Annotated in this window: 63 protein-coding genes, 4 tRNA genes and 2 pseudogenes (1 of these 69 only partly in view); 18 read left to right on the forward strand and 51 right to left on the reverse strand. The window is 39.9% G+C overall.

Going from position 1 to position 55959, the window contains the following annotated elements:
• Positions 1 to 273: 273 nt before the first annotated feature.
• From ACIF8R_RS14865 to ACIF8R_RS14875, 3 genes and pseudogenes are all read right to left on the reverse strand, one after another.
• Positions 274 to 1351, reverse strand: a pseudogene (locus tag ACIF8R_RS14865) (DUF6670 family protein).
• Between the two features lie 17 nt (positions 1352 to 1368).
• Entirely contained in the window at positions 1369 to 2202 is an 834-nt protein-coding gene (gene pssA / locus ACIF8R_RS14870; RefSeq protein ID WP_002050746.1) for a CDP-diacylglycerol--serine O-phosphatidyltransferase, read from the reverse strand.
• Between the two features lie 41 nt (positions 2203 to 2243).
• The gene (locus tag ACIF8R_RS14875) at positions 2244 to 3101 is read right to left on the reverse strand and encodes a 23S rRNA (adenine(2030)-N(6))-methyltransferase RlmJ (RefSeq protein ID WP_263614633.1); all 858 of its coding nucleotides are present in this window, start codon (positions 3099 to 3101) and stop codon (positions 2244 to 2246) included.
• A 117-nt stretch (positions 3102 to 3218) separates the two neighbouring features.
• Here ACIF8R_RS14875 and ACIF8R_RS14880 point away from each other — a divergent pair, with 117 nt between their 5' ends.
• Both ACIF8R_RS14880 and ACIF8R_RS14885 read left to right on the forward strand, forming a co-directional pair.
• A complete protein-coding gene (locus tag ACIF8R_RS14880; protein WP_396481616.1) occupies positions 3219 to 3824 on the forward strand; it encodes a 2OG-Fe(II) oxygenase in 606 nt (201 codons plus the stop codon).
• Positions 3825 to 3892: 68 nt separating this feature from the next.
• Positions 3893 to 4420: a hypothetical protein gene (locus ACIF8R_RS14885; protein WP_151740416.1), complete on the forward strand. Its 528-nt coding sequence runs from the start codon at positions 3893 to 3895 to the stop codon at positions 4418 to 4420.
• 48 nt (positions 4421 to 4468) lie between these two features.
• Here the strand turns inward: ACIF8R_RS14885 and ACIF8R_RS14890 are convergent, their stop codons facing one another.
• The 4 genes from ACIF8R_RS14890 to ACIF8R_RS14905 form a co-directional block, all read right to left on the reverse strand.
• The gene (locus ACIF8R_RS14890; RefSeq protein WP_151740415.1) at positions 4469 to 4714 is read right to left on the reverse strand and encodes a DUF2789 family protein; all 246 of its coding nucleotides are present in this window, start codon (positions 4712 to 4714) and stop codon (positions 4469 to 4471) included.
• Between the two features lie 162 nt (positions 4715 to 4876).
• Positions 4877 to 5863, reverse strand: a complete 987-nt coding sequence (locus tag ACIF8R_RS14895; RefSeq protein ID WP_002050778.1) for a malate dehydrogenase — start codon at positions 5861 to 5863, stop codon at positions 4877 to 4879.
• Between the two features lie 211 nt (positions 5864 to 6074).
• Complete coding sequence (locus tag ACIF8R_RS14900; RefSeq protein WP_004711857.1) at positions 6075 to 6737, reverse strand: hypothetical protein; 663 nt, start codon at positions 6735 to 6737, stop codon at positions 6075 to 6077.
• 57 nt (positions 6738 to 6794) lie between these two features.
• A complete protein-coding gene (locus ACIF8R_RS14905; RefSeq protein WP_107972699.1) occupies positions 6795 to 8738 on the reverse strand; it encodes a lytic transglycosylase domain-containing protein in 1944 nt (647 codons plus the stop codon).
• Between the two features lie 287 nt (positions 8739 to 9025).
• Between ACIF8R_RS14905 and miaB the strand changes: the two genes are divergently transcribed.
• The 3 genes from miaB (at position 9026) to ybeY (ending at position 12356) form a co-directional block, all read left to right on the forward strand.
• Positions 9026 to 10477, forward strand: a complete 1452-nt coding sequence (gene miaB / locus ACIF8R_RS14910) for a tRNA (N6-isopentenyl adenosine(37)-C2)-methylthiotransferase MiaB (protein WP_087607038.1) — start codon at positions 9026 to 9028, stop codon at positions 10475 to 10477.
• Positions 10478 to 10514: 37 nt separating this feature from the next.
• Positions 10515 to 11603, forward strand: a complete 1089-nt coding sequence (locus ACIF8R_RS14915; RefSeq protein ID WP_396481619.1) for a PhoH family protein — start codon at positions 10515 to 10517, stop codon at positions 11601 to 11603.
• Positions 11604 to 11879: 276 nt separating this feature from the next.
• Complete coding sequence (gene ybeY / locus ACIF8R_RS14920; protein WP_396481621.1) at positions 11880 to 12356, forward strand: rRNA maturation RNase YbeY; 477 nt, start codon at positions 11880 to 11882, stop codon at positions 12354 to 12356.
• Positions 12357 to 12445: 89 nt separating this feature from the next.
• Here ybeY and ACIF8R_RS14925 read toward each other — a convergent pair whose 3' ends face one another.
• A complete protein-coding gene (locus tag ACIF8R_RS14925; protein ID WP_396481623.1) occupies positions 12446 to 13330 on the reverse strand; it encodes an energy transducer TonB in 885 nt (294 codons plus the stop codon).
• Positions 13331 to 13563: 233 nt separating this feature from the next.
• On the opposite strand from ACIF8R_RS14925, the gene ACIF8R_RS14930 reads away from it, so the two are divergent.
• From ACIF8R_RS14930 to ACIF8R_RS14940, 3 genes are all read left to right on the forward strand, one after another.
• On the forward strand, positions 13564 to 14235 hold the full coding sequence (locus ACIF8R_RS14930) for a hypothetical protein (RefSeq protein ID WP_396481625.1): 672 nt from the start codon (positions 13564 to 13566) through the stop codon (positions 14233 to 14235).
• A gap of 157 nt (positions 14236 to 14392) precedes the next feature.
• Positions 14393 to 15106: a DUF3108 domain-containing protein gene (locus tag ACIF8R_RS14935; RefSeq protein WP_077163571.1), complete on the forward strand. Its 714-nt coding sequence runs from the start codon at positions 14393 to 14395 to the stop codon at positions 15104 to 15106.
• 71 nt (positions 15107 to 15177) lie between these two features.
• Positions 15178 to 15753, forward strand: a complete 576-nt coding sequence (locus ACIF8R_RS14940; protein ID WP_107972704.1) for a xanthine phosphoribosyltransferase — start codon at positions 15178 to 15180, stop codon at positions 15751 to 15753.
• Between the two features lie 52 nt (positions 15754 to 15805).
• Here the strand turns inward: ACIF8R_RS14940 and wrbA are convergent, their stop codons facing one another.
• Entirely contained in the window at positions 15806 to 16399 is a 594-nt protein-coding gene (gene wrbA, locus ACIF8R_RS14945) for an NAD(P)H:quinone oxidoreductase (protein WP_396464053.1), read from the reverse strand.
• A gap of 288 nt (positions 16400 to 16687) precedes the next feature.
• Between wrbA and ACIF8R_RS14950 the strand changes: the two genes are divergently transcribed.
• On the forward strand, positions 16688 to 17935 hold the full coding sequence (locus tag ACIF8R_RS14950) for a YihY family inner membrane protein (protein ID WP_396481627.1): 1248 nt from the start codon (positions 16688 to 16690) through the stop codon (positions 17933 to 17935).
• Between the two features lie 104 nt (positions 17936 to 18039).
• Here ACIF8R_RS14950 and ACIF8R_RS14955 read toward each other — a convergent pair whose 3' ends face one another.
• Complete coding sequence (locus tag ACIF8R_RS14955) at positions 18040 to 18681, reverse strand: fumarylacetoacetate hydrolase family protein (RefSeq protein ID WP_396481629.1); 642 nt, start codon at positions 18679 to 18681, stop codon at positions 18040 to 18042.
• A gap of 39 nt (positions 18682 to 18720) precedes the next feature.
• Positions 18721 to 19218, reverse strand: a complete 498-nt coding sequence (locus ACIF8R_RS14960) for a hypothetical protein (protein ID WP_396481631.1) — start codon at positions 19216 to 19218, stop codon at positions 18721 to 18723.
• Between the two features lie 223 nt (positions 19219 to 19441).
• On the opposite strand from ACIF8R_RS14960, the gene ACIF8R_RS14965 reads away from it, so the two are divergent.
• A complete protein-coding gene (locus ACIF8R_RS14965) occupies positions 19442 to 20134 on the forward strand; it encodes a nitroreductase family protein (RefSeq protein ID WP_396481633.1) in 693 nt (230 codons plus the stop codon).
• A 119-nt stretch (positions 20135 to 20253) separates the two neighbouring features.
• On the opposite strand, the gene ACIF8R_RS14970 is transcribed toward ACIF8R_RS14965, so the two are convergent.
• Positions 20254 to 20330: transfer RNA gene (locus tag ACIF8R_RS14970), tRNA-Arg, on the reverse strand.
• A 590-nt stretch (positions 20331 to 20920) separates the two neighbouring features.
• On the opposite strand from ACIF8R_RS14970, the gene ACIF8R_RS14975 reads away from it, so the two are divergent.
• The gene (locus ACIF8R_RS14975) at positions 20921 to 23386 is read left to right on the forward strand and encodes a beta strand repeat-containing protein (RefSeq protein WP_396481635.1); all 2466 of its coding nucleotides are present in this window, start codon (positions 20921 to 20923) and stop codon (positions 23384 to 23386) included.
• A gap of 67 nt (positions 23387 to 23453) precedes the next feature.
• Here ACIF8R_RS14975 and ACIF8R_RS14980 read toward each other — a convergent pair whose 3' ends face one another.
• The 4 genes from ACIF8R_RS14980 to ACIF8R_RS14995 form a co-directional block, all read right to left on the reverse strand.
• A complete protein-coding gene (locus tag ACIF8R_RS14980) occupies positions 23454 to 24047 on the reverse strand; it encodes an HAD family hydrolase (protein ID WP_396481637.1) in 594 nt (197 codons plus the stop codon).
• 107 nt (positions 24048 to 24154) lie between these two features.
• Positions 24155 to 24231, reverse strand: a tRNA-Arg gene (locus tag ACIF8R_RS14985).
• A gap of 39 nt (positions 24232 to 24270) precedes the next feature.
• Positions 24271 to 24347: transfer RNA gene (locus ACIF8R_RS14990), tRNA-Arg, on the reverse strand.
• A gap of 10 nt (positions 24348 to 24357) precedes the next feature.
• Positions 24358 to 24448 (reverse strand) — tRNA-Ser (locus ACIF8R_RS14995).
• 261 nt (positions 24449 to 24709) lie between these two features.
• Between ACIF8R_RS14995 and rnr the strand changes: the two genes are divergently transcribed.
• The 4 genes from rnr to ACIF8R_RS15015 all read left to right on the forward strand — a co-directional run bounded on the left by rnr (position 24710) and on the right by ACIF8R_RS15015 (position 30011).
• Entirely contained in the window at positions 24710 to 27130 is a 2421-nt protein-coding gene (gene rnr / locus ACIF8R_RS15000) for a ribonuclease R (RefSeq protein WP_396481639.1), read from the forward strand.
• A gap of 133 nt (positions 27131 to 27263) precedes the next feature.
• Complete coding sequence (locus ACIF8R_RS15005) at positions 27264 to 29318, forward strand: M3 family metallopeptidase (protein ID WP_396481641.1); 2055 nt, start codon at positions 27264 to 27266, stop codon at positions 29316 to 29318.
• A 40-nt stretch (positions 29319 to 29358) separates the two neighbouring features.
• Entirely contained in the window at positions 29359 to 29568 is a 210-nt protein-coding gene (locus ACIF8R_RS15010) for a YheV family putative zinc ribbon protein (RefSeq protein WP_191001078.1), read from the forward strand.
• A gap of 11 nt (positions 29569 to 29579) precedes the next feature.
• Positions 29580 to 30011 (forward strand): hypothetical protein, encoded by a 432-nt coding sequence (locus ACIF8R_RS15015; RefSeq protein ID WP_191001077.1) that lies wholly within the window; start codon positions 29580 to 29582, stop codon positions 30009 to 30011.
• A gap of 149 nt (positions 30012 to 30160) precedes the next feature.
• Here ACIF8R_RS15015 and ACIF8R_RS15020 read toward each other — a convergent pair whose 3' ends face one another.
• The 5 genes from ACIF8R_RS15020 to ACIF8R_RS15040 all read right to left on the reverse strand — a co-directional run bounded on the left by ACIF8R_RS15020 (position 30161) and on the right by ACIF8R_RS15040 (position 35701).
• A complete protein-coding gene (locus ACIF8R_RS15020) occupies positions 30161 to 32356 on the reverse strand; it encodes a TRAP transporter large permease subunit (protein WP_263614646.1) in 2196 nt (731 codons plus the stop codon).
• A gap of 187 nt (positions 32357 to 32543) precedes the next feature.
• The gene (rrtA, locus tag ACIF8R_RS15025) at positions 32544 to 33110 is read right to left on the reverse strand and encodes a rhombosortase (RefSeq protein WP_004711824.1); all 567 of its coding nucleotides are present in this window, start codon (positions 33108 to 33110) and stop codon (positions 32544 to 32546) included.
• Positions 33111 to 33194: 84 nt separating this feature from the next.
• Positions 33195 to 34280 carry a hypothetical protein gene (locus tag ACIF8R_RS15030; RefSeq protein WP_209045130.1) on the reverse strand — a complete coding sequence of 362 codons (1086 nt, stop codon included), beginning with the start codon at positions 34278 to 34280 and terminating at the stop codon, positions 33195 to 33197.
• Positions 34281 to 35047: 767 nt separating this feature from the next.
• Complete coding sequence (locus ACIF8R_RS15035) at positions 35048 to 35437, reverse strand: hypothetical protein (RefSeq protein WP_396481702.1); 390 nt, start codon at positions 35435 to 35437, stop codon at positions 35048 to 35050.
• 6 nt (positions 35438 to 35443) lie between these two features.
• Positions 35444 to 35701 carry a succinate dehydrogenase assembly factor 2 gene (locus tag ACIF8R_RS15040; protein WP_002049719.1) on the reverse strand — a complete coding sequence of 86 codons (258 nt, stop codon included), beginning with the start codon at positions 35699 to 35701 and terminating at the stop codon, positions 35444 to 35446.
• A gap of 188 nt (positions 35702 to 35889) precedes the next feature.
• Between ACIF8R_RS15040 and ACIF8R_RS15045 the strand changes: the two genes are divergently transcribed.
• Positions 35890 to 37062: an acyl-CoA dehydrogenase family protein gene (locus tag ACIF8R_RS15045; protein ID WP_311069731.1), complete on the forward strand. Its 1173-nt coding sequence runs from the start codon at positions 35890 to 35892 to the stop codon at positions 37060 to 37062.
• A gap of 49 nt (positions 37063 to 37111) precedes the next feature.
• Here ACIF8R_RS15045 and ACIF8R_RS15050 read toward each other — a convergent pair whose 3' ends face one another.
• The 30 genes and pseudogenes from ACIF8R_RS15050 to ACIF8R_RS15195 all read right to left on the reverse strand — a co-directional run bounded on the left by ACIF8R_RS15050 (position 37112) and on the right by ACIF8R_RS15195 (position 53323).
• Entirely contained in the window at positions 37112 to 38602 is a 1491-nt protein-coding gene (locus tag ACIF8R_RS15050; RefSeq protein ID WP_343568741.1) for an NAD(P)/FAD-dependent oxidoreductase, read from the reverse strand.
• Positions 38603 to 38783: 181 nt separating this feature from the next.
• A complete protein-coding gene (rplQ, locus tag ACIF8R_RS15055) occupies positions 38784 to 39161 on the reverse strand; it encodes a 50S ribosomal protein L17 (protein WP_002049717.1) in 378 nt (125 codons plus the stop codon).
• Between the two features lie 18 nt (positions 39162 to 39179).
• On the reverse strand, positions 39180 to 40187 hold the full coding sequence (locus ACIF8R_RS15060) for a DNA-directed RNA polymerase subunit alpha (protein ID WP_004705386.1): 1008 nt from the start codon (positions 40185 to 40187) through the stop codon (positions 39180 to 39182).
• A gap of 17 nt (positions 40188 to 40204) precedes the next feature.
• On the reverse strand, positions 40205 to 40831 hold the full coding sequence (gene rpsD / locus ACIF8R_RS15065; RefSeq protein WP_002049716.1) for a 30S ribosomal protein S4: 627 nt from the start codon (positions 40829 to 40831) through the stop codon (positions 40205 to 40207).
• Between the two features lie 12 nt (positions 40832 to 40843).
• A complete protein-coding gene (rpsK, locus tag ACIF8R_RS15070; RefSeq protein ID WP_001040166.1) occupies positions 40844 to 41230 on the reverse strand; it encodes a 30S ribosomal protein S11 in 387 nt (128 codons plus the stop codon).
• 19 nt (positions 41231 to 41249) lie between these two features.
• A complete protein-coding gene (gene rpsM / locus ACIF8R_RS15075; protein WP_263614651.1) occupies positions 41250 to 41606 on the reverse strand; it encodes a 30S ribosomal protein S13 in 357 nt (118 codons plus the stop codon).
• A gap of 106 nt (positions 41607 to 41712) precedes the next feature.
• Complete coding sequence (gene rpmJ / locus ACIF8R_RS15080; protein WP_000867907.1) at positions 41713 to 41829, reverse strand: 50S ribosomal protein L36; 117 nt, start codon at positions 41827 to 41829, stop codon at positions 41713 to 41715.
• Between the two features lie 20 nt (positions 41830 to 41849).
• On the reverse strand, positions 41850 to 43169 hold the full coding sequence (gene secY / locus ACIF8R_RS15085; RefSeq protein WP_191001672.1) for a preprotein translocase subunit SecY: 1320 nt from the start codon (positions 43167 to 43169) through the stop codon (positions 41850 to 41852).
• A 45-nt stretch (positions 43170 to 43214) separates the two neighbouring features.
• A complete protein-coding gene (gene rplO / locus ACIF8R_RS15090; RefSeq protein WP_002049750.1) occupies positions 43215 to 43655 on the reverse strand; it encodes a 50S ribosomal protein L15 in 441 nt (146 codons plus the stop codon).
• 3 nt (positions 43656 to 43658) lie between these two features.
• The gene (rpmD, locus tag ACIF8R_RS15095; protein ID WP_000849088.1) at positions 43659 to 43835 is read right to left on the reverse strand and encodes a 50S ribosomal protein L30; all 177 of its coding nucleotides are present in this window, start codon (positions 43833 to 43835) and stop codon (positions 43659 to 43661) included.
• 6 nt (positions 43836 to 43841) lie between these two features.
• Positions 43842 to 44339 (reverse strand): 30S ribosomal protein S5, encoded by a 498-nt coding sequence (gene rpsE, locus ACIF8R_RS15100; RefSeq protein ID WP_001141025.1) that lies wholly within the window; start codon positions 44337 to 44339, stop codon positions 43842 to 43844.
• 2 nt (positions 44340 to 44341) lie between these two features.
• Entirely contained in the window at positions 44342 to 44692 is a 351-nt protein-coding gene (gene rplR, locus ACIF8R_RS15105) for a 50S ribosomal protein L18 (RefSeq protein WP_002049741.1), read from the reverse strand.
• A gap of 14 nt (positions 44693 to 44706) precedes the next feature.
• Positions 44707 to 45240, reverse strand: coding sequence for a 50S ribosomal protein L6 (gene rplF / locus ACIF8R_RS15110; RefSeq protein ID WP_004705382.1), 534 nt, complete (start codon positions 45238 to 45240; stop codon positions 44707 to 44709).
• 13 nt (positions 45241 to 45253) lie between these two features.
• Positions 45254 to 45649 carry a 30S ribosomal protein S8 gene (rpsH, locus tag ACIF8R_RS15115; RefSeq protein ID WP_002049732.1) on the reverse strand — a complete coding sequence of 132 codons (396 nt, stop codon included), beginning with the start codon at positions 45647 to 45649 and terminating at the stop codon, positions 45254 to 45256.
• 11 nt (positions 45650 to 45660) lie between these two features.
• A complete protein-coding gene (gene rpsN / locus ACIF8R_RS15120) occupies positions 45661 to 45966 on the reverse strand; it encodes a 30S ribosomal protein S14 (RefSeq protein WP_002049689.1) in 306 nt (101 codons plus the stop codon).
• Positions 45967 to 45975: 9 nt separating this feature from the next.
• Complete coding sequence (gene rplE, locus ACIF8R_RS15125) at positions 45976 to 46512, reverse strand: 50S ribosomal protein L5 (protein ID WP_044119300.1); 537 nt, start codon at positions 46510 to 46512, stop codon at positions 45976 to 45978.
• 15 nt (positions 46513 to 46527) lie between these two features.
• Positions 46528 to 46845: a 50S ribosomal protein L24 gene (gene rplX, locus ACIF8R_RS15130; RefSeq protein ID WP_002049703.1), complete on the reverse strand. Its 318-nt coding sequence runs from the start codon at positions 46843 to 46845 to the stop codon at positions 46528 to 46530.
• A 9-nt stretch (positions 46846 to 46854) separates the two neighbouring features.
• Positions 46855 to 47223, reverse strand: a complete 369-nt coding sequence (gene rplN, locus ACIF8R_RS15135; protein ID WP_001982634.1) for a 50S ribosomal protein L14 — start codon at positions 47221 to 47223, stop codon at positions 46855 to 46857.
• Positions 47224 to 47315: 92 nt separating this feature from the next.
• The gene (gene rpsQ / locus ACIF8R_RS15140; RefSeq protein WP_001291845.1) at positions 47316 to 47573 is read right to left on the reverse strand and encodes a 30S ribosomal protein S17; all 258 of its coding nucleotides are present in this window, start codon (positions 47571 to 47573) and stop codon (positions 47316 to 47318) included.
• On the reverse strand, positions 47570 to 47767 hold the full coding sequence (rpmC, locus tag ACIF8R_RS15145) for a 50S ribosomal protein L29 (protein ID WP_000849928.1): 198 nt from the start codon (positions 47765 to 47767) through the stop codon (positions 47570 to 47572). The genes rpsQ and rpmC overlap by 4 nt, the downstream gene beginning before the upstream one ends.
• A complete protein-coding gene (gene rplP, locus ACIF8R_RS15150; protein ID WP_002049688.1) occupies positions 47767 to 48180 on the reverse strand; it encodes a 50S ribosomal protein L16 in 414 nt (137 codons plus the stop codon). Before rplP ends, rpmC begins: the two co-directional genes overlap by 1 nt.
• Positions 48120 to 48936 (reverse strand): annotated as a pseudogene (gene rpsC, locus ACIF8R_RS15155) (30S ribosomal protein S3). The gene rplP and the pseudogene rpsC overlap by 61 nt, the downstream one beginning before the upstream one ends.
• Before the next feature lies 1 nt (position 48937).
• The gene (gene rplV / locus ACIF8R_RS15160; protein WP_001982638.1) at positions 48938 to 49267 is read right to left on the reverse strand and encodes a 50S ribosomal protein L22; all 330 of its coding nucleotides are present in this window, start codon (positions 49265 to 49267) and stop codon (positions 48938 to 48940) included.
• A gap of 11 nt (positions 49268 to 49278) precedes the next feature.
• On the reverse strand, positions 49279 to 49554 hold the full coding sequence (rpsS, locus tag ACIF8R_RS15165; RefSeq protein WP_001138119.1) for a 30S ribosomal protein S19: 276 nt from the start codon (positions 49552 to 49554) through the stop codon (positions 49279 to 49281).
• A gap of 13 nt (positions 49555 to 49567) precedes the next feature.
• Positions 49568 to 50392, reverse strand: coding sequence for a 50S ribosomal protein L2 (gene rplB / locus ACIF8R_RS15170; protein ID WP_002049686.1), 825 nt, complete (start codon positions 50390 to 50392; stop codon positions 49568 to 49570).
• 11 nt (positions 50393 to 50403) lie between these two features.
• On the reverse strand, positions 50404 to 50724 hold the full coding sequence (rplW, locus tag ACIF8R_RS15175) for a 50S ribosomal protein L23 (protein WP_002049693.1): 321 nt from the start codon (positions 50722 to 50724) through the stop codon (positions 50404 to 50406).
• Positions 50721 to 51323, reverse strand: a complete 603-nt coding sequence (rplD, locus tag ACIF8R_RS15180; RefSeq protein ID WP_002049755.1) for a 50S ribosomal protein L4 — start codon at positions 51321 to 51323, stop codon at positions 50721 to 50723. The genes rplW and rplD overlap by 4 nt, the downstream gene beginning before the upstream one ends.
• 11 nt (positions 51324 to 51334) lie before the next feature.
• On the reverse strand, positions 51335 to 51973 hold the full coding sequence (rplC, locus tag ACIF8R_RS15185; protein ID WP_263614652.1) for a 50S ribosomal protein L3: 639 nt from the start codon (positions 51971 to 51973) through the stop codon (positions 51335 to 51337).
• A 57-nt stretch (positions 51974 to 52030) separates the two neighbouring features.
• Positions 52031 to 52342: a 30S ribosomal protein S10 gene (gene rpsJ, locus ACIF8R_RS15190; RefSeq protein WP_000070912.1), complete on the reverse strand. Its 312-nt coding sequence runs from the start codon at positions 52340 to 52342 to the stop codon at positions 52031 to 52033.
• A 252-nt stretch (positions 52343 to 52594) separates the two neighbouring features.
• Positions 52595 to 53323 (reverse strand): type 1 glutamine amidotransferase, encoded by a 729-nt coding sequence (locus ACIF8R_RS15195; RefSeq protein WP_263614653.1) that lies wholly within the window; start codon positions 53321 to 53323, stop codon positions 52595 to 52597.
• Positions 53324 to 53491: 168 nt separating this feature from the next.
• Here ACIF8R_RS15195 and ACIF8R_RS15200 point away from each other — a divergent pair, with 168 nt between their 5' ends.
• Together ACIF8R_RS15200 and ACIF8R_RS15205 are read left to right on the forward strand one after the other, a co-directional pair.
• Entirely contained in the window at positions 53492 to 54682 is a 1191-nt protein-coding gene (locus ACIF8R_RS15200) for a PLP-dependent transferase (protein WP_396481644.1), read from the forward strand.
• Positions 54683 to 54725: 43 nt separating this feature from the next.
• Positions 54726 to 55959: the 5' portion of a helicase HerA-like domain-containing protein gene (locus tag ACIF8R_RS15205; RefSeq protein ID WP_396481646.1), read on the forward strand. 302 nt of this gene lie beyond the right edge of the window; 1234 of the gene's 1536 nt are visible here — the first part of the coding sequence; the start codon lies at positions 54726 to 54728; the stop codon falls past the right edge of the window.

Below are 55959 nucleotides of genomic sequence, written 5' to 3' on the forward strand. Positions count from 1 at the left end.
TCCTGGTTCGTCACCAGCAAGCTAGGTCGGCTATATTACTCTTAATCTCTTAAAAGTCAACAGGTAATTTCGATATTTTTAAAACTTATTCTCAAAACCAACTTATCATCAAATTCATCACTTAAAGTAACCAACTCAATTCCAAGTAACTGTTTTTCAACAAGTTTCTATCTGCATCACCGCCGATGGATGTGCATTATAGACCATTAAACTCCCTTTGCAAGCCCTTTTTTAAAATTAGTGCAACAACAGTTCGCTTTTTAATCAAAAATGCTAAAAATATTCATTTTTTATATAAACACGGCTGTAAAAGCATCAATTTATCTAAAATTTTCTCATCTTGATTCTTCTCTTGCCATCTTAATGGGCGGCAATCGATGTATTCACAATATCCACCTTCTCCTTGAAGGCATTGGTCATTCCAACTTAACTGATAACGGAAACTTCCAATATACCCTGCAGCTAATCCAAATTTGTAATCACCACGACTTTCAGCATAGAGCTCAAAAATAACTTTTCCATTTTTTTTACATTGCCAAGAGAATTCTCGAGGTAAATACATTTCTCGTCCATGAGGTGTTACAACTTTTGGATAAACCCGATGAATATGGAAATTGACATCTTCAGTAAATGTGACGGCTGGCTTTCCCAGCTCTTGAATATCTAAACGTGAAAATAGAATAATATTCCATTGATTTCTTATTTGAGAAAGTGTGACTTGCGTTGTTTCATTTAAATTAATAATTTGGCAGGTATAAAAACATAAAGATAAGAAAGGTAAATGTAAGGCCCGAGCATGTTTAAAACGTCCTAATCCATTGACTTCATATTTCTGACCTTTATATAAAATCTCTCCTTCACAATGACATAAAACAGACCAGTAATCAGATATCCCCCACTGCAATGCGGATGAATTCGAAATGTCCGAAGGCGTTTGGACAATTAAATTACAACTCATTTCAGAATCTGTTCGTGTAAGCTGAATTCTTGGAATTTGCCATTCAATAAGATCTGTTTTATCAAATTGGTAATAACTAGGAGTAAGCTGACATTGTCTTCGAATGGAATAGATTTTTAAGTGACCTAGACTGTGTAGGCTATTACTAACTAGTACTGTTGCCGTATCAATTGGTGAAGTGACAATACTGTTTGCGTTATAGCAAAGGGGAATTCTAGGCTGCCCGATTAGACTAATATAATTGAAGTAACGAAGTGGTGCCGGTAAGTTTGGAAGGATTAAGCCTTGATAGACAACTTTAAAGAAGCCTCTAGCAGGCTGATAAACAACACCCTCATTTGAGTTGAGGCTCAGTTGCTGCAATTGATTTATTGGACTCATCAACTTAGGCATACTAAACCTCGTCTAATTTATGTTTTGATAGTCTCGTTATTTTTTTTAGCTAAAAGTGTGGTAACAAAACCTGATAGAGCATAGATGATTGAAACAATCAGAATACCCATTGGGATATTATAAGTGATTGCTGCAAAAATCAGTACTACCGGCAACATAACTACAAAAGGAACACGTTTACGGTCCATTTGCTTAAATGAATAGTATTTAATATTGGAAATCATGAGTAAACCAACAACAACCATGATTACCGCATTAATAACTTGAATCGCAATATCACGTAAATCGAAGATGAACGGATAATCACGAGCCACCCATACAAGCGAAATAATGATAATTGCAGCTAATGGGCTTGCGATACCAATAAAATAGCGTTTATCAACCACTCCAATTTGAACATTAAAACGTGCCAAACGGAATGCTGCACAGGCAGTATAAACAAAACAGCATGCTAAGCCGATACGGCCTAAGTCATGGAGACTCCAGCTATACATTAGCATTGCTGGTGCGACACCAAATGCTAATAAATCAGATAAAGAGTCATATTGCTCACCAAAAGCACTTTGAGCGCCAATAGCTCGAGCAACACGTCCATCTAACCCATCAAACAAAGCGGCAAGGAAAATGGCATAAATTGCTTGCGTAAATTCACCATTCATACTTGCAATAATGGAATAGAAACCAGACAACAAAGCGGCTGTCGTAATTAAGTTAGGCCAAAGATAAATACCTCGGCGCTTCACTTTTTGTCCTTCCGGATTATCTTCTTCTTCAACCACTTCGAACGTAATCCCATCAAATGAATGTTCATTATGAGTTAAATCTTGCTCTGGTTTAGGCGCATTTGTCATTATTTTCTATTCCAAACATGTGCATTGATTTAAGTTAACTGTTACTCACCCACTAACCAGCGAACAGCAGCATGTCCACCCGTTTCTTGCATACGTAAGTGCGGAAATAACCACTGTAAAGCTTGGTCAGCTTGTTCAGAGAACTGCCATGGTGGGTTAATCACTAATAAACCACAACCATTTAAACCTACAGGTGTGTCATCTGGCCATACACAAATTTCACAAACTAATTGACGGCGAATTCCGGTTTTAAACATTTTCTTTTCAAAACGTTCAATCATTGCGCGGTCTTTAATTGGATACCAAACTGCAAAAACACCTGTCGGCCATTTCTTATGAGCTTGTTGTAACAGTTCAACTAATTGCGGAAAGTCTTTACGCTCTAATTCGTAAGGCGGGTCAATCATAACCAGACCGCGCTTTTCTTTTGGCGGAATTACACCGAGCAAGCCTTCATATGCATCACGCTCATGTAAACCTGCACGTTTATCGCGAATGTTATGACGTAATTGCTGAAAAACATCACGCTGCATTTCAAATATAGTCGCTTTGTCAATTTCACGCATACCTTGTAAAGCAAACCAAGGAGAACCAGGATAGCTTCCCTTACCTTCTTGATTACGTAATTCTTCTACAAGTTTTAAGTATTGCTGGATTGCTTCAGGAGCTTGACGCTTTTCCATTTCAGAAAGCTGTACAAGACGATGAATACCCGTTAGGAATTCTCCTGACTTTTGTGCAGGTGCTTGAGATAGATCATATTTTCCAGCCCCTCCATGCGTATCGATATAGCGATAAGGTTTATCTTTAGCATTTAAACGGTTGAGAAGCTGTAGCAAAAGCACATGCTTCATAACATCTGCAAAGTTGCCCGCATGGAAATGGTGACGGTAATTCATGTTGACTTTAATTCCTCAATTCAACGAATAGTTTAACATGAAAAAAATATTCTTTCGTAAGGTTGTGATCATCTAAAATAAGGCTGCTTGATTTTCTTACGATCGATATGAGGTTATATGCACTCTCAACCACTTCCTGACAGTTGGAATCTGGATCAGATTCTAGATGACTTAAATGCACATGGTTTTGCAATTGTGAATCATGCCTATTCTAGTGAATATCATACTCAAGTTGCCAAAGAGTGTAGTCATCACTTTGATGAGTTTCGTGAAGCTGGTATCCAAAATGGAGTAGTGAGTACCATTCGAAGCGATCATATTTTATGGATTAATGAATCACTTCCTGTTGCTGAACAACACGTAGAAACTTTAACTTCATTTTGCCAATATCTAAATCAAGCTTTCTTTTTAGGAATTAAAGAGGTTGAGGCGCATTTTGCCTGTTATAACGCAGGTGAATTTTATGCATTACATCGAGATAACCCTCAACAAAAAAATGATCGTATTATTTCTACTGTTTATTATTTACATCCTGAATGGCAGGATGATTGGGGGGGACAACTACGCTTGCAGGACAAGAATGATATTTGGCACATTATTACACCAGAACCTAATCGCCTAGTTATATTCCAGAGTGATTTGCTTCATGAAGTTTTAGTTTCTAAACAGCAGCGTCTATCAATTACAGCTTGGCTTCGTAGTGGAAACTCGATTTGGGTTTAGAAGAATGCTCTTTAAATTTCTTAAATAAACCCGATATAAGAGCTATTGATTAAAAAGGGCGAAGGCGTATGTCTATTGAAACAAAAATGATTGTAAGCAGAATTGGTGAAACAGACCAACTCTATTTAACTGAGAATACGCCCGAACTTGCTTTGGAACGTGCAGATTTACGTATGCAGCTCGTTGTTCTAAGCCGTGTTCGCCAAGAGCAAATTCATTTTTTGCAAGAAGCTATTGTTTTGCTTGAACAAGCTCGTATGGAATACGATGAAATGCCAATGAGTTTGTATTTGAATTTATCTCTTCATTTAGCTAAAGCGTATATGATTTATTTTGAATTAAATAAAGAAAAACGCTTTGCGCTCATTGCACAGCAAATTTTAAAGCCCTTAGCTCACCATCACCATAGCGATATATATTTCTTCTTGGCTTATGCTTCAGCAGCGCAGGAAAAACCTGCTCTTACTCGTCATTGGCTTACAAAATATTTATCAACTGCCCAATGTGATCTTGAGTTAGTTCATGAGCATCCGGTATTTCATCCGGTACGGCATGAGCCATGGTACAAAGATTTATTAAAACCCAAAATTCACTAAAGGGAAATTGTAAAAGGCCTGTTATTTATAAACAGGCCTTTTATTTTGTTATTTTTTAACACTATCTTCGTGTAATTGCTCATTGAGCTCATCAATGACGACAATCCATTCATCATCTTTTTCCCAATGGCTTTTCAGGAAATCACTTTGGCCTTGTGACCAAAAAGGTGCTTCATGTAACTTCTGTTCAGCAGGTAACTGATGCGTTTTGATAAAATTTTCAATACTCGCGTCATCAGCATCTAAACCCAATTGCTCAAATAAAAGTTGTAATGTCGGTTGCTGTTCAAACATTGTTATTCTCCCATGGCTTCTTTTCAATAATCTAGCAACAATAGATGTTAGTTGCATATCTATGTCTATATTTTCTTGTTGTTTTTTGTGTGTTCTTATTAAATCTCAAATATAAAAAAGCACCCTACAAGAGAGTGCTTTCCAATTCATTTAATTAATGAATTATTTTAACATGTCAGCAATTGCTGCACGTTCTTCTTCAAGCTCGTTTAGAGTGAAGTTGATACGCTCACGGCTGAATTCATCGATTTCTAAACCTTGAACGATTTTGTATTCACCGTTTTCAGTTGTTACAGGGAAACCGAACATAACGCCTTCAGGAATACCATAAGAACCATCAGATGGAATACCCATAGTTACCCACTTGCCATTTGTACCAAGTGCCCAATCACGCATATGGTCGATTGCAGCATTAGCAGCAGAAGCAGCAGAAGACAAACCACGCGCTTCGATAATCGCAGCACCACGTTTACCAACAGTTGGAAGGAATACGTCTTTGTTCCAAGCTGGATCGTTGATCTTGTCTTTTAAGCTTTCGCCATTTGCAGTTGCAAAACGGTAGTCAGCATACATAGTTGGAGAGTGGTTACCCCAAACTGTTAATTTTTCGATGTCAGCAACTGCAACACCAGCTTTTTGAGCAACTTGAGTCAGTGCACGGTTGTGGTCAAGACGTAACATTGCTGTGAAGTTTTTCGCTGGAAGATCTGGAGCAGATTTCATTGCGATGTAAGCGTTTGTATTTGCAGGGTTACCTACAACTAATACTTTAACGTCACGGCTAGCAACTTCGTTTAATGCTTGACCTTGGCCAATGAAGATTTCACCGTTAACTTTTAACAAGTCAGCACGTTCCATACCAGGACCACGTGGGCGAGAACCAACTAATAATGCATAGTCAGCATCTTTAAATGCAACTTTAGGATCATCAGTCCCGATCATGCCAGCCAATAAAGGGAAAGCACAGTCATCAAGTTCCATCATTACGCCTTTAAGCGCTTGTTGTGCTTTTTCAACTGGAACTTCAAGCAATTGTAAAATAACTGGTTGATCTTTACCTAGCATTTCACCGCTTGCGATACGGAATAATAAGCTGTAACCAATTTGACCTGCAGCGCCAGTCACGGCAACACGAACGGGTTGCTTCATGTAATTGTCTCCAATGAGTGTCCTTAATCGGGCTAAATAGCGATTCTATCTAACCAAATCATCATAAACGGCAAAGATTGTACTCTAAAGAAGTTGCAGATGCATGTAAAAGCGACTCATTTTCACCAAAAGTCTGATAGAAAATACAAATTAATCTTTACAAATAGATTCAATGTATGGTGAGCATTTTTTGAGGAAATGGTAGCTACTCTTAATAGCTACCTTTAATTGTAATTTCGCTTGGGCAATTAGAGACCACATGATTTGAACATTGCTTATATTGGCCATTTACTGTGTAGCAGACTTTAACTTCTGTAAGCACAACATCTGAGCGCGAAAGTTGGCAAGAAAAACGAATGCCATTTTGTGGCAAACTCGGGTTAAGCTTTGTAAATTGTTGACGTAATGTAGATTGTTGCATTTCTACGTTACTAGAACTGGTTAAATTAGCAGGTATTTTTAATCGTTCAGCGAAGTTAATAATTGTACGGAAATACTGACTCGCGTTCATAGGCACACAACCACCTACACTCTTCCAAAGCTGTACACGAGCATTATTGTCTGGCATCACTCGAGCAACGACTTTAGCTTGCAGTGGTGAAAGTGTGGCAGAACTTTCAGTTGAACAGTCCGTTCTTGTGGTTTCAGGCATTAAACCTGTAATGGTAAGTGAATATCCTTCCAGACATTTACGCTGCTTCTGTTTAGAAGGATCTAGCGAACAGACAGCAGGCGTCATCTGTACATGCATGACATAACCTTGCACGTTTACAGGTTCCGCATGTAAAACAGAACTCATCAATCCAATGCTTGCACAGATGAGCCACCATGCAAGTTGCGATATTGGATGAAGTCCTAGATATCTATATTTCATTTAATTAAAACTTGGTTATGCCAATTAAAAGAATGTTCCATCATTCATCATCTAAAATTAAGGTGATGATCGCATTGGAATGACTTTCATACGCTGTATCAGCGACTGAGCGCCTTGCCCCAATACCACTCCATAATGTGTCGCATTTGTCATGACATGCTTGACATAATCTCTGGTCTCAAGCAATGGAATGGTTTCTGTATATTGATCAGCTTCAATCGGTTGGTAATCGGGTTGCCAACGTCTTGCACGATTCGGGCCAGCATTATAACCTGCCGTTGCTAAAACTGGGTTATTGCTTAACTGTCCTTGAATCATTGATAAATAAAATGTTCCATAACGAATATTGGTATTCATTTCACTTAACGCCGCCGGATTATATGTCTCCCCCATCTGACGAGCAATCAACTTTGCTGTATCAGGCATAATTTGCATAAGACCACCAGCTCCTACATGAGAACGCGCCGAGGTAACAAACCGACTTTCTTGACGCATTAAACCATAAGCCCACGCAGGATCAATTCCAGCATTGTAACTATGGCTTACGACATTGGTCTTATGCGGGGTTACATAACGGTAGGTATCGTTATGTTTATTCGTTGTACGGTCTGCTGCGTAAATTGCACGGTCATACCACCCCATATCGTGAGCACGTTTCGCAGCAGCTAATAATAATCCATCGTCATGCTGTAGATATGCCTGACGAACTGCCCAATTCCACTCGCGGTTGGTATACGTTGGATTTGCATTAATACGTCTTAAAGTAAATGCACGGTTAAAATGAATATTTTGATCCAAACGGCGTAAATCACTTGCAGACGGTTCATCACTATAAGGTTGATGGTTATAGCGTACACCTAAGCGGTCTTTTGCAAGAAGATTGTGATAATCATCGCCACTTTCAGCTAATTTTTTATAAATACGTTGTGCCGTATTTTTAGAATTACTATCGCCACGTTGTTCTGTTGCACGAGCTAACCAATATTGCCAGCGATCTTCTTGTTTCTGTGAAACCGTCATACTATCAATCGCACGAATTAAGCTTTCCCAGGCGCTAAAGCGAATTGCTTGTCGTGCATAAATTTCAGCTTCTTCAGGACTTAGCGGATAACCATAGCTTGCATCGAAGTATTGAAGAACTTCACGGTTAAAGTTGTTTTTCATCACCGTGGTGCCACCGATATAGGCTACGGTGCGATAGAGATACTTTTGTACGCTCTCTGGAGTACCTTGCGCTACACGTTGCACATTTGCAAAAGCATTGCTTAAATCATTATTTGCTAGACGTCCTAATGCAAAAATCAAATAGGCATAATCAACATCATTAGTTTTTGGGGCGGTCCATAAATAATTAAGAGGATTCGCCTGAATTTGGTTAAGCTGAGCCAAAGACAAATTCATACCCAAAGTCTGTGCTGTAGCAAGCGCCTGTCCCGACAGGCCTGAACGTAGCTGCACCCAAAGGCGTTGCTGTTTATCTTGTGTACTCATTAATGGACTAGAAAGCATCATACGGCCTAGTCCAACACATGACTCTGGTTGTGATTCTGTTGCTAACCAGACATCTTTATATTCTGCAAATACTAATGCATCGCCACTTTTCGCTCTCACCTGTGCTAAAGCACAATTTTCGGCTGGATCCGGGTTAGACACGTAAGATAAAAGTGGTTGTGCAGATACAAAATCAGCTTGTTTAACTTTTTCTTCAACATAATCTGCTGCAAGTTTCTCTGCCATAGCAGATTGAGGATAGCGCTGGGCAAAACTTACAATTGACGTTGGGGATTGAAAGCCTAAATTACTGTTTAATTTCCAATATTCAGGGTAATAACCCAATACATCATTTTGCATTGCTGCCTGATATTGATCTAACAAGGCGGTATTACCACTATTTGCGGCATTTAATGCATCGTTAAATTGCTCTTCTGCTGCATAAGACAATGAACAACCAAGTAAACACACAGCTCCTAACCAGCTACGATGTGCATATTTATTTTTCATCACACGACTCTTGTTTGATGAGCTCTTTTTACCTGGTCTCATAAATGCGCTAAACCCTGACTATCCACCTTTAGGCATAGTTTAATTATTCTTCGTGCATTCTTTTGTTGTGTTATGTAACTATCTGATTCGACATCATTAAAATTTATGTCATTTGTCTCCATAAATCATGTGCAGCTTATGGCATTTTATTGTTATCTGTCCGGCACAAATACTGCTATAATGATTGGTTTGACCCGTTTTGGGTCATTTTATTATTTATCTAGATCGATCTGTTAGGAGCCTACATGACGGTTCAAACCTTCATTCCCAATGGTGCCAAAGCTGCCTCAGAAAACACTGTTACCCAGCCAACGCACACCACTGACGTTTCAATAAAGAAATTATATATTGAAACTCAAGGGTGTCAGATGAATGAGTATGACAGTCACCGTATGGCAGACCTTTTAGGGGATTCTCATGGTTATGTTTTAACAACTAACCCTAATGAAGCAGACATTCTGCTCATGAATACGTGTTCTATCCGTGAAAAAGCACAAGAAAAAGTATTTAGTGAGTTAGGCCGTTGGCGCAAACTAAAAGAGCAAAATCCTGACCTTGTGATTGGTGTAGGTGGTTGTGTTGCATCTCAAGAAGGTGACAACATTCAAAAGCGTGCGCCGTATGTCGATATGATTTTTGGCCCACAAACCTTACACCGTTTACCACAAATGCTTGACCAACATCATGCACAAGTGGAAAAGCCGAAAAAAGAAAAAATTAAGCTCGTTGATATTTCATTCCCTGATATTGAAAAGTTCGACTTTTTACCTGAACCACGCGTAGAAGGTTTCAAAGCATTCGTTTCTATTATGGAAGGTTGCTCTAAATACTGCTCTTTCTGTGTGGTTCCATATACTCGTGGTGAAGAGGTTTCTCGACCACTTGATGATGTACTTGCAGAAATCGCAGGTCTTGCTGAGAAAGGTGTTCGTGAAATCAGCTTACTTGGTCAAAATGTAAACGGATATCGCGGTGAAACATTCGAAGGTGGCATTTGTACCTTCCCTGAATTGTTACGACTCGTTGCAGAAATTCCGGGTATTGGCCGTTTACGCTATACAACTTCGCACCCACTTGAGTTCTCTGATGAACTTATCCAGTGTTATGAAGATTTGCCTCAAATGGTTTCACACTTACATTTGCCTGTACAAAGTGGATCTAACGATGTACTTAAAGCAATGAAGCGAAATCACACTATTGATGTATACATCGATAAGATTGCCAAGTTACGTAAAATACGCCCTGACATGCATTTATCAAGCGATTTTATTATTGGTTTCCCAGGTGAAACTGATGAAAACTTTGCAGAAACATTACAATTTATCAAAGATTTAGACTTTGACCACTCTTATAGCTTTGTTTACTCAAAACGTCCTGGTACACCGGCATCTGACTTACCAGATACAACTCCTGAACACGTTAAAAAAGAACGTTTAGCACAAGTTCAACAAGTCATTAAGCAATCAAGTATCGAGAAAACTGATGCAATGCTTGGCAAAATTGAACGTGTACTGATTGAGAAAGTATCTGATCAAGACCCTAATATTTTAGTAGGTACAGCAGACAACACTCGTTTAGTGACTTTTGTAGGCGACGCTTCTTGGATTGGTCGTTTTGCAGAGATCGAGATTACTGAAATTAAAACTTTAAATTTAGTTTACGGTGAACTCTTGAATCTTGAGCCTGACGTGGCGTAATGTAGAGGTATTCTAAAGTCTACTGAAAGGTTTTCTCTTGACTGCAGCGATTCGACGTACCGTAACATTTCCTGAAATTTCAATGGAACGTTTAAAGAGCATCTTGGGTGCCTATAATGGGCACCTTAAGCAAATCGAACAGCGTTTAGATGTCAAAATTACTCATCGTGGAGATGTTTTTCATATCGATGGTGAGATAGATGCTGTTGGGAGAGCCGAAGCGTTATTGCAACGACTCTACGAAGAAACTGAGGAGTCCCAGCAAATCAGTGCCGATCTGTTACATCTCTTGATTCAATCTTCACAAACTGAACGTAATTTCGAGTTAGTCGGTGAAGAGATGGAAGAACATGATGCGCCAATGGATGTCTACTTTCAGACTCGAAAAGGTCGTATTAATCCACGTGGTGCCAATCAAAAACGCTATGTACAACGTATTTTGCAAAGCGATATTTCTTTTGGTGTAGGTCCTGCTGGTACAGGTAAAACTTATTTAGCAGTTGCCGCCGCAGTAGATATGTTAGAGCGTAATGAAATCCAGCGGATTTTACTTGTCCGCCCTGCCGTAGAAGCAGGAGAAAAGCTTGGTTTCTTACCGGGTGATTTAACCCAAAAGATCGACCCGTATTTACGCCCTCTTTACGATGCCCTCTACGAAATGCTGGGCTTTGAAAAAGTCGCCAAGTTAATCGAACGTCAAGTGATTGAAGTTGCGCCTCTTGCTTATATGCGTGGTCGTACGCTTAACCATTCGTTTGTGATTTTGGATGAAGCGCAAAACACTACACCGGAACAAATGAAAATGTTCTTGACGCGTTTAGGTTTTGGCTCTCGTGCAGTGATTACAGGTGACATTACCCAAGTAGATTTACCTCGAGGCCAACAATCTGGTTTGGCGCACGCGCTACGTGTACTTGAGAATATTAAAGAAATTCATATTACCCGTTTCCATTCTCGCGACGTTGTACGCCATCAACTTGTTCAAAAAATTGTTGAAGCGTATGAAGGTTGGGATGGTGAACAACAGCGTCTTAATGCTGAAGCACGTGCTGAACGTAAAGCACGTCAAGAAGCATTAGTCGTTGAAAACGATACAGCAGCAGACTTGCAACATCAGGATGCCTAGGGTCTGTTGAATATTCAAAATTGGATTGCGTTGTCGGCTAAAATTGAGCAGACAAGGCATGAAATGATGGGAATGGTAAACCCCTTTCCAAGTTTCATAACGTAGTCTGAGATAATTTTAGCCACAACCCTTCGGGACAAGAGTGTTTTTTGTTGCTACATCGTTGTGAACTATTCATTTAGAATAACTAAATTTCATAGTCCACGCCTTCTATCATCTAAAAACACTCGATGTCGCAACCATCTGTGAATGTTTAACAGACCCTAAGGATTCACTTTGAAAATCAGTTTAAGTTTACAACAAGACTTTCAATCACCTGAGTTAGAGCTCAAACGAGCTCAACTCAAAAAAATTATTGAAACAACTTTACGCCACGTTGGCTACAAAGAAGATTGTGAAATTGGTGTTGCATGTGTTGATTTGGAAGAAAGCCATCAACTTAACTTGCAATATCGCGAGAAAGATAAACCCACTAATGTTCTCTCATTTCCAAGCGATATTCCTGAAGAAGTCCTACCTATGCTTGATGCATTACCGTTGGGCGATTTAGTGATTTGTATCCCTGTGGTATTACAAGAAGCTTTAGAACAGAAGAAAACTTCACAAAATCATTTTGCCCATCTTTTAGTACATGGAGTACTACATTTACTGGGTTATGACCATGAAACCAGTGATGAAGATGCAGAAGAAATGGAAGGCTTAGAGATCGAAATTTTAGCTAAACTCAATATTGCCAATCCGTATCAGGAATAATCAATTTCTCTAAAACTATTAAACGCGTAATTAGCCTCTTAATTTATTTTTAAAATGTGGATATCCTGAAAGTTATCCACATTTTTTCATTAATGAACCTCAAATTCAGCTTCAGCTGGATCAAAACGCCAAGTACGAATAATACGAAGCTCCGAAATATCTTTCATATTTGCATCAAAACGGCCAAACGGCGCTCCCCGACGTACTGATGCCTTTGCTGCCTCATCTAAAATTGGATGTCCTGAACTTTCAAGTAAACGAATTGCACGGATTCCCCCTTGAGCATTCAAAATCACCATAAGGCGAACTTCACCTTTTAATTGTTGTTGTTTAGCTTCTTCTGGATAATAGCGATTACCATAAAGTTCTACTTTTTCACGGAATTTATCTAAATAAGCTGCTGAGGCATCTTTCTTGGCTTGAATACCATCGACTGTTTTTATTTTCTGTTGGCGACTGAAATCTTGCTGACGTTGCAAATATTGAGCTTCAAGGCTTGCGACCATTGCAGCTTTGGCCTGGAACTGGCTTTGTAACTGTTCAAGTGCTTTTTTCCTTTGGCTCTCCTCTGCTTGCTTCTGCCAACTCAACACAGTCATGAGTACTTTTTCTTCAAACTTAAGTTCTCTTTGTTGCTGTACTTTTTCTAAACTTTCTAACTGAGCTTCTCCAGTTGAAGCATCAGTCGGCATAGGTGTTGGGGAGTTACTAGACATCCGATGGGCTGCTCGAAATGCTCCTGAACCTTGCTGGTCTGCTTGAGCTAAAAAATCTGCATGCTTAACCACATCTTCAGTAGGACGAACAGATATCGCAATTTCTTTAGTTGATTGTTCTGATGGTGCAGGCATCGCAAAATGGATGAGCAGCACAAAAGTATGCAGTAAGATTGCAAGTATTATTGCGACAATAAAGACTCGGTCTTGCCACCAATAATGAAAAGGCTCTATAGAAAGACTTCTTTTTTTCAACATAATCTTAAAAGCATATAAATGCCTTTTCCCCACGGTATCAATACCGAACAAAATACAAACTGATATTCAAATATGGATAAAAATGTGATTCACTTCAAATATGAGCTTTTATCCATTTTCATTTTGTGAAAATGTATCAATTAAATTTGTTACACTGCAATATCAAAACCTGTTTTTTATCATAATAAAGATTGTGTTGATTCTTTAGTAAATCATCATCTGGAAGTTCTTTTATGCAAACGCTATTTTCCTCATTAGTCAAACGTCTTCATAAAGTCTACCGAAAAGCTGAAGCCTTCATTGAGGAAGAAAGAGATTTTACATTATCGCAAACTTTTCTAAATGCGACCTTAGAACGTTACGTAACGAATAATGTCGAGTTTTTAGATGATTTACATGCTGACCTTTATCATGATTGGTTAAGGCTCTATGCCACAATGCATGTCAAAGGTTTAGAAACGACTTTATCTGTCGATTTAAAATTGATTCAGATGGAGTTTAATAAAGAACAGCAACTTATTGTTTTTGAGCAAATTAGTAACACGCAAATTGTAGAAGCTAAATATAAAAATTTCTGGCAAAAAATTGCTGTAAAAGCAGCTATTTTTTACTATCAAAAAATTCTAAAAAAAGACCCATTGGGTATGATTTTGGAGCGTTTTAACGTCGCCCAAGAAAAAGATGATCTTATCTTCCTAGACCTGAACCGTTGGTTTGGTAAAAAAGCCAGCATTATTGAAACATTGGGCAAAGTTCATATTAACTATGCACGGGTTCGTGAAGCAGAATTGGTCGTCTTTGGTAATGTTAATCTCGCCGCCTTACTTTTCCGAGATCAAGATGATGACTTTGAGGATGATCTGGAAGACACTGAAATTACGCCAATACAGCAAAAAGATGCATAACAACTGTATGAGCTAAAGAAATTTATTGTTAAAAAACACAAAGAGATTACATATTTAGCATAAATCCTGATTTTTTCTCCATGATCAGCAGGCATAATATGCAAAAGTCATAGATGCATCAGCACTGACCTTTCAGTCTGTACAAGGATATTTACTTATGGCAACAAAATTTCTGAAATCATTCAGCATCGCAACTGGTATTTCGACAACTTTGCTTATTGCAAGTTTCTCTAGCCATGCACTTGCCATGAGCCCATTTCAGGCAAATTATCAGTTTACCTATAATAATAAAGGCATGGGTTCAGCAACACGCGCACTTAGTCAACAAGGCAATAACTGGACTTATCTATTCACTGCAAAAGCTGGTGGAATCGCTTCTGCGAGCGAAACAAGTAAATTTAGTTTTGCTAATGGCAAAATCGGTTCACAAAGCTTTAGTCGTACCAGTAAAATTTTAATTCATAACAACACTATGAATATTAATTTTAACCCTGGTAATAAGACAATTAGCACAAAGAAAGATGATAAAGCACGCTCATTTGCTTGGCAGCCTGGCGTACTTGACGAACTAAATGCTGAATTACAAGTTCGTGAAGATTTAAAAAATGGTTCACTTAAATCTTCTTACCCTCTTGCAGATGCAAAAGAAGTTGAAAACCGCCGTTTTGTAAAACAAGGCAACGAAAAAGTTAAAACCTCTTATGGCACCTTTGACACTGTAAAAGTGGTCTTAGAGCATGGCAGACCAGATCGCAGTACTATTTTCTGGTTAGCACCTAAATTAGACTACTTACCAGTTAAAGTAAGTCATATTGATGGCAAAACATCTTATGGTTTGTTATTAACAAGTTATAGCGGTAAAACGAATTAAAGCTTGCATTTTTTCGGATGCTTTTTAAAATACGCATTTGCTTTAAAAGCATCCGTCTAGAGGATTCTCCCGTGCACGCACTAGAACAGAAAATCTTAACAGAAGGTATCGTTCTATCTGATCAAGTGTTGAAAGTCGACGCTTTCTTAAATCACCAAATTGACCCTGTCCTCATGCAGCAGATTGGTAAAGAATTTGCTGCTCGCTTCAAAGATGCAGGGATTACCAAGATTATTACCATTGAAGCTTCAGGTATTGCGCCAGCAATCATGGCAGGTTTAGAACTTGGTGTACCTGTGATTTTTGCTCGTAAATATCAATCGCTGACTTTAAAAGACGATTTGTATCGCGCTAAAGTATTTAGTTTTACTAAACAAACAGAAAGTACGATTGCTATTTCAAACAAGCACATCAACTCAAGCGACAAAGCTTTAGTAATTGATGACTTTTTGGCAAATGGTCAAGCAGCGCTTGGTTTGATTGACTTAATTCATCAAGCAAATGCAGAAGTAGTAGGTGTGGGTATCGTGATTGAAAAATCATTCCAACCAGGCCGCGATTTATTGCTTGAAAAAGGTTACCGTGTTGAATCTTTAGCACGAGTTAAATCACTTACTGATGGCACAGTAACTTTTATTAAAGAATAAAATTATTTAAATAAAAAAGAGCGGAGTTCCGCTCTTTTTTATTTTTATAAGATTATGAGTGAAGTTTTTTTACGATTTCACCTAAGCGTTTACCTTGTGCTTCACATAAAAGCTTTTCATCTTGGCTTAAGCCTTGATCATGTCTAGGGCCACTCACATGGCTTGCACCATACGGCGTTCCACCTGTTTTTGTATTCGATAACGCAGGAATAGAATTTGGTAAACCTAAAATCATCATGCCATGATGAAACAAAGGTGGTAGCATCGTCAACAAAGTACTTTCTTGTCCACCATGCATTGAACCAGAAGAAGTAAAAACACAAGCTGGTTTATTATGTAAAGCACCATTTAACCAAAGACTTGTGGTCTGATCCCAGAAATATTTCATTTCGCTTGCCATGTTACCAAAGCGAGTTGGAGACCCAAGTGCCAAGCCTGCACAATTGGCTAAATCCTCTAAAGTGCAATAAATATCGCCTTCTTCAGGAATGCTTGGCTCAGCTTCTGTTACTACTGTTGCAATATTAGGTACTGTGCGAATTTTTACATTAATACCTGCAGCTTCAACACCATTCGCAATAAGATGCGCCATTTCTTTAGTAGAACCATATTTACTGTAATAAAGCACAAGAATGTAAGGTTGCATCGGTTTCATGAATTTTGTTAAAAAGAGCACTATACGGTATTTTTTATTTTTTTGGTGAAGCCAATTTTATGAAATTTTAGAGGTGATTGATTTTTAAGGGCAACAGTAACAAATATCGGTAAAAGCTTTTTACTACGTTTTGTTACGATGATACATACGGAACTTTCAGAATACTTTTTTATTCTTTAGGTTAAAGTTTACCCACATCAAAGATAGTGTTCTCAACCGAATACACCGGTGAATATCAATCACCCACATCATGATTAAAAAAATCGGGATAGATGACGCATGTTAGAACGTTTTTTGAAGAGACTTCCTTTTTATAACAAGACCTGGTTTCAATTTATTTTATTTGTAATTAAGCGTTTTGAAGCTGATCGCTGCCGAGAACAAGCTGGCTCTCTCACCTATACAACTCTTTTTGCTGTTGTACCGATGCTAACGGTATTTTTAGTTATTATTTCTTCAATTAAAGCCTTAGAACCTGCCAGACAACAGTTGCAGCACCTAATTTATAGCAACTTTTTACCTAAAAGCACCATTGCTTTTGATAAGGCACTCAATGCTTTTACCGAAAAATCCAGTAATTTAACTGTGATTGGTGTGCTGTTTCTATTTGTCACTACAGTTTTAATGCTGACAACAATTGAAACTGCCTTTAATCGCATATGGAGAGTAAAAGAAACTCGTAGCGGTATTGTAGGCTTTATGCGCTACTGGACCATTATTTCACTTGGTCCCATTATTTTAGGCAGCGCATTTGTTATTTCATCAACTGTTGCATCAATGAACTTATTAAGTAATAACTTCACGGGTTATCAACTTGATGGTGCGTTTCTACTTTGGCTCATTTCTTTTGTTCTTACTGTTTTGGGATTCTTTATTTTATATTGGACCATTCCCAACCGCACAGTTCCCCTATTTTCAGCAGCAATTGCCGCATGTTTGAGTGCTGTATTGTTTGAAATACTAAAAAACTTATTCGGCTTTTTAATGTCTAACTTCACCAGTTATGAAATCATATATGGTGCATTTGCAGCAGTACCTATCTTCCTACTATGGGTTTTCTTATCTTGGAATATTGTATTACTCGGTGTCGAGGTGAGTTTTGCCCTTACCGCTTTTCATTCAGGCAAAGAGCAAAAAAGACATCCTGTACTCATGCTACTCGATATTTTAGAATTATTTTATAAAAAGCAAAAACTTGGTGAAAGTGTAAGTGATAAAGAAGCATTAGGAATTTTAGGTCGTGGCGAAATTGGCCGATGGCCCGCTTATGTCGTTTTACTCGAAGAGCAAAATTTGGTAAAACGCACAGATAAAGATGAATATGTTTTAGTCCGTAACTTATCTCAAGTCGACTTTTGGAGTTTTTTTACCGCATTGCCTTATCCACTTCCGTTACGTCCAGATGTATTAAATGTGCATGATGATGATGAATGGATGGAAAAAATTGGCCCAGCTTTAGTTGAATCCAATGACTATTTGGCAGCCAAACTCTCTATTCCACTTTCAACAATTTTTGAAGAGAAATAGAAAATAAGGTTATTTATTCATATAAAAGTCTTCTATATCCAGACAATAAAAAACCCTATTATCAGTTCAATAATAGGGTTCAAAACTTAGCGATTTAAATCAAATTATGCTTTAACAAAGGTTTCCCAAACAAAATCTTGAGTAGCACCTTTCAAAGTCATTTTTAGCTGATCACCAGCATGCAGTGGCCCCACTCCTGCTGGCGTACCTGTCATAATGACATCGCCTGGTTCAAGTGAAAACACCTGATTAATATCAATCAATAAGTAAGCAATGTTAAACATAAGCAAGGCTGTATTACCATCTTGACGCAATTCATCATTTATATGGAAAGTAAATTTAGTCTCTTCCCAATTAGTAATTTCACTTACATCTACCCAGTCCGCAAGTACGCATGAACCATCAAATGCTTTTGCTCTTTCCCAAGGCTGGCCTTTATCTTTTAACTCATTTTGTAAGTCACGCAATGTCAAATCCAACCCTAAAGTCACTGCACCAATCGCTTGTAGTACTTTTTGCGGATCGGTTTCTCCTTTTAATGGCTTATCAATACGTAAAACAAATTCGCATTCGAAATGACAGCTACCCCAAGCCGGATTCCACGAAATACCTTCATCCAAACCAATCAAACTACTTGGTGGCTTGATAAACAATACTGGTCGTCCCGGCATTGCATTGTTCAGCTCTTTTACATGATCAGCATAACTTCTGCCCACACAAACGATTTTTGAAGGACGTGTTTTCATGAGGCTTCCTTTATTGTTGCGGCTAATAATTCCAATAACTTATTTCTTAAATGTATTTTCAAATACAGTTTGATCTGAAGCTTGAGCAAAGGCACGTTTCGGTACAATAATGACCGTTTTGTTTTTTAACTCAAGCATATAAGTCAGTTTACCCTTAGCAAAAGTCTGCACATCGCCATACTGTACGACTTGTTTACGACCAGCAGCATAGAGTTCAAAATAATCTTGGTATAAATCGATCCCTTGCTCACTCTTACCAAATTGATAACGTACAAACTGACGTTTGAACATCATAGGCAAAAGCCAATAGCGCATTAGACCTTGCATAATCAGGAAAAAAATACCCAAAGCAACATAGTAGCGACCAATGCCTGATAAGCCTAAATAAAAACCCCAAATAACAATTGCAATACTAATAACAGGGGTTAAAAAACGTGTGAATTGTTTCTTTCCGAATGTCACCAAGCCAAATCCATCTTGAGACTCTTCTAAATTTAAATAATAACGTAAAGATAAAGCGCTTTTTTGCTCGGTCATCACTATGTATCAATATTGAATAAATCGAAACTATTAGAGCATATTCATCTACGCTTTAAAATGAATCAAAAGTGATTTTTTATTTTTGCTCACACGATAAAGCTTTCATTCGTACAAGTTGTTTACTCGTTTCATATATAGAACGTAGATTCATATTTATAAGGCTTATTTCATATTTTTAAATTTATAGAATGCTTCTATTGTCTCTTTAGTGGAATCCGTCATGTCTTTCTTTGCAAAACTATTTGGCTTAAATCAAAAAACAACAGCTCAAGAAGATGTGGCTTTAAAAGCCGCTCAAGAGCTAGAATCTTCAAATGAAACTTCTTTTATAGAACTCATTAAAAACCGCCGCTCTATTTATGCAATTGGAAATAACTTAAACCAATCAAATAATGAAATTGAAAAGTTAATTCAAGAAGCAATCAGACATAGTCCTTCTGCTTTTAACTCTCAATCATCTCGTGCTGTTATTTTATTTGGACAATCACATCAAAAATTCTGGGATACAGTTCTAGAAGTTTTAAAAAGTATTATCCCAGCTGAAGCTGTATCGGGAACAGAACAAAAAATTCAAAGTTTTGCCGCTGGTGCAGGTACAGTTTTGTTTTATGAAGATCAGAACGTGGTTAAAGGCTTACAAGAACAGTTTGAAGCTTATGCTGATAATTTTCCAATCTGGTCTGAGCACTCAACAGCAATCGCTCAATTTGCAGTTTGGAACGTATTAGCTGAACAAGGTATTGGTGCTTCATTGCAACACTACAACCCAATTATTGATGAGAAAATTAATACTGCTTTCAATATCCCAGCAGAATGGAAGCTAAGAGCTCAGTTAGTTTTTGGTTCTATTGAAGGTAAAGCAGGTGAAAAAGCCTTTATTGACGATGCAAGCCATTTTAAAACATTCGGCTAATAGATAATCCTTGAATCTAGATATTTTTAAAGCTGGTTATCATGTGCACCAGCTTTTTTATTGAAATCATAAAAAACAGGCACAAAAAAACCGCTATATATAGCGGTTAATTCTTCAAGTGGTGCGCTCAGAGAGATTCGAACTCCCGACCCCTTAGTTCGTAGCCAAGTGCTCTATCCAGCTGAGCTATGAGCGCGTACTTGATGGAGGGCATTATACGCAGTTTTTCTATTTTAGAAAGAACTTTTTCATCTTTTTGTCATCAAGCGTCTAGTTCTTAGCCACAATAAAATATCTTGGTAGTCTAGCTTTTCAAAAAGGGGAATTACTTGTCCATAAAATGTATTTGAAATATTTTTTTTCAATTAAAGTTGCCCCCTTCTTTTATCCAATTTGGACATTTTGACCAAATTGACAGAGTCAAAAGCCTAGTTTTTTAGTCAGGATTATATAAATAATATATTTCTCCTTATGCAAAATTATTTTTATAAATAAAACTATTTAGCACTAATAATTATAAAAATAATAAAAAATAGGGAAAAATACATTCATCTTTAAAGCATATATTATAAAAAAAATTATTATTTTTATGTCTAAATCAGAATGAATATCTAATTGTCAAAATATTATAAGTATCAAATTATTTGAGTAGAAATATGGATTGACACTTTTTGAGATCTACCCAATACTAAATTTCAATTATTGAGAAACATATCTCAATAATTGCCTAACGCAATAAATAAATACTTACTTAAAAATACATAAATATATAGGAAATAGACCATCATGTTCTTACTGAAAACTCTCGTATCTTCAATAACAAAAGTTACTCAGGACTTGAGTAATGTTGTATCAGTGAATCCTGTTGTAAACACAGGTTCTACTGTTAATGTAAACGTTTCCGATATAAATATTGCTACTGGAAATGTTTCAACATCAGGCTTACTTTCTAATGTTGTTTCAACTGTAACCAATACCGTTTCTCAGACAACAGGCTTAGTCTCTGGTGTAGTGGGTACCGTAACAGGTGCTGTTGGTGGTGTAACTGGTGGCGCTACTAGCGGTAATCCAGTTGGTGTAGTAACTGACATTATTGGTGGTGTAACTGGGGCTATCGGCGGTGTGACTGGTGGTGCTGGCGGTAATCCACTTGGTACTGTTACTGACATTATCGGTGGTGTGACAGGCGGTATTATTGGTGGTGGTACATCACCTATTTCCCCAGTTGTTGATGTGGTTCAAGGCGGCATCGATGTTCTTCAAGGTGTGGAAAGCCTAAAAACCAGCATTATTAATACAGGAATTAATACTGTTGCAGACACTGTAGTTGGTGTACTTCCTCAAACTGAGCACCCTGTTACTGATATTGCTCACCTCGGCACTTTAACTTTCGAAACATCTCGCGACACTGTAAATGGTGCGCTTGAGGTTGTATCTGATTTAGTAGGTGGCGATATTCAAGGCGCTACCCAATCTACAACTGGTATTGTCAACACGCTCATTACCAATGGTACAACTGCGACTGGTATTTTAACTGACATTCTTGGCGGTGTGACTGGTGCTATTGGTGGTGTGACTGGTGGCGTAACTGGTGGTAATCCGCTTGGTACTGTTACTGACATTATCGGTGGTGTGACTGGCGGCGTAACTGGTGGTAATCCGCTTGGTACTGTTACTGATATTATCGGTGGTGTGACTGGCGGCGTAACTGGTGGTAATCCGCTTGGTACTGTTACTGACATCATCGGTGGCGTGACAGGTGGTGTTACTGGTGGTAATCCGCTTGGTACTGTTACTGATATTATCGGTGGCGTGACTGGCGGTATTATTGGTGGTGGTACATCACCTATTTCCCCAGTTGTTGATGTGGTTCAAGGCGGCATCGATGTTCTTCAAGGTGTCGAAAGCCTAAAAACCAGCATTATTAATACAGGTATTAATACTGTTGCAGACACTGTAGTTGGTGTACTTCCTCAAACTGAACACCCTGTTACTGATATTGCTCACCTCGGCACTTTAACTTTCGAAACATCTCGCGACACTGTAAATGGTGCGCTTGAGGTTGTATCTGATTTAGTGGGCGGTAATATCCAAGGCGCTACTGATCATGCAACTGGTATCGTCAACACACTCATTACCAATGGCACAACTGCGACTGGTATTTTAACTGACATTCTTGGCGGTGTGACTGGTGCTATTGGTGGTGTGACTGGTGGCGTAACTGGCGGTAATCCGCTTGGCACAGTGACTGACATCATCGGTGGAGTTACTGGCGGCGTAACTGGTGGTAATCCGCTTGGCACAGTGACTGACATCATCGGTGGAGTTACTGGCGGCGTAACTGGTGGTAATCCACTTGGCACAGTGACTGACATCATCGGTGGAGTTACTGGCGGCGTAACTGGTGGTAATCCACTTGGCACAGTGACTGACATCATCGGTGGCGTGACAGGTGGTGTTACTGGCGGTAATCCGCTTGGGACCGTTACTGATATCATCGGTGGTGTAACTGGCGGTATTATTGGTGGTGGCACTTCTCCTATTTCTCCAGTAATTGATGTGGTTCAAGGCGGCATCGATGTTCTTCAAGGTGTCGAAAGCCTAAAAACCAGCATTATTAATACAGGTATTAATACTGTTGCAGACACTGTAGTTGGTGTACTTCCTCAAACTGAACACCCTGTTACTGATATTGCTCACCTCGGCACTTTAACTTTCGAAACATCTCGCGACACTGTAAATGGTGCGCTTGAGGTTGTATCTGATTTAGTGGGCGGTAATATCCAAGGTGCAACTGATCATGCAACTGGTATTGTCAACACGCTCATTACCAATGGCACAACTGCGACTGGTATTTTAACTGACATCCTTGGTGGTGCGACTGGCGCTATTGGTGGTGTGACTGGTGGTGTTGGAGGTGACAGTCCTCTTGGTACTGTTACTGACATTATTGGTGGATTAACTGGTGGTAATCCACTTGGCACAGTGACTGACATCATTGGCGGTGTAACTGGTGGCGCTGCTGGCAGCAACCCTATTGGTGTCGTAACAGATATCGTAGGTAGCTTAACTGGTGGTGTAACTGGTACAGGTGGCACAGACGTTATTTCTAACTTATTAGGTGGAGTAACTGGCGGCAATGTAGGTGGAGTCACTTCTACAGTATCGAGCGTAACAAACACGGTTCATACTCTAGTACCTCAGTCATTACTTACTGACCACTTCTTAGATAATACTTTACATACAGTTTAATAATCTTCAAGAAAGCCACTAATAAAGTGGCTTTCTTCTTAAATATATTTTTAAATATTAATTAATATTAATTCATTTCTTGCCATCTATAATATTTCTTATGTGCTAGCTCTAACATTGCATAATCATTAGGAGTATCACCATAAGCATAAATTGTAGAATACTGGGTTAAATCGTATTTATTTTTTATTCTATTTACTTTTTCTAAATAACCACAATCACCATCAACAAAATTACCAGTTAAAATACCATTATCTATTTCAAGTTGATTACAGATAACGTCCAAATCTAAAGACTGACACCAACTTTCTAAATAAACACCCAATGAAGCGGATACCACAACAACCTGATCTCCTTGCTGTTTATGCCAGTGAATACGTTCTAAAGCATTTTCACGAATACAGGTAGGAATTACCGTTTTAGCAAACTCTTGTCCCACATATTTTAGGGAATCTGCATCGTAGCCTATATATCCCACCTGACAAAGCTTAGTTCGTATGGTTTTATCGGTTACCCATCCAAACTTATAGCCTGCGATATAAGGTGCAAGTCGAATACCACCTAGTATTTGAGTTTTTCTGCTCAAAGAAAATTTAAGGAACAAACTGAAAGTATCGTTACGGGTGATCGTGCCATCAAAATCAAATAAAGCCAGATTCATTTATCGTTATCTCTAATATAATTAAAAAGTTATAAATTTAAATTTTTAAAAAATTACTAAACAGCAGACACAAAAAAACCGCTATAAAAGCGGTTAATTCTTCAAGTTGGTGCGCTCAGAGAGATTCGAACTCCCGACCCCTTAGTTCGTAGCCAAGTGCTCTATCCAGCTGAGCTATGAGCGCGTAACTTGTGTGCCTTTCAGCGATTCGTTCTATTTTACTTGGTGCGCTCAGAGAGATTCGAACTCCCGACCCCTTAGTTCGTAGCCAAGTGCTCTATCCAGCTGAGCTATGAGCGCATTAAGTAAATGGCGGTGAGAGAGGGATTCGAACCCTCGATACCAGTAATAGGTATGCTTCCTTAGCAGGGAAGTGATTTCAGCCACTCATCCACCTCACCGGAACGAGCCGCCATAATACAAACTAAAACCCTATTGTTCAAGTCATCATACTGAAATTTTCTTATTTTTTCGTTCAATGAATTATTTTTTAAGCAATTTCCTTATTATTTTCGTCTTTTTCGATCAAACGCTTGTTAAGATAGATATTATTTCTTCATTAAAATACAGTAGTGCATAACACATTATTGCAAACCTAAACGTGCAGTTCGGGTCTGCATGGCTTATGCTAAACTTATCTGCCAAGCGTGAAATCAAAAGACATGACAAAAAACTGGGCTGATCCCGAAGCGAAAGCTGAAGCTGAACGTTATGACAATCCTATTCCAAGCCGTACTCTAATATTAGATACATTGGAACAATTGCAAACACCGCAATCTCATGCAGAACTTGTTGACCATTTTCATATTCAAGACCAAAAAAGTATCGAAGCTTTAAGCCATCGTTTAAGTGCAATGGTTCGTGATGGTCAAATCATGAAAGATGGGTTCAAGTTTCAGTTAGTGACAGACCAACCTACTTATGAAGCGACCGTCTATATTAATAGTAAAGGTTTAGGCACCGCACATATTGATGGTCAAGATGATCTTTTACTTCCTGAGCGTGAGTTACGTTTAGTCTTTAATGGTGATCGCGTCCGAGTTCGGCAGACCTCGGTAGACCGAAAAGGTAAACCATGGGGGTTCATTACCGAGGTTCTACAACATCGTGTAAAACAGTTAATTGGTAAATTATCGGTACACGAGGGTGAATACTTTATTCAACCTAATAATCCAAATCAGCACCAACCTATTCCATTGGAAAAAGAATTAGTTGCACATGCCAAAGCAAATGTTGGCGATATGCTTCGTGTTGCCATAGATACTTACCCAACCCGTGAAGAGTTTGCAACGGCACATATTATTCAATCTATGGCTGATAAAGCAGATACTGAAATTATTATTCCGCAGACTATTCTTGAGTTTGGATTACCTTACGAATTTCCAGATGAAGTTATAAAAGAAGCTGAAAGTTTTAAAGAACCTTCTGCACAAGACCGTGAAGGACGAGTTGATTTAAGAGATTTAGCGCTCGTCACAATCGATGGTGAAGATGCTCGAGATTTCGATGATGCTGTGTATGCAGAAAAACGTCCAGGTGGTGGTTATCGCGTTGTCGTAGCAATTGCTGATGTGAGCCATTATGTACGTTTAGATTCAGCTCTAAATGAAGAAGCAGAAGAACGTGGTACTTCGGTTTACTTCCCGCACTTTGTATTACCAATGCTACCAGAAGCATTATCAAATGGATTGTGTTCACTTAACCCGCACGTAGACCGTTTATGTATGGTCTGTGATCTAAAACTCTCTCGTACTGGTCGTGTAACGGGTTATGAGTTTTATCCATCTGTGATGCACTCAAAAGCACGTTTGACCTATACACAGGTAGCACAATACTTTGATGGCGCAACAGATGCGATTCCAAAAGATCGTGATATTCACAAATCGCTAAATACGCTTTTCCAGCTTTATCAAATTCTGAAAAATTTACGTGCTGATCGTCATGCAATGGAATTTGAAACCATTGAAACGTACATGACTTTTGATGAGCTAGGCGGAATTAAAGAAATTTTGCCACGTACACGTAATGAAGCACACAAACTGATTGAAGAATGTATGTTGCTTGCTAACGTTGCTGCGGCTGAATATGCATTAGAACATGATATTCCAATGTTATATCGCGTACACGAAGCACCTGAGTTCTCACGTATTCAGAAAGTAAAAGACTTTGTTAAACTTCTTGGCTTACCTTTCCCAGATCAACCCACTCAAGCAGATTATCAAAAAGTTATTGAGGCAACTAAAGACCGCATTGATGCGCCAAGCATTCATGCCGTGTTATTACGCTCAATGATGCAAGCTTACTATGGTGCCAAAAATGCAGGTCACTATGGTTTAGCTTATGAAGCTTATACGCACTTCACATCACCAATTCGTCGCTACCCAGACTTATTGTTACATCGCGCAATTAAAGCTCATTTGAAACAAAAGCCTTATCCGCTCTCTGGTGCAGCTTTAGATGATGCTGGTGAACATTTCTCTCAAACCGAGCGTCGTGCAGATGAAGCATCTCGTAGTGTAACGACTTGGTTGAAGTGTCACTATATGCAACAGCACTTAGGTGATGAGTTCATTGGTATTGTGAGTGCTGTCACTGAATTTGGACTATTCGTTACTCTTAAAGACCTCTATGTTGATGGCATGATTCATATTAGCCAGCTCGGCGACGACTTCTTTATTTATGATCAAGCAAGTCAAAACCTTATTGGACAAAATCGTGGTCAGGTCTTCGGTTTAGGCGATGAAGTTAAAATTCAGGTTGCTGGTGTAAATCTGGAAGAACGTAAGATCGATTTCCAACTTATTCAGCAAGTGACCCATGCTGGACGAGTAGTTCGTAGTCGTGCCCCACGTACAACCAGAACAGCAACACAAGCAACTGAAGAAGTTTTTGGTAAACCATCTACTAGTTCAAATGATGGCGAAAAACCTGTCCGTAAAAAGAAGGAAAAAGGTAAACCAAGTTCATATACTAAAAAGTCTGGTAAAAAAACCACTACGAAAGCAGAGGCCAAGCCAGAAAAAGTAAAGAAAAAAGCGAAACTAAAAAAGAAAAAGTCGAATGCCAAATCTAAGGCTGACTAATTCATAAATGTTTTTATTCTTTGTTATTAAGCTCCCAAACATGGGGGCTTAATATTTTTAGAACGTTTATTTTCAATTTAAGCTTGATTTCCTGCCTAACAATACCTACATCTAATACTATGTTTAAAAAATAATGTGGCTATTAGCAATGACTTTACAGCAAGCGACTCTACCTACTCCCCGCTTTGACCAAATTACATTAGATAATTTAAAACAAGATATTCAACAAGCGATTCAAGCAGGACAAGAGTTCTTAAACACACTTACAGCTGCACCTTCTGACACAGACCAGCAACTTGCTGTACTTGAACAAATTGATACCCTTGAAAATAATCTCAGTGAATCATGGGGTGTTTTATCGCATTTAAATGCAGTGATGAGTAATACTGAAACTAGAGAAGTCTATCAATCACTCTTACCCGCTTTAAGTGAATATTACACTCAGCTTGGCCAACACACGGCGCTGTATCAGACTTATCAACACATTCATGATGGTCAGAGCTATTCAACGCTAAGTCCTGCTCAACAAAGTGCGATCCGTCTCGCATTACGTGACTTCAAACTTTCTGGCGTTGCTTTAGAAGGTGAAGAGAAAAAACGCTACGCAGAAATTTCTGCACGACTTTCACAGCTTTCTTCTGACTTCTCAAACCATGTACTTGATGCGACACAGGCTTACTTTAAACCACTTACAGAAGACCAGCTAAAAGGTCTTCCAGAAAGTAATGTTGAGTTACTAAAGCAGTACGGTAAACAGCGCGAACTTGACCAAGCTGTAGCAACTTTAGATTTCCCAGCTTATTTTGCAGTCATGACCTATGCCGATGACCGTGCATTACGCGAAGAGCTTTATAAAGCTTATGTCACTCGCGCATCAGATCAGTCTGAACAAACAGAGTTTGATAACAGCAAAATTATGGAAGAAATCTTGAGCCTTCGCCAAGAAATGGCAAAACTACTTGGTTTCAATAACTACGCTGAATATTCTCTTGCCAGCAAAATGGCTCCTGATGTCAAAACAGTTCACGACTTTTTAGCCGACTTAGCTGAGCATGCACGTACCCCTGCTCTCCAAGAAGTTGCTGAGCTACAAGCTATTGCCAAACAGGATGGGATTGATGAACTCAAACCTTGGGATACGACTTACTATTCTGAAAAGCTTAAACAGCAACAGTTCAACTTATCTCAAGAAGCATTAAAACCTTACTTCCCTGCTCCGAAAGTCATTCAGGGCTTATTCCAGATTGTTCAGCGCCTATACGGTATTAACATTGTTGAACGTGAAGCTCCGGTTTGGCATCGAGATGCACGCTATTTTGAATTAGAAGACCAAGGCCAAGTGGTTGGCGGGTTCTTCTTTGATTTATATGCACGTACTGGTAAACGTGGCGGTGCATGGATGAGTGGCTTCCGCTCACGTATGCAAACTGTTCATGGTTTACAAAAACCAATTTGCTATATGGTGTGTAACTTCACTCCACCTGTAGGCAATCAGCCAGCCTTACTGACTCATGATGAAGTCATCACCTTGTTCCACGAATTTGGACATGGCTTACACCATATGTTAACTGAAGTAGATAATATCTCGGTTGCAGGTACTCACGGCGTCGCTTGGGATGCAGTCGAGTTACCAAGTCAGTTTATGGAGTTTTGGTCATGGGACAAAGAAAGTCTTGATGTTTTAAGTGAACATATTGAGAGCAAGCAGACCTTACCTCAAGAGTTACTCGATGCATTATTAAATGCTCGTTTCTTCCAGTCTGGCATGCAAACTTTACGTCAACTTGAATTTGCACTGTTTGACTTAACTATTCACACCAAGACTCCTGCGTTGAATAGTGAGCAAATTCAGCAGACTTTAAATGACATTCGCAAACAGTACGCAGTAGTTCCAACTGTCGACTACAACCGCTTCCAACATAGCTTTAGTCATATTTTTGCAGGCGGTTACGCAGCGGGTTACTACTCTTACAAGTGGGCAGAAGTTTTAGCGAGTGATGCATTTGACCGCTTTGAACATGAAGGTATTTTCAACACTCAAACAGGTAAAGAATTCCGTCAAGCAATTTTAGCTGTGGGTGGGAAAGACACTGCTCTTGAAGCATTTGTCAATTTCCGTGGTCGTGAACCAAAAATTGATGCGTTGTTACGTCATCAAGGTTGGACGAACGATAACAAAACCGCTTAAACTATGGGCCTAAATTGATCGTGTGGTTAGGGTGATAAAGATGAAAAAACGTTTCATTGCTGGGGCTAAATGTCCAAAATGTGAAGCCATAGATCGGATTGTCATGCTAACCACCGCTGAAGACGAATGGATTGAATGTATCGAATGCGGTTATAGCGAAAATCGTCCAACTCATATTGATGAGCCAGAAACACCTGCTATACCTGATGAAGTTGGAGTAATACAGTTCAAGCCTCGTCGTTCTGACTAAAGGTCTTAAACATGCCACTACAAAGAAAACAAAACTCAAAACTCTTGTGGATTTTAATTGGGGGCTTAAGCATTCTTGTAGTGCTTTTTTTCGCAGCACAATGGTTTTTCAAAAAAACCGAATCGTCAGCACCAATGGTTGATCCTCAACCTGTCTCGACACCTGCACCTCAAAAAACTACAAAACCATCTGCAAGTTCTGAGCCTGTCGCTCAAACACAAACAGCTAACTCGCAACAACTTGTAAATGAAGATGTGCTCAAACAACCTGTCCCGGCTCAAGAGTCTTTAGCAAAAGAAGAAGTGTCTAAACTCAATGACATTCATCATCAGCTGCAAGATCAGGAAGAGACACTAAAAGCTCAACATGCTGATGCAGATCAACTGATTAAGCTAAAAGAAGAGCAAGTGAAGCTCCTTGAGGCTCAGGTTAAACAACAATAGTATTTGTTTAACTCTAGATATGATGCAAAAAAGCTAGTTCACACTGAGCTAGCTTTTTTATTTATTAAGAATTTATCTGCTCAAAATAACTACGACATAAAAAAACACCCTCTTAAAGAGAGTGTTTTCACTCAGCTTATATTTTTAAATTACTTGTACCAACCAAATAGTTTCAGCACTAATGGAGCATAAGTGACTAATACCAATGATGAGAATAAAACAATAATTGGTAATAACCAACGTTCATATCGGTAGTAGAAACTTGTATATTTCTCTTTCGCTTCTGCATCGGCAGCATTTACCTCATCATCACCAACGGATAACCGCGTGAGTAGATGGTTCAAGGCAACTGGTGGTGTTACATAACCAAACTCGAATGCAACCAATACAATCATCCAGAAGTGAATTGGATGAATACCATTTTCGTAGGCTACAGGGGCAATCGTTGCTGCTACTAAAATTACAGCACCAAATGGATCTGTACACATACCAATAATGGCAAGTAGTAATGCAATAAATGCGAGCGAAATATAAATATTACCTAAGTGAGTCGGCAACATTTCAACAATTTCGGTACGCTCGATTAAACCACCAACACTTGCAGACAACGCCATTAAAATAATAAGCGCACCAATATGTCCAACTGTTTCTGATGTTGCAAAACGTAATGCACCACCAAAACCTAAACGGAACTGTGAACTATGTGGATCGTGTGACTGTAAGAATGGAGATTTTTTCTCATGTTCACGAACAATTGCTTCATGAATATTTAAGGCTGGTGCCTCTTTAGGCATAACCATTTTATCGTACAAGATCATCGCAATGAGCACGAGAGGCAGAATCACTGGTGCAGTAAATTCGTTCATTCCTGTATCTAATGCATATTTATAAAATGCAAGAACAACTACAGTAATCAAGATGTAAGGAATAACCGGTACAAAAGCACGTGCCATACCTGGAAGTGCTACTTTCGGTGAGTTCACGCGGAATTTCTCTTCTGCCAAGAAAAGAGAGACACCCAAGAAAATAAATGCAGTTAACCAGAAGACATAAATACCATGTCCAAATAATTCATCAGATGTAACATGACGGCTGTCCAACATCGCAATTAGAACGACCAAAAGACAAGGACGTACCACTACACCTAGTGAACCAGACATTGCAGATACAGCTAGGGCATATTGACGGCGAGCACCAGCATTCCAAACTTCTTTGTAAATAATCGCACCAGCCGCGATAACGAAAATTCCAGAAGCACCTGTATAGGCAGTTGGTACAGCAGCAGCAATTAAAATTAACCAAGTTAAAGTTTCTGGTGCCAAGTTCCATGGACGAAGTACGTTTAGGAACAAGTCCATAACACGTGTTTGCGTGAGCAACATACCTGCCCAAATAAACAAGGCAAGGTTCAAGAAAATGCCCGAGAACTCTACCAACTGACCAAGGTAAATCCCTTGCCCCATTGGATAGTCCATGAAAAACGTGAATGCTACACCTGTAATCACAGCCATATATGCATACAAAGGCACACATAATAAAGCTAAGCCAATATTGCCACCCTCACGTTTTGCTGGTGGGGAAACAAATAGCTGATAAAGACTAATTAAGGTAAGGACGACAAATAAAATCATCCATAACCAGTAAATAATGATTGTTTCATGAGTTGGAGAAACCCCTGAATTAATCACAGAACGGTACTGGCTAATTACTGAAGAACTAAGCAATGCATTACCAAGCAACATAAAGAAGGCATACACTTTGTAGTCCAGCTTGGTTGCAGGGTTACGTAAACCAATATGGTGGAACTTCAACGATGCAGTAATCGCTGAGATTAAGACCATAAAGACTAGTAAAATTGCGCGGTTCTCTGTACCAAATTTAAATATGCCAAAGAAACCCGTTTCAATCGTACGATATGTACGCACTCCTGGATTTGCTTCAATATATTTAATGGTTTTATCGTAAGCCAGATATTTATCTTCACATTGCTGCTGCGCTGCTTGTAAGGATGCACGGACATCACTTTCTGAGGCAGCACCAAAGAAGCTTGCGAAATCATCAGATGCATTCGCTTTCATTTGCTCTTTTACTTGAGCATCAATATTTGGATGTCGATCACAAGATGGCTTTTCAGGCTCCGCACGCAAAAACGAATATTGCATGCCTATAGCAGGGTCACCATAAAGACGTTCCCCGATACGTAATAATTGTCCGTGGATCATTTCTCCGGTACCAATTATGAGCGTCATTAATAGCAAAATGAGGATCACGAATGTTGAGATCCATTCGTTCCATATATAACCCAGCAGACCTAATCCAGATCTTTTTTCTTGATATTCTTGCATAAATATTCCAATTTTGTTCTCTCAACCCCCTCATAACAAAGGCTTTGAGTCATGCAATTTCCTTGGTCAGGGGTATCGTCCATTCCCCTTCTACCAATCCCTTTATTCAACGATCAAATTTGCATCAAACTTTATCAATAAAGAATGACTAAAATCTCTTTTTTAACAGTTTGTATTGTCAATCTTTCTATTTGAACCTTTGTATAAGCCAATAGCATCCTCCAAAGATTGCACCGCCTATCGCCCCATATAAATGAGCTTCGGTTAAAACAGGGCTCCCTATCAACTGTGCTGTACCTGTTTGTCCAAAGGTGTTTTCCCAAATCAGCTTGGCAATAATTAACCCTAAAACCAGTAATGCAAAATTCCGTTCTTTACGGTATTGCAAATAAACTAAAGCAACAGCCGTATACAGTCCGTGGAGCACTCCAGATAGACCGGCATATGCATCGATATAAGGCAAATAAAAATAGAACACCAAACTGATAAAAGGCGGCAGAAGAAAAAGAAGACTTAAAATGTGCCACACTTTGGTATGCGGGAATATGAAGGGCAAACATGCGAATGCCATCATATTTAAAAGAAAATGAATCCAGCCAACATGTACCCAGTGCGCTGTCCACAAACGCCAAAACTCACCGAGTAAGCTTTCGCGCCAATAAATAAAATAGTCTGGAAATACTTGTAGACATGCAGAAACAGAAATGCACCCTGCGACCAAAAGCACTTTTTTATTGAGTACATGATCTTTCATAGCACACTCCTTTTAAAACCGAACCCCTTACGATTAATCAGAAAATACGTAGCAACCGCAAGGAGTTAGTTTCTTCAGATCTGTTTACTGTGCAGGTGCAGAGGTCGAGTCAGCTGGAACTTCTGATGCAGCCCCACCATCAAATAACTCATCCAGTTCTGCTGAACCTTCATTTTTCTCATCCCAGAAATGAGACATACCATTATCACCCGTACGAACACCTGTATGCTCAGTCCAGTAGCGGTCAGAAATGCCACGGACAATTAAACCCGCCATACTATCGATTAACTTAAAGTTCGGATTGACTGGCTTGTCATCTGCTTGAGATGCTGCATAAGTTTTTAATGCATCACGGATTTTGGCGTCGTCACCACTCGCTTGAGCAGCTACAGCGTAGAGTGCATGAGATAAACGAACACCTTTTTGCTCACCGATTTGCACAGATTGCTTTAACGTCTCATACGGGTCTGGCTTACCTTCGTTAGCCCCTGGTAATAAAGTCCAGATCACAGCACGTGTTGCATTCGGTGCTCCCCAGAACTTTTGGTTATCAAGACAAACCATGCCACGTTCTACAATAGCAGCAATATCTTTCGGAACATTGACAGAACCACCCGAGTTAATGTCATTTGTCACCGCTTGAAGGCCACTAATCATTCCAAGTAGATATACAGTCTGATCGGTATCACTACGCATAGTTGGACAAGAGTCACCTAAATGGTACTTATATTTAGATTCCCAACGATCAGCGAATAATTTATAGCCGGTATATTGTCGCTCTGCAGCAATTGCAGCCCAACGCTTCTGCGCAATACGGGCATCTTGAGCTTCTGTTACTTGTCCTGCTTTTGAAGCGCGCAAATAACGTAACTCCTGTTCTAATGCTTGGTTTTCCGCGCATACACCTGAAGCAGCATACATTAAGACAGCAACACGAGTAGGATCTGCACCCATACCTTTAGTCGACATGATTGCAGGAGTTAAGGCACTACCAGTATTACAAACCATTTCAGCATCTTGCATTGCCAAAATAGGTGGAACGACGTGCTTTTCCGTAAAACCCAAAGCAACATTTGCTCCGCTTTTCACGACGTATGAACAACCTGATAAAACTGAAGCTGCAAGAAAACTCATCGCCAAACCTTGGCTTATTTTTTGGACTTTAGACATCTTCCTGTCCTCGATGTAATTTGTTTTTTCCTTTTCAGATGTACATTAGCAGATGCATATCTTGAATAAAAGAGTAATTACTCTAATTGTAGCGCTTATACTTTGACACACTTCACAGCAGATAAAATTGACAGTTTTTCAGGGAAACAAAAATTTTAGGCAAAAAAAAGTAGCATTGCGACGGTTCAGCACATGCTACTTATTAACTGGGATAAGCTTTTAACGGCTTATATTATTGTTGTTCTATATAATCCTTGAGTAAAGTTCCTGCTCTTCCTACTACTACAGCCATAACAACTGCAATTAACAGAAACATCCACATTGAAATCTCCATGAGAGACCTCCTTACTACATTCGCACCCAGTAAAACTGGACACTTGATGAAATTAATCGATTAACCAATTAAACTATTGACTGACCGACGACCTTTGCATCCTCTGTCTCTTAACTTTGCTATAATTAGCTTTATTAAGATGTTCCCTGAGTAAAGTTCCTGCTCTTCCTATCACCACTGCCAGAATGATGGCAATGACCAAGAACGACCATGTTGGCATCTCCATTTGAGACCTCCGACACACTTTACGTTGGTATTTGTACTTTAACCGATAGAATAATAACCATATTGAGAAATTGTCGGACAATTAGCTTTCTTGCTCTTTTTTCTGTATTTTAACTAGACAATTTAAATTTTCCGAAAAGAAATAAATCTTAATTGTTTGATTTTTAAAATTTTTAAATAAATATACAAATGTAGAATTGTCTAACAATTAATAGAATTTTTCTAAGGTTTTAAGTTGTTTCCACTGCGACAAAGGCATTTGATCAAACCAAATCACAGAAGTTAATGTTTCATGCCCTTCAAAATAGACCACTATGAAAATCTGATAATCAATTATTTTTAAAATTTCTACACGAGAAATTGTTTGCTCTGAATGAAAGCTAAGTGACCATAATTTCTGATCTAAATACGCAATTTGACTAAGCTGTGGCCGCTTGAAAAAGAAAACAAAACTTATGAATAGTAAACTGACCGTAACCAACCACCAGAGTATTGATAGGAGTTGATAAAATAGAACTGCTAAACTTAAACCAATAAAAAACTGAAATATAATCGAGAAACGACTATATTTCAGTTTAAAATTCAATTGGTTGACCAAAACCAATCAGCCATGTACATAATGCTTTAATTTATGGATGAAATCACGTAATTCAGTACGTGGTGGTTCAGATACTTCCATAAACCAGTCAAGTAAATCAGGATCTTCCTGCTCTACTAATTCAGCAAATAATGCTTTTTCTGCTGGATCTGCCTTTAAGTAATAATTTTTCACATACGGGTCAAAATAGACATCAATTTCCTTTAAACCGCGGCGTGCGCGATAAACTACTTTACGTTCTTCCAAGGTCATTTCTTCAGACATTTATTTCCCCATCTGCGTTGATAGTGCGCCTAGTTTACCTGATCACATAAGAAAGTTCGCTAAAAATATCAAATTGACCAAACTTATCACTTCATAGCTATAAATGAGCATTCATCACATTGTTAGACCTAGTGAGCTTCCCGTATTTTAGACTTATAACATCAAGCCCAAACCAAGGAAGAAATACAATGCAATCTGGTGCTATTCGTCCCATTCCAAATATGTTACCTCGCCATCTATTAAATGAAGAACATGAAGCTTTCCGAGAAACTGTACGCAAGTTTTATGAAAAAGAAGTGGTGCCAAATACTGAAAAATATGAGAAACAACAACATGTGGACCGAGATCTTTGGAATAAAGCGGGTGCGTTAGGTTTACTGTGCACAACCATGCCAGAACAATACGGTGGCTCAGGTGTAGACCGTCTATACAGTATGATTCTTATTGAAGAACAAGCCTATGCCATGGACTCAAGTACAGGTTTCTCGCTGCATTCCGATATTGTCGCCAACTATATCAATAACTTTGGAAATGAAGAACAAAAGCAAAAATGGCTCCCTAAGATGGCGACTGGTGAAACAGTGACCGCAATTGCCATGACAGAACCAGGAACGGGTTCAGATTTACAAGCTGTTCGAACAACAGCCGTTCTTGATGGCAATGAATATGTCATTAATGGTTCAAAAATATTTATTACCAATGGCTATTTGTGCGATATGGCCATCGTGGTCTGTAAAACAGGTAACAGCGATAAAGGCTCTGCCAATTTATCACTTATTATTGTGGAAGCTGACCGTGCCGGTTTTACTAAAGGTAAGCCACTCAACAAAATTGGCATGAAAGGTCAAGATACATGTGAACTCTTCTTCGATAACGTTCGTGTTCCTAAAGAAAATCTTTTAGGCATGGAAGGTATGGGCTTTATTATGCTCATGAAAGAATTAGCATGGGAGCGTATGTTGGTTGCAATTATCTGCCAAGCTGGTGCAGAAGCAGCATTTGCACATACTGTTCAATATACAAAAGATCGTAAAGCATTTGGCAAGCCAATTAGTGCTTTCCAGAATACACGCTTCAAACTAGCAGAATTACGTACAGAAATTGATTTCTGTCGTACCTATTTAGATCGTTGTATGGAATTACAACTTGATGAAAAATTAAGTGTCGAAGCTGCCGCTGCCGCAAAATATAAAATTTCTGATATGTTTTCAAAAGTGGTTGATGAATGTCTCCAATTACATGGAGGCTATGGTTACATGCTGGAATATCCAATTGCTCGTGCTTATATTGATCACCGAGCAAACCGTATTTATGCAGGCACCAATGAAATTATGAAAGAGTTAATTTCCAGAACACTTTAATACCATACATAAAAAAGGAGGCCATCTGCCTCCTTTTTTATTTCAAATCTTAAGACACTAGCTTTGGCTTACGTGTATTTACATCTGAATGTTTATGGAAATGAAGAATACCATCATCGAACTTAGCATTTTGTAATGACTTTCTATCTTCAAGATAGTTATTGGTTACTTGCCATGGAGCATGCTTACCTTGCTTTGGAAGCTCATGAGCTGCACGACTAATATAGCCAGAAGATAGTTTACCCATCACAGTATCTTCTTCCATTTCATTTTTATTACCCGCTGGAATAACTTCGTCATAGTTATTCTTGTCCATATAGTTTAATAGACGGGAAATATAATCAGCTGCAATATCAACTTTTAATGTCCAAGAGGCATTCACATAGCCAATAATCATGGCCATATTTGGAATATCACTTAGCATAATGCCATTGTAAAGCATATGTTCTGAGGAGTTGATTGGCTTACCATCAACTTTAGCTTGAACACCACCCATAATTTGAACTTGTAAACCAGTTGCAGATACTATGATATCGGCATCAAGGTGTTTACCAGACTTTAATTGAATACCAGTTTCTGTAAATTTCTCAATCTGATCAGTTTCAACACTCGCCTTACCTTCACGAAGAATCTTAAATAGATCACCATCAGGTACTACACATAAACGCTGATCCCAAGGATTATAAGAAGGCGTAAAGTGTTTCATATCTACTTTACCCTTAAGCTGCATTTCAATTGCTTTTAAGAGTAAACGACGAACTGTTTTAGGATGCTTCTGAGACAATGCGTAAATTGCGCGTTGCATACCAATATTACGAGCACGGGTAAATTTGTAAGCCGCCTCTTCAGACATAAATCTACGAGTCTTTTCATAGATGAAGTCAATAGAAGGAACAGTTGCAATATACGTAGGCGAACGTTGTAACATCGTCACGTGACCTGCACCACCTTTTGACATTGCAGGGACCAGAGTAATTGCAGTAGCTCCACTACCAATAATTACTACTTTCTTACCTGTATAGTCTAAGTTTTCCGGCCAATGTTGCGGATGAATGAGTTGACCTTTGAAAGCTTCTTGATTTGGGAAAGTCGGTGCATAGCCTTGGTCATAATTATAATACCCGGTACAACCTACAACAAAGTTAGCTACCCAAGTCTGCTGTTTTTTATTGCTATCTTCGACAACAACATGCCACTTCTTAGATGAAGAATCATAATTTGCAGAGAGTACACGATGACCAAAGTGAATTTTTTCTTTTAACTTAAACTCATCAATCACTTCACCTAGATACCCTTTAATAGAAGCACCATCAGCCAATACATTTGCTTTACGCCATGGTTTAAAGTTAAAACCAAAAGTGGACATATCAGAATCTGAACGAATACCAGGATAACGGAAAAGATCCCAAGTCCCGCCAAAGGATTCACGACGTTCTAAAATTTCAAACTGACGTTGCGGAGAATTTTTAGATAAATGGGCAGCAACTCCGATTCCTGAAATGCCTGCACCAATGATTAAAATATCAACTTGCTTTTCCATTTTATTTTTATACCCATTGTTGAGAATATGACTTTATTAAAGCACAATTTTGACAATACACAATGTCAAGTTTGACCGTTTATCCGTTTTTTTATGTCACTTGAGGACATTTTTTTATTTTTATAATTTTCAAAAAATAAAAAAGACCGGCATAAAGCCGGCCTTTTCCGAATAATATCAATTATTCAGCTGAAGTGTTAACTTCACGATCTACAAGCTCAACGTAAGCCATCGGTGCTGCATCACCAGCACGGAAGCCCGCTTTAAGAACACGTAGATAACCGCCGTTACGTTCTTTGTAACGAGGGCCGAGTACGGTAAATAATTTACCTACAGTTGCAGCATTACGAGTACGAGCAAATGCTAAACGACGATTTGCTACAGTATCGTTTTTTGCTAGAGTGATTAAAGGCTCAGCAACACGACGTAATTCTTTAGCTTTAGGCACAGTTGTTTTGATCAACTCGTGTTCAAATAAAGAATTAGCCAAGTTTTGGAACATCGCTTTACGATGGCTGCTTGTACGGCCTAATTTCACACCACTATTACGATGACGCATGGTGATAGTCCTACTTAATTAACGGCTACGATAGGCAAAACGGTCGTCCATACGAAGACTAGCTGGTGGCCAGTTTTCAAGACGCATACCGAGTTGTAAGCCTTTCGATGCCAAAACATCTTTGATCTCTGTTAACGATTTTTTACCAAGGTTAGGAGTTTTTAACAACTCAACTTCAGTACGTTGAACGAGATCACCAATGTAGTAAATATTTTCTGCTTTCAAACAGTTAGCAGAACGAACAGTAAGCTCTAGATCATCTACTGGGCGAAGCAAGATTGGGTCAACTTCTTCACGAGGTTCTTGAGCAACTGGAGTTTGGTCTTTCTGAAGATCAACAAAAATTGCAATTTGTTGTTGCAAGATTGTTGCCGCTTTACGGATTGCTTCTTCAGGATCAACCGTTCCATTTGTTTCAAGATCGATTACCAGTTTATCTAAATCGGTACGTTGTTCAACACGCGCGTTTTCAACGGTGTAAGAAACACGTTTAATTGGGCTATAAGAAGCATCTAATTGTAAACGACCTACAGGACGTGTTTCACCTTCAGGGAAACGAGAATCAGAAGTTTCATAACCACGACCTTGAGAAACTTTCAAGCGCATTTTTAATGAACCTGAAGCACTCAAAGTACCGATTAAATGATCTGGGTTAACCACTTCAACATTATGAGGTAAACGAAGGTCAGCAGCAGTAATATCGCCAGGACCTTGTTTTTCTAATGTTAAATAAGCTTCATTTTGATCGAACAGCTTAATAGACAATCCTTTTAGGTTCAGCAAGAGCTCGACGATGTCCTGCTGCAAGCCTTCTAAAGTACTGTACTCGTGCTCGACACCTTCTATCTCTACTTCAACCACAGCAGCGCCAGGTAAAGAAGACAATAGAATGCGACGTAAAGCATTACCAAGAGTGTGGCCAAAACCACGCTCTAAAGGTTCTAGAATCACTTTTGCCGAGGTCCCGCTAACCGCTTCGACCTTGATCGCTTGCGGAGTTAGAAACTCGTTTGCAGTACGCGTCATTATTGCTACCTCAAGGATTATTTAGAATACAATTCTACAATCAAGCTTTCGTTGATTTCAGCAGGTAAATCAGAACGATCTGGTGCAGCTTTAAACGTACCTTCAAGTTTAGAATGATCAACATCAATCCAAGCTGGAATACCACGTTGAGCAGCTAATTCAATCGCGTTTTTGATACGCAATTGTTGTTTAGCACCTTCGTGAACCGCAATTACATCACCCGCTTTAACTTGAATAGATGCGATGTTTACACGACGACCATTCAAAGTAATGCTACGGTGACTTACTAACTGACGAGCTTCTGCACGTGTAGAACCAAAACCCATGCGATAAACAACGTTATCAAGACGGCTTTCAAGCAATTTCAACAAGTTCTCACCAGTTGCGCCTTTAACACGAGCTGCTTCTTTATAGTAGTTACTAAATTGACGCTCTAACACACCGTAAATACGACGGACTTTTTGTTTTTCACGTAATTGTAGTGAATACTCAGATTGCTTACCACCGCGAGCCTGACCATGTTGACCAGGTGCTTTGTTAGCTTTTTTAGTTTTGACGTCAAATGGTTTAACGCCAGATTTAAGTTGCAGGTCTGTCCCTTCGCGGCGAGAGAGTTTGCATTTTGGACCAATATAACGAGCCATGAATGTTTCTCCTTACACGCGACGTTTTTTAGGTGGACGGCAACCGTTGTGAGGAATTGGAGTCACATCGGTAATGCTGTTAATCTTATAACCCACTGCGCCTAATGCACGAACCGCAGACTCACGACCTGGACCAGGACCTTTTACAAGGACGTCTAGGTTTTTCAAACCGTAATCTAAAGCTGCTTTACCAGCAACTTCAGCAGCTACCTGAGCAGCAAACGGAGTTGATTTACGTGAACCACGGAAGCCTTGTCCACCTGAGGTGGCCCAAGCCAATGCATTACCTTGACGATCGGTAATCGTAACAATGGTGTTATTAAAAGACGCGTGAATGTGTGCAACACCTTCAGAGACGGTACGAGTGACCTTCTTGCGTGTGCGAGTATCTTTAGCCATCTTTTAGCTTCCAGAAATCTTACTTTTTAATCGGTTTGCGCGGACCTTTACGGGTACGTGCGTTAGTTTTGGTGCGTTGACCACGGACAGGCAAGCTGCGACGATGACGAAGGCCACGATAGCAACCTAAATCCATTAAACGTTTAATGTTCATGGAAATTTCGCGACGTAAGTCACCTTCGGTAGGAACCTTAGCAACTTCTGCACGAATCGCATCAAGCTGTGCATCGTCCAACTCACGGATCTTAGTAGTCTCAGTAATACCAACTGAAGCTAAGATATTCTTAGCAGTGTGGCGACCGATACCAAAGATATAAGTGAGGGAGATAACAGCATGCTTGTTATCCGGAATGTTTACACCGGCAATACGAGCCATTCACTTTCTCCAAAAAGGCAGTAGAGATAATCAACCGCCCCACAAAAATCTTGAGGGGCGGATATTAACCCAATTCGCCTACTGAAATCAACAGGTCTTGATTAGATTAACCTTGACGCTGCTTATGACGAGGTTCTGCGCTACAAATCACGCGAATAACCCCATTACGACGGATAACTTTACAGCTACCACAAATTTTCTTTACAGAAGCTTGTACTTTCATGATGAAACCTCTAAGTGCGCTTATCCCTTAGGATGAGCAGTCGTTTTTCTCATTAATGTTTGATTGTCATATTGATGAGATGTTAAATGCGCTTGTAGCTGAGCCATGAAGTCCATAACAACAACAACTACGATCAGTAATGAGGTACCACCCAAGTAGAATGGAATACCAAAAGAACTTTGTAGAATCATTGGCATCAAACAAATGACTGTAATATAAATCGCACCAATAAACGTCAAACGATTAAGAATATGATCTAAGTAACGAGCAGTTTGCTCACCTGGGCGAATACCAGGCACATAAGCTCCGCTGCGTTTTAGATTTTCTGATACTTCCTTAGGGCTAAATACTAAAGCCGTATAAAAGTAACAGAAAAAGATAATTAACGCACCAAAGAGCACCAAATACAAAGGCTGTCCAGGCGACAATACCAAAGCTAAATCTTGTAAGCTACGTTTAATTAAACCAGCACTCGGATCTGCACTACCTACCCATTGACCAAGACTTGCTGGGAACAATAGTAAAGAGCTTGCAAAAATCGCAGGAATCACACCAGCCATATTAATTTTTAATGGTAGATGTGTTTGCTGAGCTGTAAATATACGACGCCCTTGTTGCTTCTGCGCATAGTTTACTGGAATACGACGCTGTGCTTTTTCAATAAACACAATCGCAGCCAATACACCAAGAGACAAAAGACCAAAGATAACAAGACCAATTAAACTTGTTTGACCATTATCTACAGATGACACTGATTGCATAATTAACTTAGGCAAACCAGCTACAATACCTGCAAAAATAATCATTGAGATACCATTACCGATACCTCTTTCAGTGATTTGTTCACCTAACCACATTAAGAACATAGTTCCAGCGATAAGTGACGTAACTGCAGGGATATAGAATGCAAGTCCTGTAGACAGAGTAATACCCTGACCAATAAGGCCTGCACACATACCTACTGCCTGAACCACTGCAAGTAGTAATGTACCTTGACGCGTATATTGATTAATTTTTCGCTTACCCTGCTCTCCTTCCTTTTTCAAGGCTTCAAGAGAAGGAATCACCGTTGACATTAACTGCACAATAATTGATGCAGAAATATAAGGCATGATCCCTAAAGCAAGAATCGACATTCGCTCTAAAGCACCGCCAGAAAACATATTGAATAGCCCAAGAATAGTTCCTTGGTTTGCATGAAATAAATTTTCTAACGCAGCATTATTAATGCCTGGTACTGGAATATGCGCTCCTAGTCGAAAGACCAGCAATGCACCGATTAGAAAACTCATCCGGCGAATAATTTCACGGTATTTCACATGAAATGGCTGACCTTTCATCATGTTGACATGACCTGAAGAACTAGGAGACATAGACACTCGAGATTACTCCTCGACTTTACCGCCAGCTGCTTCAATTGCAGCTTTAGCGCCTTTAGTCAATGCAACACCTTGAACAGTGAATGCACGAGTGATTTCACCAGAAAGCACGATACGAGCACGAATTTGATCGCGACGAACAACATTCGCAGCTTTTAAAGTTTCAAGACTAACAATGTCGCCTTCCACTTTAGTTAACTCAGACAAACGTACTTCAGCAGTTTTTAAAGCGATTTGGCTAGTGAAACCGAATTTAGGTAAACGACGATAAATCGCTGTTTGACCGCCTTCGAAACCTGGACGAACGCCACCACTTTTACGTGATTTTTGACCTTTGACACCACGGCCACCAGTCTTACCAACGCCAGAACCGATACCACGGCCTAAACGACGGTGTTCACGTTTTGCACCTTCTGCAGGTGCAAGCTCATTTAAACGCAGAGTCATGGCTTATTCCTCTACACTAACCATATAGTAGACTTTGTTGATCATACCGCGGTTAGAAGGCGTATCTTGCACTTCTACAGTATGACCAATACGACGCAGACCTAAACCTTGTAAGCAAAGCTTGTGATTTTTCAAGCGATGTGAAGAAGATTTAGTCTGGGTAACTTTAATCGTTTTCATGATTGATTACCCTTGAATTTCTTCTACTGATTTACCACGTTTCGCAGCGACTTTCTCAGGAGAAGTCATATCACGCAAACCTTTAAAAGTTGCGTTTACTACGTTAGCAGCATTTGTAGAACCATAACATTTAGCAAGTACGTTATGTACACCTGCAGCTTCAAGAACGGCACGCATTGCACCACCAGCGATTACGCCAGTACCTTCTGAAGCAGGTTGCATGTATACACGGCTTGCACCATGACGAGCATTCACAGGGTGTTGTAAAGTAGTACCAGCAAGGTCTACAGTGATCATGTTGCGACGAGCAGCTTCAAGTGCTTTAGAAATAGCAGCAGGAACTTCACGTGCTTTACCACGACCAAAACCAACACGACCATTACCATCACCCACAACAGTTAATGCTGTGAAAGAGAAGATACGACCGCCCTTAACAACTTTGGCTACACGATCAACGGCAACCAGCTTTTCAACAAGACCTTCGTTTTGTTCAACTTTAGCCATGATTAGAACTCCAAGCCGTTTTCACGAGCAGCATCAGCCAAGGCTTTGATACGACCATGATATTTAAAACCAGAACGGTCAAATGCAACTTTAGTTACACCAGCTGCTTTCGCGCGTTCTGCGATTAAAGCACCTACTTTAGTAGCCGCGTCTACATTACCTGTAGTACCGCTACGTAAAGATGCATCCAAAGTTGAAGCTTGCGCTAAAACTTTGCCACCATCTGCTGAAATAACTTGAGCATAGATGTGACGCGGAGTGCGGTTTACACACAAACGAGTCGCACCCAATGCACGAATGTGCAAGCGTGTGCTTTTCGCACGACGCAAACGGGATTGTTTCTTTTCGTTCATAAGAACCTCGCGCCTTATTTCTTCTTAGCTTCTTTACGAAGAATGACTTCATCCGAATAACGAACACCTTTACCTTTATATGGTTCAGGAGCACGGTATGCACGGATTTCTGCCGCTACTTGACCTAACAACTGCTTGTTTGCTGATTTCAAAATGATTTCAGTAGCAGTTGGAGTTTCCGCTGTTACACCTTCTGGTAAAGCGTAGTCAATTGGGTGTGAGTAACCAAGGTTAAGGTTTACAACAGTACCTTTAACCGCAGCTTTATAACCAACACCAACTAGCTGCAACTTACGTTCGAAGCCTTCGCTAACACCTTTTACAAGGTTGTTCAATACAGCGCGAGCAGTACCAGCTTGCATCCAAGCATCTTTCGATTCTTTAACTGGAGCAAGTTGAAGTTTACCTTCTTCCTGTTTTAGCTCGACCAGCGCATGCAGGTTGAAAGACAATGTACCTTTAGTGCCTTTCACTTCGACCTGCCGGCCGTTCTGAGTAACTGCTACACCATTAGGTACAGTTACTGGGGCTTTAGCCACACGAGACATGAGGAATCACCTATTAAGAAACAAAAGCAATAACTTCACCACCAACGCCTGCAGCACGTGCAGCGCGATCAGTCATGATGCCTTTGCTTGTAGAAACAATTGCAATACCTAAACCTTGCTTAACGCTTGGAAGTTTATCTTTACCACGGTATTGGCGAAGACCTGGACGGCTTACGCGCTTAACCATTTCGATAACTGGTTTGCCTTCGAAATATTTTAAAGTAATTGTCAAAGTAGATTTTGTCTCTTCTTGAGCAACTTCTACATTTGAAATATAACCTTCTTGTTGAAGTACGTTTGCAATTGCAACTTTCAACTTAGAAGAAGGCATAGAAACAGTTTGTTTCTTAGCCATTTGTGCGTTACGAACACGTGTTAGCATGTCGGCAACGGTATCTTGCATACTCATTTAGTCGCTCCTTACCAGCTTGCCTTAACAACGCCTGGTACATCACCCTGCATTACTGTGTCACGTAATTTGTTACGGCTTAAACCGAACTTACGGAAGTAACCATGAGGACGACCAGTTAAACCACAACGGTTACGAAGACGTACCGGAGATGCATTACGTGGCAATGCTTGTAACTTTAACATCGCTTCGAAACGCTCTTCTTCACTTGCATTTACGTTTGCAATCGTAGCTTTTAATTCAGCACGTTTTGCAGCGTATTTAGCAACTGTTTTTTCGCGTTTCAATTCGCGATTAATCATACCTTTCTTAGCCATATCGACCTCTTATTTGAACGGGAAGCCGAATGCACGCATAAGCGCACGGCCTTCGTCATCGGTGCGAGCAGTCGTAGTAATAGTAATATCCATACCACGAATACGATCAATCTTATCGAAATCGATTTCAGGGAAAACGATTTGCTCTTTCAAACCCATTGAATAGTTACCACGACCATCAAATGATTTCGAAGAGAAACCACGGAAGTCACGGATACGAGGGATTGCGATTGAGATCAAACGGTCCAAGAATTCGTACATTTGGTCGCCACGTAAAGTAACTTTACAACCAATTGGCCAACCATCACGGATTTTGAAACCTGCGATAGATTTACGAGCAAGTGTAATTACTGGTTTTTGACCAGCAATTAATTGCATGTCGACTACAGCGCCATCTAATAATTTCTTATCAGTTGCAGCTGCGCCTACACCCATGTTTAGGGTAATTTTTGTGATGCGTGGAATTTCCATCACGTTCTTAATGCTAAGTTCTTCTTGTAACTTTGCTTTAAGTTCATCGTTGTAACGTGCTTTAAGTCTGGCCATTGCCTTTTCAACCTATTACTTCGCTACCGCCACTGATTCACCATTTGATTTATAAACGCGAGTTTTCACGCCATCAATCACTTGGTAACCAACACGGTCAGCCTTCTGGGTTGTAGCATTTAAAATTGCCACGTTTGAAATATGAAGCGAAGCTTCTTGAGTAACTACACCGCCTTCAGCGCCAGTTACACGGTTAGGCTTTTGATGCTTCTTCACTAAGTTAAGGCCTTCAACCTTAACGCGGTCTTCAGAAACAGACAATACAGTACCCTGTTTGCCTTTTTCTTTACCTGCGATCACGATAACTTGATCGCCTTTTTTAATCTTAGCCATGATTGCCTCTTATAGAACTTCAGGAGCCAATGAAATGATTTTCATGAACTGTTCAGTACGAAGTTCACGAGTCACTGGTCCGAAGATACGAGTAGCAATCGGAGCTTTGTTGTTGTTCAAGATAACTGCAGCATTATCATCAAAACGGATCACAGAACCATCTGGACGACGAATGCCGAATTTAGTACGAACTACAACCGCATTCATCACGTCACCTTTTTTAACACGTGCACGTGGGATTGCTTCTTTTACAGTAACTTTAATAATGTCGCCAACAGAAGCATAACGACGATGTGAACCACCAAGTACTTTAATACATTGTACGCGGCGAGCACCACTGTTGTCTGCTACGTCGAGCATAGTTTCGGTTTGAATCATTGCCCTACTCCAAAACCGAGCATCACCGGTCACAATTTCGAAAGGCTCAAAGAGTACTCGAAATTGACCGATGATGCAACAAGAACGTCGAATTACTCAGCAGCTGCTTCAACTACTTCCACTAAAGTCCAAGCTTTAGTTTTAGAAATTGGGCGGCTTTCTTTAATGGTTACAACATCGCCAATTTTAGCAACATTGTTCTCATCATGAGCGTGTAACTTAGTTGAACGGCGAATTGACTTGCCATACAACGGGTGTTGAACGCGGCGTTCAATAAGAACAACAATAGATTTATCCATTTTGTCACTTACGACTTTGCCGGTTAACGTGCGGACTGTTTTTTCACTCATTGTCCGTTCCCCTGTTTTTCGGTAAGGAGTGTCTTAATACGAGCAATTGTCTTACGAGCAACTTGCACTTCGTGCGATTTACCCAACTGACCAGTTGCTTTCGCCATACGAAGACGGAATTGGTTAAGCTGTTGCTCATCAAGCAAAGCTTTCAACTCTTCTACCGATTTTTCACGTAGATCTTTAGTTTTCATTACATTACCGTCCGAGTCACGATAGTGGTTTTAAACGGAAGTTTAGCAGCAGCTAAAGCAAATGCTTCACGCGCTAATTCTTCGTTCACACCTTCAATTTCGTACAGGATCTTACCTGGTTGGATCTGGCAAACCCAGTATTCCACGCTACCCTTACCTTTACCCATACGCACTTCAAGAGGCTTTTGAGTAATTGGTTTATCCGGGAATACGCGAATAAAGATTTTACCACCACGCTTAATACGGCGGCTAATAGTACGACGTGCAGCTTCAATCTGACGCGCAGTCATACGACCACGTTCAGTTGCTTTAATTGCAATCGAACCAAATGATACTGTACTACCACGATGCGCTAGACCAGTGTTACGGCCTTTATGCACTTTACGGAATTTGGTACGTTTAGGTTGCAACATGGATTATTCTCCCTTGTCAGCAGCACGGTCACCGCGACGACCACGACGCTCTTGACCTTCACCACGACCACGACCACGTTTAGCTGGACGATCTTCAGCAGGAGCAGGGTTCATGACTTGTTTCATGCCACCTAAGATCTCGCCACGGAAAATCCAAACTTTAACACCAATCGTACCGTAAGTTGTTTCTGCACGCATAGTTGCATAGTCAATGTCTGCACGTAACGTATGCAAAGGTACACGACCTTCACGATACCATTCTGTACGAGCAATCTCTGCACCACCTAAACGGCCAGACACTTCAACTTTGATACCTTTAGCACCAGCACGCATAGTGTTTTGAACCGCACGCTTCATAGCACGACGGAACATAACACGCTTTTCTAATTGAGAAGCAATTGCTTCAGCAACTAAACGCGCATCTAAGTCTGGGCGATCAATTTCGTTGATACTTACTTGCGCTGGAACACCCATAATGCTGGTAAGTTCGCGCTGTAATTTCTCAATATCTTCGCCTTTTTTACCGATTACGATACCAGGACGAGCTGTGCTAATAGTTACTTTAGCAGCGCCTGATGGACGTTCGATAAGAATATTGCTTACCATCGCATTCTTAAGTTTTTTAGTTAAAAACTCACGAACTTGAAGATCTTTAAGCAAGTATTCAGCGTATTGTTTCGGATTCGCATACCAGTTAGCGTTATGACGTTTCACAACACCTAGGCGGATACCGATTGGATGAACCTTCTGACCCATATCAAACCCCTACCTTAACGGTGATGTGACAAGTACGCTTAGTAATACGATCTGCACGGCCTTTAGCACGTGGCATAATACGTTTAAGGCTCATGCCTTCATCAACGTAAATCGTAGAAACTTTAAGATCGTCAACATCTAAACTGTTATTGTGTTCAGCGTTTGCAATCGCAGATTCCAATGCTTTTTTTACTAAAACAGCAGCTTTTTTATTGCTGAAGTTTAAGATGTTTAAAGCATGCGCAACAGATTTGCCGCGAATAAGATCTGCAACCAAACGTGCTTTTTGTGCCGAGATAGCGGCACCGCGTAATTTAGCAGTTACTTCCATCATGACACCTATTAACGTTTAGATTTCTTGTCAACACCGTGACCACGATAGGTACGAGTTGGCGCGAATTCACCGAGTTTATGACCAACCATATGCTCAGTAACAATTACTGGAACGTGATTACGACCATTATGAACAGAGATTGTTAAACCAACAAAATCTGGAAGGATCATCGAACGACGAGACCAAGTTTTGATCGGCTTGCGAGAGTTACTAGCAACAGCCGCTTCAACCTTAGCGAACAAGTGCGCATCGACGAATGGGCCTTTTTTCAGAGAACGAGGCATTAGTCAGATTCCTTTACTTGACGCGACGGTCGCGAATAATCATCTTAGTCGTACGCTTATTGGTACGTGTCTTGTACCCTTTAGCTTTTTGACCCCATGGGCTTACAGGTTGAATACCTTTGTTACGCCCTTCACCACCACCGTGTGGGTGGTCAATCGGGTTCATCGCCATACCACGTACGGTAGGACGAACACCACGCCAGCGTGAAGCACCAGCTTTACCCAATGAACGAAGGTTGTTTTCTTGGTTAGAAACTTCACCAATTACAGCGCGGCATTCAACGTGTACTTTACGCATTTCGCCTGAACGAAGACGAATAATCGCGTAAGAACCATCACGACCCAACAACTGAACAGAAGCACCAGCAGAACGCGCTAATTGCGCACCCTTACCAATTTTAAGTTCAACGTTATGAAGTGTAGAACCGATCGGCATGTTACGAAGTGGCAAGCAGTTACCTGGACGAATTGGAGCATCGTTACCAGATTGTACTTTATCGCCAGCACGTAAACCTTTAGGTGCAATGATATAACGACGCTCACCGTCAGCATATTTCAATAAAGCAATATGTGCTGTACGGTTTGGATCGTATTCAATACGCTCTACAACAGCCGGGATGCTGTCTTTGTTACGTTTGAAGTCAACGATACGGTAGTGTTGCTTATGACCACCACCAACGTGACGAGTAGTAATGTGACCGTTGTTATTACGACCACCAGTACGTTTTTTAGCTTCAACCAACGGTGCGTAAGGAGCGCCTTTGTGAAGATGGTCATGAACCACTTTCTCTACAAAGCGACGTCCTGGAGACGTTGGCTTACATTTTTGAATCGGCATAATTTTCGTCCTTATTCCGCTGCGCTTTCAGCGGTATCGCCCAAGTCAGCCATTTCAACATCTTGGCCGGCTTTCAGGGTGACGTATGCTTTTTTAACATCAGAACGACGTCCTAATGTACGACCAAAGCGCTTAGTCTTACCTTTAGTAATAGTTGTGTTAACTTTAACAACTTCTACACCAAAAAGTTTTTCAACTGCTTTTTTGATTTCAAGCTTAGTAGCATTGATGTCTACTTTAAATACTTGAACACCAACAGTATCACCTAAAACTTGTGCCTTTTCTGAGAAGACTGGTCCTTTAAGGACTTGATAGATACGTTCGTTGTTCATCCGAGTTCTACCTCAATTTTCTTAGCAGCAGCTACAGACATCACAACTTTATCAAACGCGATCAAGCTTACAGGATCGATTGCAGTTGCATCTACCACATCTACATGCGGAAGGTTGCGTGCTGCAAGATATAAGTTCTCATCTACAGCGTCAGTAACGATTAATGCACGAGCAGCATTTAAGTCGTTAAGTTTTGCAAGCAATTCTTTAGTTTTTGGAGCTGCAACAGCAAACTCTTCAACTAATACAAGGCGATCTTGGCGAACAAGTTCAGCTAAGATACATTGCATTGCACCGCGGTACATCTTACGGTTTACTTTTTGAGACCAATCTTGTGGACGAGCAGCAAAAGTTTTACCACCACCAACCCAGATAGGGCTACGAATAGAACCCGCACGAGCACGGCCAGTACCTTTTTGACGGAATGGTTTTTTACCACCGCCAGAAACGTCTGCACGCGATTTTTGAGCACGAGTACCTTGACGACCACCTGCTAAGTAAGCAGTAACAACTTGGTGTACAAGAGCCTCGTTAAATTCACGTCCGAAAGCAACTTCAGACAATTCAACAGCAGAGCCGGAAACAGTTTTCAAATTCACGGTATTTCCCCTCAGGCCTTGATGGTAGGACGTACAATTACGTCACCGCCAGTTGCACCAGGAATTGCACCTTTAACAACTAAAACAGAACGTTCAGCGTCAATAGATACGATTTCAAGACCTTGTACTGTTACGCGTTCATCACCTAAGTGACCAGCCATTTTTTTGCCTTTGAACACGCGTCCAGGAGTTTGGTTTTGACCTGTAGAACCTAATACACGGTGAGAAACTGAGTTACCGTGAGTAGCGTCTTGGGTACGGAAGTTCCAACGTTTAACACCACCTTGGAAACCTTTACCTTTTGATTGACCAGTTACGTCAACAATTTGACCAACTGTGAACAAATCAACGCCAATAGTACCGCCAACTTCACGACCGTCAAGCTCAGCTTCAGTAACACGGAACTCTTTAACTAAACGACCAGCAGCAACACCAGCTTTCGCGAAGTGACCTTTCTGAGCGTTAGTTACGCGAGATTCGCGACGTTCACCAGTAGTTACTTGAACAGCTTGATAACCATCAGTTTCAAGTGTTTTGATTTGCGTAATGCGGTTTGGATCGACTTCGATGACTGTAACAGGTACAGAAACACCAGCATCTGTAAAGATGCGAGTCATACCACATTTGCGACCGACTAAACCAATAGCCATGTGCATAAACCTCTAAAAAAGCGGCCTAATTAACTAATCGTTAATTAACCGAAAGCCTTAACCCAAAGCGATCTGAACATCAACACCAGCTGCAAGATCTAACTTCATCAATGCATCAACAGTTTTATCTGTAGGTTGAACGATGTCGATCAAACGTTTGTAGGTGCGGATTTCGTACTGGTCACGCGCATCTTTGTTAACGTGCGGTGAAGTAAGAACGTTGAAGCGTTCGATGCGAGTAGGCATCGGAATTGGACCACAAACTTGTGCGCCGGTACGCTTAGCGGTTTCTACGATCTCTTGAGCAGATTGATCAATCAGACGATGATCAAAAGACTTAAGACGGATACGAATTCTCTGGTTAGACATACCAGTAAACTCCAAGCCAAATATATAAAGAATCACCTTTGACGCATCTCACCTATTGGTAAGTGTCAAAGGCAGTGATAATCACCAAGGTCGTGATCGATGCCACGACTGTAATGCACATTTACTACTTTCTTCGCAGTAAATGCCCTCTTCTTGAGGGTCGCTCATTATAACGATTGTTTAAGTCTTATGCAATTCTCTTTTTCTATTTTTTGTTCAAATCCTGCTTTAGCCAAGTATGAGTAATTCATTCTATGCACTTATTACAAACTCGATCGCTTTATTTAAGAGTTGATTACCCTGTTCAAATTTTTGTGCTTCCGAATATTGCAGTTCTCTTGCCGATTGAACATATTCACCGTCAAAAATAGATAGCTCCTCTTCATTTTCAAGTAAGAGTTCTAAAGCTGCCGGTGTCATTTCCGGATGAAATTGAAAACCTAATACATTTTTCCCAATCTGATACATCTGATTACGACAAGCAACGTTCTCAGCTAAACGTATAGCACCTTTAGGTATTTCAAATGTTTCACTATGCCACTGCATCACATTAATTTCTTCAGGTAGCGGAAAGCTTTCTTGGGGTAAGTTGGCAACTCTCTGAACTGTCGACCATCCAAGTTCTTGATAACGATTGCGACTAACAGCTGCACCTAATGCATTTGCAATTAACTGCCCACCTAGGCAAAGACCTATAGCAGGTTTTCCTGCCGCCAAATATCGACGCAACCATCTTTTTTCTATTTTAAGCCATGGATAGTTTGCCTCGTCATTTACACTCATGGTTCCACCCATGATTAATAGTAAATCTACTTCTTCAATTCGTGGTAAAGCTTCTATTTCAAGTGACCGATCAACCGGAAGTGCAAAGAATTCCGTAGAGCTAATAGTGGCATGATGAGCTTTTAAAAATGAATAACAGCTTCCAAACCCTTCGCCAGCAATATGTTGAAAATAGTGAACACGTAAATGCGACTTCATGCGCTTAAACCTATTGTTGTTAGAATGTTGGTTTGATCTTTGCAAAAATAAAGCCAAGTTTTTAGTGAATGTTACAGCAGTAACGAAACCTCTTAGAATTAATCAAAAATCTAGCGAATAAGTGAGTTTTCTCTTAATCTAATCTTATTATTTAAAGCATAGCGCCCCATGAAAAAGCATAACAATTTCCAAACCCGACTCATTCATGCACCACGAAAAGCGCCTCAATTCATCGAGACCGTGCAACCTCCCTTATTTCGTGCATCGACTATTATTTTTAAATCAACTGCGCACCTTTTTGACCGTCATTGGACCGATCCTTATGACTACAGTTACGGTACACACGGTACGCCAACAACGTTTACCTTAGGCGACAATATTGCCCAAATAGAGGGTGGTTCATACTGTTTACTTGCACCAAGTGGGTTATCTGCAATAAATCTAGTTAACTCTGCTTTTTTAGGAACAGGAGATGAAGTTTGGGTACCAGACAATATATATGGTCCAAATCTGGAGCATCTAAACTATTTAAAAGATCAATATAGTGTTAGCGTCAAAGTTTATAATTCAATTGATGCCTCAAGCTTTAGACCAACTGAAAAAACCAAACTTTTATGGATAGAAGCAGCAGGTTCTGTCACTCTCGAATTCCCTGATCTTAAAGAGTTAGTTAAAAAAGCAAAGGCACATGGAGTTGCAACTGCTTTAGATAATACTTGGGGAGCTGGACTTGCATTTAATGCTTTTGATTTCTCTGATGAGCACTTGTCAGTAGATTTAACCGTTCATGCACTAACAAAATATCCAAGTGGTGGTGGTGATATTTTAATGGGAAGTGTTGTAACACGTGATGAGAAGTTACATCATCGTTTGTTCCGAATGCATGCCATTTTAGGAATTTCAGTATCTGGCGATGATACAGCTCAAGTTCAACGTAGCCTTGCCCACATGTCGTTAAGATATGAACAACAATCAAATAATGCTAAAACACTACTGAAATGGTTAAAGGAACAGCCGCAGTTTACACAAGTTTTACATCCGAGTGATGAGGCTTCCCCAGGCCATCAATATTGGCAAGAGATTTGCACAACAGGTAAGAGTGCAGGATTAGTCAGTGTAATATTTAAACCTGATTATGACATTTCAGCAGTACGCCGTTTTTGTGATGCTCTTAAGCTATTTAAACTTGGCTTTAGCTGGGGTGGACCAGTTAGCCTTGTCATGCTTTATGATTTAAAAATGATGCGAAAACTTGAGAATACACATTTACAACAAGGTTTATTGGTTCGTTTGTGTATAGGTCTAGAAGATCCACAAGATTTAATTCAAGATATCGAAAGTGCACTGAAACATTTGTAAAACGACAACATCAATAGTGGCTCGCTCCAAGGGATAAAAATATATGGGTACACCGATTGTTATTGCTAAAAATATTAATGACACATCACAAGAAATTGTTTTGCTTTCTCAATTTGCCAACCGGCATGGACTAATTGCAGGTGCTACGGGTACAGGTAAAACAGTCACATTAAAGGTGCTCGCAGAAAGTTTTTCTCGAATCGGTGTTCCCGTCTTTCTTGCCGACGCAAAAGGTGATGTTTCTAGCCTAGCAAAAGCTGGAGAGGCTTCAGATAAATTTAATGAACGCTTAAAACTTCTACAAATTGATAGTGTTCCTTTTGCTGCCAATCCCGTTATTTTTTGGGACTTATTTGGGCAACAAGGCCACCCTATTCGGACTACTATTTCCGAGATTGGTCCAATTTTATTAGCACGTATACTTAACCTAAATGACACTCAAGAAGGTGTTTTATCTGCTGTGTTCCGCATCGCAGATGATCAAGGATTATTGTTAGTCGACTTTAAAGATTTAAAAGCCATGATCACATTTGTGAGTGAACATGCGGCAGAATTTAAAGCCGAATATGGCAATTTATCTCCAGCCAGTTTAGGAGCGATTCAGCGTAATTTGCTCGCTCTTGCCGACCAAGGTGGGGATCAGTTCTTTGGAGAGCCAGCGTTAAATATTCTGGACTTTATACAAACTGACGCTAATGGACTCGGCTATATCAACATTCTTGCTGCTGACAAGCTCATGAATACACCTAAGCTATATGCTACTTTCTTGTTATGGATGCTTTCTGAGTTATTTGAACAGCTTCCTGAAGTCGGTGATATGGATAAACCAAAACTCGTGTTTTTCTTCGATGAAGCTCACTTGTTATTTGATAATGCCAGTCAAGCTTTACAAGAAAAAATTGAGCAAGTTGTACGTTTGATTCGCTCTAAAGGGGTCGGTATTTATTTTATTACTCAAAATCCACTCGATTTACCAGAAAGTGTTTTGGGTCAACTCGGTAACCGCGTACAACATGCCCTACGCGCCTTTACACCTAAAGACCAAAAAGCAGTAAAAACCGCTGCTGATACGTTCCGCTCCAATCCTAATTTTAAAGTGGATGAGGCGATTACACAGCTAGCCGTAGGTGAAGCACTCATTAGTTGTCTAGATGAGCAAGGTACACCACAAATTGTCGAGCGCGGTTGGGTCATGCCTCCCTACTCTTCATTTACCCCTATTACACCTGAAGAACGAAAAACTCTGATTTCTCAAAGTATTATTGCTGGCGTCTATG

Origin of the sequence: Acinetobacter sp. ABJ_C4_1 (genome assembly GCF_044538495.1) — a bacterium.
GTDB lineage: Bacteria > Pseudomonadota > Gammaproteobacteria > Pseudomonadales > Moraxellaceae > Acinetobacter > Acinetobacter nosocomialis_A.

What these genes read in the sequence shown, in the direction of transcription:
- rplQ (WP_002049717.1), bottom strand. Translation starts at nt 39,161, where the DNA reads ATGCGTCATCGTAATAGTGGTGTGAAATTAGGCCGTACAAGCAGCCAT.
- rrtA (WP_004711824.1), bottom strand. Translation starts at nt 33,110, where the DNA reads ATGAAAGATCATGTACTCAATAAAAAAGTGCTTTTGGTCGCAGGGTGC.
- rpmJ (WP_000867907.1), bottom strand. Translation starts at nt 41,829, where the DNA reads ATGAAAGTACAAGCTTCTGTAAAGAAAATTTGTGGTAGCTGTAAAGTT.
- rpsQ (WP_001291845.1), bottom strand. Translation starts at nt 47,573, where the DNA reads ATGAGTGAAAAAACAGTCCGCACGTTAACCGGCAAAGTCGTAAGTGAC.
- ACIF8R_RS15030 (WP_209045130.1), bottom strand. Translation starts at nt 34,280, where the DNA reads ATGTCTAAAGTCCAAAAAATAAGCCAAGGTTTGGCGATGAGTTTTCTT.
- secY (WP_191001672.1), bottom strand. Translation starts at nt 43,169, where the DNA reads ATGAAAGGTCAGCCATTTCATGTGAAATACCGTGAAATTATTCGCCGG.
- rpsH (WP_002049732.1), bottom strand. Translation starts at nt 45,649, where the DNA reads ATGAGTATGCAAGATACCGTTGCCGACATGCTAACACGTGTTCGTAAC.
- ACIF8R_RS14905 (WP_107972699.1), bottom strand. Translation starts at nt 8,738, where the DNA reads ATGAAAAATAAATATGCACATCGTAGCTGGTTAGGAGCTGTGTGTTTA.
- ACIF8R_RS15045 (WP_311069731.1), top strand. Translation starts at nt 35,890, where the DNA reads ATGCAATCTGGTGCTATTCGTCCCATTCCAAATATGTTACCTCGCCAT.
- rpsJ (WP_000070912.1), bottom strand. Translation starts at nt 52,342, where the DNA reads ATGTCTAACCAGAGAATTCGTATCCGTCTTAAGTCTTTTGATCATCGT.
- ACIF8R_RS14900 (WP_004711857.1), bottom strand. Translation starts at nt 6,737, where the DNA reads ATGAAATATAGATATCTAGGACTTCATCCAATATCGCAACTTGCATGG.
- rplF (WP_004705382.1), bottom strand. Translation starts at nt 45,240, where the DNA reads ATGTCTCGTGTGGCTAAAGCCCCAGTAACTGTACCTAATGGTGTAGCA.
- rplN (WP_001982634.1), bottom strand. Translation starts at nt 47,223, where the DNA reads ATGATTCAAACCGAAACTATGCTCGACGTAGCAGACAACAGTGGTGCT.
- rpmC (WP_000849928.1), bottom strand. Translation starts at nt 47,767, where the DNA reads ATGAAAACTAAAGATCTACGTGAAAAATCGGTAGAAGAGTTGAAAGCT.
- rplP (WP_002049688.1), bottom strand. Translation starts at nt 48,180, where the DNA reads ATGTTGCAACCTAAACGTACCAAATTCCGTAAAGTGCATAAAGGCCGT.
- rnr (WP_396481639.1), top strand. Translation starts at nt 24,710, where the DNA reads ATGACAAAAAACTGGGCTGATCCCGAAGCGAAAGCTGAAGCTGAACGT.
- ACIF8R_RS15010 (WP_191001078.1), top strand. Translation starts at nt 29,359, where the DNA reads ATGAAAAAACGTTTCATTGCTGGGGCTAAATGTCCAAAATGTGAAGCC.
- ACIF8R_RS14930 (WP_396481625.1), top strand. Translation starts at nt 13,564, where the DNA reads ATGCAAACGCTATTTTCCTCATTAGTCAAACGTCTTCATAAAGTCTAC.
- rplO (WP_002049750.1), bottom strand. Translation starts at nt 43,655, where the DNA reads ATGACTCTGCGTTTAAATGAGCTTGCACCTGCAGAAGGTGCAAAACGT.
- rpsD (WP_002049716.1), bottom strand. Translation starts at nt 40,831, where the DNA reads ATGGCTCGTTATATTGGTCCAAAATGCAAACTCTCTCGCCGCGAAGGG.
- ACIF8R_RS15200 (WP_396481644.1), top strand. Translation starts at nt 53,492, where the DNA reads ATGAAAAAGCATAACAATTTCCAAACCCGACTCATTCATGCACCACGA.
- ACIF8R_RS14975 (WP_396481635.1), top strand. Translation starts at nt 20,921, where the DNA reads ATGTTCTTACTGAAAACTCTCGTATCTTCAATAACAAAAGTTACTCAG.
- rpsN (WP_002049689.1), bottom strand. Translation starts at nt 45,966, where the DNA reads ATGGCTAAGAAAGGTATGATTAATCGCGAATTGAAACGCGAAAAAACA.
- wrbA (WP_396464053.1), bottom strand. Translation starts at nt 16,399, where the DNA reads ATGCAACCTTACATTCTTGTGCTTTATTACAGTAAATATGGTTCTACT.
- rpsK (WP_001040166.1), bottom strand. Translation starts at nt 41,230, where the DNA reads ATGGCTAAAGATACTCGCACACGCAAGAAGGTCACTCGTACCGTCTCT.
- ACIF8R_RS15060 (WP_004705386.1), bottom strand. Translation starts at nt 40,187, where the DNA reads ATGACGCGTACTGCAAACGAGTTTCTAACTCCGCAAGCGATCAAGGTC.
- ACIF8R_RS14890 (WP_151740415.1), bottom strand. Translation starts at nt 4,714, where the DNA reads ATGTTTGAACAGCAACCGACATTACAACTTTTATTTGAGCAATTGGGT.
- ACIF8R_RS14935 (WP_077163571.1), top strand. Translation starts at nt 14,393, where the DNA reads ATGGCAACAAAATTTCTGAAATCATTCAGCATCGCAACTGGTATTTCG.
- ACIF8R_RS15040 (WP_002049719.1), bottom strand. Translation starts at nt 35,701, where the DNA reads ATGTCTGAAGAAATGACCTTGGAAGAACGTAAAGTAGTTTATCGCGCA.
- pssA (WP_002050746.1), bottom strand. Translation starts at nt 2,202, where the DNA reads ATGACAAATGCGCCTAAACCAGAGCAAGATTTAACTCATAATGAACAT.
- rplR (WP_002049741.1), bottom strand. Translation starts at nt 44,692, where the DNA reads ATGAACGAAAAGAAACAATCCCGTTTGCGTCGTGCGAAAAGCACACGC.
- ACIF8R_RS15050 (WP_343568741.1), bottom strand. Translation starts at nt 38,602, where the DNA reads ATGGAAAAGCAAGTTGATATTTTAATCATTGGTGCAGGCATTTCAGGA.
- ACIF8R_RS14895 (WP_002050778.1), bottom strand. Translation starts at nt 5,863, where the DNA reads ATGAAGCAACCCGTTCGTGTTGCCGTGACTGGCGCTGCAGGTCAAATT.
- ACIF8R_RS14955 (WP_396481629.1), bottom strand. Translation starts at nt 18,681, where the DNA reads ATGAAAACACGTCCTTCAAAAATCGTTTGTGTGGGCAGAAGTTATGCT.
- ACIF8R_RS14965 (WP_396481633.1), top strand. Translation starts at nt 19,442, where the DNA reads ATGTCTTTCTTTGCAAAACTATTTGGCTTAAATCAAAAAACAACAGCT.
- ACIF8R_RS14880 (WP_396481616.1), top strand. Translation starts at nt 3,219, where the DNA reads ATGCACTCTCAACCACTTCCTGACAGTTGGAATCTGGATCAGATTCTA.
- rpsE (WP_001141025.1), bottom strand. Translation starts at nt 44,339, where the DNA reads ATGGCTAAAGTTGAACAAAACGAAGGTCTTGTTGAAAAGCTGGTTGCC.
- rpsS (WP_001138119.1), bottom strand. Translation starts at nt 49,554, where the DNA reads ATGCCTCGTTCTCTGAAAAAAGGCCCATTCGTCGATGCGCACTTGTTC.
- rplE (WP_044119300.1), bottom strand. Translation starts at nt 46,512, where the DNA reads ATGGCCAGACTTAAAGCACGTTACAACGATGAACTTAAAGCAAAGTTA.
- ACIF8R_RS14885 (WP_151740416.1), top strand. Translation starts at nt 3,893, where the DNA reads ATGTCTATTGAAACAAAAATGATTGTAAGCAGAATTGGTGAAACAGAC.
- rpmD (WP_000849088.1), bottom strand. Translation starts at nt 43,835, where the DNA reads ATGAAAACGATTAAAGTTACCCAGACTAAATCTTCTTCACATCGCTTG.
- ACIF8R_RS14950 (WP_396481627.1), top strand. Translation starts at nt 16,688, where the DNA reads ATGTTAGAACGTTTTTTGAAGAGACTTCCTTTTTATAACAAGACCTGG.
- rplV (WP_001982638.1), bottom strand. Translation starts at nt 49,267, where the DNA reads ATGGAAGTAACTGCTAAATTACGCGGTGCCGCTATCTCGGCACAAAAA.
- ACIF8R_RS14875 (WP_263614633.1), bottom strand. Translation starts at nt 3,101, where the DNA reads ATGAATTACCGTCACCATTTCCATGCGGGCAACTTTGCAGATGTTATG.
- ACIF8R_RS15005 (WP_396481641.1), top strand. Translation starts at nt 27,264, where the DNA reads ATGTGGCTATTAGCAATGACTTTACAGCAAGCGACTCTACCTACTCCC.
- rpsM (WP_263614651.1), bottom strand. Translation starts at nt 41,606, where the DNA reads ATGGCTCGTATTGCCGGTGTAAACATTCCGGATAACAAGCATGCTGTT.
- rplB (WP_002049686.1), bottom strand. Translation starts at nt 50,392, where the DNA reads ATGCCGATTCAAAAATGTAAGCCAACGTCTCCAGGACGTCGCTTTGTA.
- rplX (WP_002049703.1), bottom strand. Translation starts at nt 46,845, where the DNA reads ATGGCTAAGATTAAAAAAGGCGATCAAGTTATCGTGATCGCAGGTAAA.
- ACIF8R_RS14980 (WP_396481637.1), bottom strand. Translation starts at nt 24,047, where the DNA reads ATGAATCTGGCTTTATTTGATTTTGATGGCACGATCACCCGTAACGAT.
- ACIF8R_RS14960 (WP_396481631.1), bottom strand. Translation starts at nt 19,218, where the DNA reads ATGACCGAGCAAAAAAGCGCTTTATCTTTACGTTATTATTTAAATTTA.
- rplW (WP_002049693.1), bottom strand. Translation starts at nt 50,724, where the DNA reads ATGAACAACGAACGTATCTATCAAGTCCTTAAAGGACCAGTCTTCTCA.
- ACIF8R_RS15015 (WP_191001077.1), top strand. Translation starts at nt 29,580, where the DNA reads ATGCCACTACAAAGAAAACAAAACTCAAAACTCTTGTGGATTTTAATT.
- ACIF8R_RS15020 (WP_263614646.1), bottom strand. Translation starts at nt 32,356, where the DNA reads ATGCAAGAATATCAAGAAAAAAGATCTGGATTAGGTCTGCTGGGTTAT.
- rplC (WP_263614652.1), bottom strand. Translation starts at nt 51,973, where the DNA reads ATGGCTATTGGTTTAGTCGGTCGCAAATGTGGTATGACTCGCATCTTT.
- ACIF8R_RS15195 (WP_263614653.1), bottom strand. Translation starts at nt 53,323, where the DNA reads ATGAAGTCGCATTTACGTGTTCACTATTTTCAACATATTGCTGGCGAA.
- miaB (WP_087607038.1), top strand. Translation starts at nt 9,026, where the DNA reads ATGACGGTTCAAACCTTCATTCCCAATGGTGCCAAAGCTGCCTCAGAA.
- ACIF8R_RS14925 (WP_396481623.1), bottom strand. Translation starts at nt 13,330, where the DNA reads ATGTTGAAAAAAAGAAGTCTTTCTATAGAGCCTTTTCATTATTGGTGG.